Source organism: Halobellus ruber, from assembly GCF_014212355.1.
GTDB classification, from domain to species: domain Archaea; phylum Halobacteriota; class Halobacteria; order Halobacteriales; family Haloferacaceae; genus Haloquadratum; species Haloquadratum rubrum.
Genome location: NZ_JACKXD010000004.1, coordinates 223614 through 280011, shown reverse-complemented (window position 1 = coordinate 280011; position 56398 = coordinate 223614). Strand labels below are relative to the sequence as shown.

The 56398-nt window shown below is 67.6% G+C and carries 52 protein-coding genes and 2 tRNA genes (2 of these 54 only partly in view); 28 read left to right on the top strand and 26 right to left on the bottom strand.

The annotated features are described in order from the left end of the window. The 3 genes from H5V44_RS12875 to H5V44_RS12865 all read right to left on the bottom strand — a co-directional run. Positions 1-484, bottom strand: the 5' portion of a protein-coding gene (locus H5V44_RS12875) for a Tfx family DNA-binding protein (RefSeq protein WP_185193536.1). The gene continues 74 nt to the left of window position 1, outside the view; 484 of the gene's 558 nt are visible here — the first part of the coding sequence; it begins with the start codon at positions 482-484; its stop codon lies beyond the left edge, outside the window. Positions 485-559: 75 nt separating this feature from the next. Continuing rightward, positions 560-1027, bottom strand: a complete 468-nt coding sequence (locus H5V44_RS12870; protein WP_185193535.1) for a TRAM domain-containing protein — start codon at positions 1025-1027, stop codon at positions 560-562. A gap of 179 nt (positions 1028-1206) precedes the next feature. Next, a complete protein-coding gene (locus H5V44_RS12865; protein WP_394354541.1) occupies positions 1207-7137 on the bottom strand; it encodes a PKD domain-containing protein in 5931 nt (1976 codons plus the stop codon). A 223-nt stretch (positions 7138-7360) separates the two neighbouring features. On the opposite strand from H5V44_RS12865, the gene H5V44_RS12860 reads away from it, so the two are divergent. The 3 genes from H5V44_RS12860 to H5V44_RS12850 all read left to right on the top strand — a co-directional run bounded on the left by H5V44_RS12860 (position 7361) and on the right by H5V44_RS12850 (position 10101). Further along, entirely contained in the window at positions 7361-7579 is a 219-nt protein-coding gene (locus tag H5V44_RS12860; protein WP_185193533.1) for a hypothetical protein, read from the top strand. A gap of 1183 nt (positions 7580-8762) precedes the next feature. Beyond that, positions 8763-9278: a DUF3592 domain-containing protein gene (locus H5V44_RS12855; RefSeq protein ID WP_185193532.1), complete on the top strand. Its 516-nt coding sequence runs from the start codon at positions 8763-8765 to the stop codon at positions 9276-9278. Between the two features lie 127 nt (positions 9279-9405). Next, the gene (locus tag H5V44_RS12850; RefSeq protein WP_185193531.1) at positions 9406-10101 is read left to right on the top strand and encodes a hypothetical protein; all 696 of its coding nucleotides are present in this window, start codon (positions 9406-9408) and stop codon (positions 10099-10101) included. A 27-nt stretch (positions 10102-10128) separates the two neighbouring features. Here the strand turns inward: H5V44_RS12850 and H5V44_RS12845 are convergent, their stop codons facing one another. Both H5V44_RS12845 and H5V44_RS12840 read right to left on the bottom strand, forming a co-directional pair. After that, positions 10129-11124, bottom strand: a complete 996-nt coding sequence (locus tag H5V44_RS12845) for a radical SAM protein (protein ID WP_185193530.1) — start codon at positions 11122-11124, stop codon at positions 10129-10131. A gap of 216 nt (positions 11125-11340) precedes the next feature. After that, positions 11341-11649, bottom strand: coding sequence for a hypothetical protein (locus tag H5V44_RS12840; RefSeq protein ID WP_185193529.1), 309 nt, complete (start codon positions 11647-11649; stop codon positions 11341-11343). Positions 11650-12005: 356 nt separating this feature from the next. Here H5V44_RS12840 and H5V44_RS12835 point away from each other — a divergent pair, with 356 nt between their 5' ends. Further along, entirely contained in the window at positions 12006-13127 is a 1122-nt protein-coding gene (locus tag H5V44_RS12835; RefSeq protein ID WP_185193528.1) for a DUF373 family protein, read from the top strand. 59 nt (positions 13128-13186) lie between these two features. Here H5V44_RS12835 and H5V44_RS12830 read toward each other — a convergent pair whose 3' ends face one another. Both H5V44_RS12830 and H5V44_RS12825 read right to left on the bottom strand, forming a co-directional pair. Further along, positions 13187-14029 (bottom strand): polyprenyl synthetase family protein, encoded by an 843-nt coding sequence (locus tag H5V44_RS12830; RefSeq protein WP_185193527.1) that lies wholly within the window; start codon positions 14027-14029, stop codon positions 13187-13189. Positions 14030-14086: 57 nt separating this feature from the next. Next, the gene (locus H5V44_RS12825; RefSeq protein WP_185193526.1) at positions 14087-15289 is read right to left on the bottom strand and encodes a helix-turn-helix transcriptional regulator; all 1203 of its coding nucleotides are present in this window, start codon (positions 15287-15289) and stop codon (positions 14087-14089) included. Between the two features lie 112 nt (positions 15290-15401). On the opposite strand from H5V44_RS12825, the gene H5V44_RS12820 reads away from it, so the two are divergent. Together H5V44_RS12820 and H5V44_RS12815 are read left to right on the top strand one after the other, a co-directional pair. Continuing rightward, positions 15402-16766, top strand: a complete 1365-nt coding sequence (locus tag H5V44_RS12820; RefSeq protein WP_185193525.1) for a DUF7096 domain-containing protein — start codon at positions 15402-15404, stop codon at positions 16764-16766. A 42-nt stretch (positions 16767-16808) separates the two neighbouring features. Beyond that, on the top strand, positions 16809-17294 hold the full coding sequence (locus H5V44_RS12815; RefSeq protein ID WP_185193524.1) for a type IV pilin: 486 nt from the start codon (positions 16809-16811) through the stop codon (positions 17292-17294). Here the strand turns inward: H5V44_RS12815 and H5V44_RS12810 are convergent, their stop codons facing one another. After that, a complete protein-coding gene (locus tag H5V44_RS12810; RefSeq protein WP_185193523.1) occupies positions 17295-18002 on the bottom strand; it encodes a methyltransferase domain-containing protein in 708 nt (235 codons plus the stop codon). 132 nt (positions 18003-18134) lie between these two features. On the opposite strand from H5V44_RS12810, the gene ahaH reads away from it, so the two are divergent. From ahaH to H5V44_RS12735, 15 genes are all read left to right on the top strand, one after another. After that, positions 18135-18467, top strand: a complete 333-nt coding sequence (ahaH, locus tag H5V44_RS12805; RefSeq protein WP_185193522.1) for an ATP synthase archaeal subunit H — start codon at positions 18135-18137, stop codon at positions 18465-18467. Then, on the top strand, positions 18454-20712 hold the full coding sequence (locus H5V44_RS12800) for a V-type ATP synthase subunit I (RefSeq protein ID WP_185193521.1): 2259 nt from the start codon (positions 18454-18456) through the stop codon (positions 20710-20712). The genes ahaH and H5V44_RS12800 overlap by 14 nt, the downstream gene beginning before the upstream one ends. A 383-nt stretch (positions 20713-21095) precedes the next feature. After that, positions 21096-21335, top strand: a complete 240-nt coding sequence (locus H5V44_RS12795) for a hypothetical protein (RefSeq protein ID WP_185193520.1) — start codon at positions 21096-21098, stop codon at positions 21333-21335. A gap of 18 nt (positions 21336-21353) precedes the next feature. Further along, positions 21354-21935, top strand: coding sequence for a V-type ATP synthase subunit E (locus H5V44_RS12790; protein WP_185193519.1), 582 nt, complete (start codon positions 21354-21356; stop codon positions 21933-21935). Beyond that, a complete protein-coding gene (locus H5V44_RS12785; protein WP_185193518.1) occupies positions 21932-22978 on the top strand; it encodes a V-type ATP synthase subunit C in 1047 nt (348 codons plus the stop codon). The genes H5V44_RS12790 and H5V44_RS12785 overlap by 4 nt, the downstream gene beginning before the upstream one ends. After that, positions 22975-23298, top strand: coding sequence for a V-type ATP synthase subunit F (locus H5V44_RS12780; protein ID WP_185193517.1), 324 nt, complete (start codon positions 22975-22977; stop codon positions 23296-23298). Before H5V44_RS12785 ends, H5V44_RS12780 begins: the two co-directional genes overlap by 4 nt. Positions 23299-23301: 3 nt before the next feature. Further along, on the top strand, positions 23302-25071 hold the full coding sequence (locus H5V44_RS12775; RefSeq protein WP_185193516.1) for an ATP synthase subunit A: 1770 nt from the start codon (positions 23302-23304) through the stop codon (positions 25069-25071). 2 nt (positions 25072-25073) lie between these two features. Further along, complete coding sequence (locus H5V44_RS12770) at positions 25074-26504, top strand: V-type ATP synthase subunit B (RefSeq protein ID WP_185193515.1); 1431 nt, start codon at positions 25074-25076, stop codon at positions 26502-26504. Positions 26505-26614: 110 nt separating this feature from the next. Continuing rightward, positions 26615-28327, top strand: a complete 1713-nt coding sequence (locus H5V44_RS12765; protein ID WP_185193514.1) for a PAS domain-containing protein — start codon at positions 26615-26617, stop codon at positions 28325-28327. A gap of 186 nt (positions 28328-28513) precedes the next feature. Continuing rightward, the gene (locus tag H5V44_RS12760; RefSeq protein WP_185193513.1) at positions 28514-29263 is read left to right on the top strand and encodes a bacteriorhodopsin; all 750 of its coding nucleotides are present in this window, start codon (positions 28514-28516) and stop codon (positions 29261-29263) included. 186 nt (positions 29264-29449) lie between these two features. Continuing rightward, positions 29450-30271: a lycopene cyclase domain-containing protein gene (locus tag H5V44_RS12755; RefSeq protein ID WP_185193512.1), complete on the top strand. Its 822-nt coding sequence runs from the start codon at positions 29450-29452 to the stop codon at positions 30269-30271. Continuing rightward, positions 30264-31388 carry a beta-carotene 15,15'-dioxygenase, Brp/Blh family gene (locus H5V44_RS12750; protein ID WP_185193511.1) on the top strand — a complete coding sequence of 375 codons (1125 nt, stop codon included), beginning with the start codon at positions 30264-30266 and terminating at the stop codon, positions 31386-31388. Before H5V44_RS12755 ends, H5V44_RS12750 begins: the two co-directional genes overlap by 8 nt. A 34-nt stretch (positions 31389-31422) precedes the next feature. Beyond that, the gene (locus H5V44_RS12745) at positions 31423-32223 is read left to right on the top strand and encodes a V-type ATP synthase subunit D (protein WP_185193510.1); all 801 of its coding nucleotides are present in this window, start codon (positions 31423-31425) and stop codon (positions 32221-32223) included. A gap of 142 nt (positions 32224-32365) precedes the next feature. Next, a tRNA-Asp gene (locus H5V44_RS12740) sits at positions 32366-32438 on the top strand. Positions 32439-32458: 20 nt separating this feature from the next. Beyond that, positions 32459-32531, top strand: a tRNA-Asp gene (locus H5V44_RS12735). Positions 32532-32648: 117 nt separating this feature from the next. Here the strand turns inward: H5V44_RS12735 and H5V44_RS12730 are convergent. From H5V44_RS12730 to H5V44_RS12720, 3 genes are read right to left on the bottom strand one after another with little or no spacing between them, the layout of a single operon-like run. Then, positions 32649-33005 (bottom strand): CrcB family protein, encoded by a 357-nt coding sequence (locus H5V44_RS12730; RefSeq protein WP_185193509.1) that lies wholly within the window; start codon positions 33003-33005, stop codon positions 32649-32651. Then, positions 33002-33343 (bottom strand): fluoride efflux transporter FluC, encoded by a 342-nt coding sequence (locus tag H5V44_RS12725; protein ID WP_185193508.1) that lies wholly within the window; start codon positions 33341-33343, stop codon positions 33002-33004. Before H5V44_RS12725 ends, H5V44_RS12730 begins: the two co-directional genes overlap by 4 nt. Positions 33344-33371: 28 nt before the next feature. Next, the gene (locus H5V44_RS12720) at positions 33372-34517 is read right to left on the bottom strand and encodes an ATP-binding protein (protein ID WP_185193507.1); all 1146 of its coding nucleotides are present in this window, start codon (positions 34515-34517) and stop codon (positions 33372-33374) included. Positions 34518-34592: 75 nt separating this feature from the next. Here H5V44_RS12720 and H5V44_RS12715 point away from each other — a divergent pair, with 75 nt between their 5' ends. Beyond that, positions 34593-35045, top strand: a complete 453-nt coding sequence (locus H5V44_RS12715; RefSeq protein WP_185193506.1) for a DUF7382 domain-containing protein — start codon at positions 34593-34595, stop codon at positions 35043-35045. A gap of 15 nt (positions 35046-35060) precedes the next feature. Here the strand turns inward: H5V44_RS12715 and H5V44_RS12710 are convergent, their stop codons facing one another. After that, positions 35061-36338, bottom strand: coding sequence for a tRNA(Ile)(2)-agmatinylcytidine synthase (locus H5V44_RS12710; protein ID WP_185193505.1), 1278 nt, complete (start codon positions 36336-36338; stop codon positions 35061-35063). Between the two features lie 155 nt (positions 36339-36493). Here H5V44_RS12710 and H5V44_RS12705 point away from each other — a divergent pair, with 155 nt between their 5' ends. Then, a complete protein-coding gene (locus tag H5V44_RS12705) occupies positions 36494-37471 on the top strand; it encodes a transcriptional regulator (RefSeq protein WP_185193504.1) in 978 nt (325 codons plus the stop codon). Between the two features lie 75 nt (positions 37472-37546). On the opposite strand, the gene H5V44_RS12700 is transcribed toward H5V44_RS12705, so the two are convergent. The 7 genes from H5V44_RS12700 to H5V44_RS12670 all read right to left on the bottom strand — a co-directional run bounded on the left by H5V44_RS12700 (position 37547) and on the right by H5V44_RS12670 (position 44749). Further along, the gene (locus H5V44_RS12700; RefSeq protein WP_185193503.1) at positions 37547-37804 is read right to left on the bottom strand and encodes a glutaredoxin family protein; all 258 of its coding nucleotides are present in this window, start codon (positions 37802-37804) and stop codon (positions 37547-37549) included. Between the two features lie 110 nt (positions 37805-37914). Beyond that, positions 37915-39327 (bottom strand): aryl-sulfate sulfotransferase, encoded by a 1413-nt coding sequence (locus H5V44_RS12695; protein WP_185193502.1) that lies wholly within the window; start codon positions 39325-39327, stop codon positions 37915-37917. 371 nt (positions 39328-39698) lie between these two features. Beyond that, on the bottom strand, positions 39699-40754 hold the full coding sequence (locus tag H5V44_RS12690; RefSeq protein WP_185193501.1) for a sensor histidine kinase: 1056 nt from the start codon (positions 40752-40754) through the stop codon (positions 39699-39701). 428 nt (positions 40755-41182) lie between these two features. Further along, on the bottom strand, positions 41183-42571 hold the full coding sequence (locus tag H5V44_RS12685) for an NCS2 family permease (RefSeq protein ID WP_185193500.1): 1389 nt from the start codon (positions 42569-42571) through the stop codon (positions 41183-41185). Between the two features lie 69 nt (positions 42572-42640). Continuing rightward, a complete protein-coding gene (locus H5V44_RS12680; protein ID WP_185193499.1) occupies positions 42641-43360 on the bottom strand; it encodes a phosphoribosyltransferase family protein in 720 nt (239 codons plus the stop codon). A 95-nt stretch (positions 43361-43455) separates the two neighbouring features. Beyond that, positions 43456-43983: an orotate phosphoribosyltransferase gene (gene pyrE, locus H5V44_RS12675; protein WP_185193498.1), complete on the bottom strand. Its 528-nt coding sequence runs from the start codon at positions 43981-43983 to the stop codon at positions 43456-43458. A gap of 223 nt (positions 43984-44206) precedes the next feature. After that, positions 44207-44749 (bottom strand): CDP-2,3-bis-(O-geranylgeranyl)-sn-glycerol synthase, encoded by a 543-nt coding sequence (locus H5V44_RS12670; RefSeq protein ID WP_185193497.1) that lies wholly within the window; start codon positions 44747-44749, stop codon positions 44207-44209. A 113-nt stretch (positions 44750-44862) separates the two neighbouring features. Between H5V44_RS12670 and H5V44_RS12665 the strand changes: the two genes are divergently transcribed. Then, positions 44863-45450, top strand: coding sequence for a DUF502 domain-containing protein (locus H5V44_RS12665; protein ID WP_185193496.1), 588 nt, complete (start codon positions 44863-44865; stop codon positions 45448-45450). A gap of 401 nt (positions 45451-45851) precedes the next feature. Here H5V44_RS12665 and H5V44_RS12660 read toward each other — a convergent pair whose 3' ends face one another. The 3 genes from H5V44_RS12660 to H5V44_RS12650 all read right to left on the bottom strand — a co-directional run bounded on the left by H5V44_RS12660 (position 45852) and on the right by H5V44_RS12650 (position 48311). Beyond that, complete coding sequence (locus H5V44_RS12660; protein ID WP_185193495.1) at positions 45852-46781, bottom strand: branched-chain amino acid transaminase; 930 nt, start codon at positions 46779-46781, stop codon at positions 45852-45854. Positions 46782-46899: 118 nt separating this feature from the next. Next, positions 46900-47604 carry a 3,4-dihydroxy-2-butanone-4-phosphate synthase gene (gene ribB / locus H5V44_RS12655; protein ID WP_185193494.1) on the bottom strand — a complete coding sequence of 235 codons (705 nt, stop codon included), beginning with the start codon at positions 47602-47604 and terminating at the stop codon, positions 46900-46902. Next, positions 47601-48311: a DUF120 domain-containing protein gene (locus H5V44_RS12650; RefSeq protein ID WP_185193493.1), complete on the bottom strand. Its 711-nt coding sequence runs from the start codon at positions 48309-48311 to the stop codon at positions 47601-47603. Before H5V44_RS12650 ends, ribB begins: the two co-directional genes overlap by 4 nt. A 305-nt stretch (positions 48312-48616) precedes the next feature. Here H5V44_RS12650 and argS point away from each other — a divergent pair, with 305 nt between their 5' ends. Continuing rightward, entirely contained in the window at positions 48617-50371 is a 1755-nt protein-coding gene (gene argS, locus H5V44_RS12645) for an arginine--tRNA ligase (protein WP_185193492.1), read from the top strand. 43 nt (positions 50372-50414) lie between these two features. On the opposite strand, the gene H5V44_RS12640 is transcribed toward argS, so the two are convergent. Together H5V44_RS12640 and minD are read right to left on the bottom strand one after the other, a co-directional pair. After that, positions 50415-50552 (bottom strand): hypothetical protein, encoded by a 138-nt coding sequence (locus tag H5V44_RS12640; RefSeq protein WP_185193491.1) that lies wholly within the window; start codon positions 50550-50552, stop codon positions 50415-50417. Positions 50553-50602: 50 nt separating this feature from the next. Continuing rightward, positions 50603-52012, bottom strand: coding sequence for a cell division ATPase MinD (gene minD, locus H5V44_RS12635; RefSeq protein ID WP_185193490.1), 1410 nt, complete (start codon positions 52010-52012; stop codon positions 50603-50605). A gap of 320 nt (positions 52013-52332) precedes the next feature. Between minD and prf1 the strand changes: the two genes are divergently transcribed. After that, on the top strand, positions 52333-53583 hold the full coding sequence (prf1, locus tag H5V44_RS12630; RefSeq protein WP_185193489.1) for a peptide chain release factor aRF-1: 1251 nt from the start codon (positions 52333-52335) through the stop codon (positions 53581-53583). Between the two features lie 235 nt (positions 53584-53818). Beyond that, positions 53819-54904: a hypothetical protein gene (locus tag H5V44_RS12625; protein WP_185193488.1), complete on the top strand. Its 1086-nt coding sequence runs from the start codon at positions 53819-53821 to the stop codon at positions 54902-54904. Positions 54905-54936: 32 nt separating this feature from the next. On the opposite strand, the gene H5V44_RS12620 is transcribed toward H5V44_RS12625, so the two are convergent. Continuing rightward, the gene (locus tag H5V44_RS12620) at positions 54937-55356 is read right to left on the bottom strand and encodes a DUF6276 family protein (protein ID WP_185193487.1); all 420 of its coding nucleotides are present in this window, start codon (positions 55354-55356) and stop codon (positions 54937-54939) included. Positions 55357-55468: 112 nt separating this feature from the next. Here H5V44_RS12620 and H5V44_RS12615 point away from each other — a divergent pair, with 112 nt between their 5' ends. After that, the gene (locus H5V44_RS12615) at positions 55469-56215 is read left to right on the top strand and encodes a CPBP family intramembrane glutamic endopeptidase (RefSeq protein WP_185193486.1); all 747 of its coding nucleotides are present in this window, start codon (positions 55469-55471) and stop codon (positions 56213-56215) included. Between the two features lie 28 nt (positions 56216-56243). Here H5V44_RS12615 and H5V44_RS12610 read toward each other — a convergent pair whose 3' ends face one another. Further along, on the bottom strand, positions 56244-56398 hold the 3' portion of the coding sequence (locus H5V44_RS12610) for an NOB1 family endonuclease (protein WP_185193485.1). 304 nt of this gene lie beyond the right edge of the window; only the last 155 of its 459 coding nucleotides appear in the window; its start codon lies off the right edge, out of view — the gene reads right to left on this strand; its stop codon occupies positions 56244-56246.

The following is a 56398-nucleotide window of genomic DNA, read 5'->3' as shown; positions in this document are numbered from 1 at the left end:
GGCCCTGGATGGCGTCGCCAGCGGCGTCAGAGACCACTTTCATCAGCTCCGGTGCGGTGCGGTTCACCTTCACGCCCGCCTCGTCGCAGGCGTCGTACACCTGCTTCGGGACGTCGTAGAGGTCGGTCCCGCCCTGGACGGGGATCCGTACCGGCGCGGTCAGCGCCTCCGCGAACGCCACGGTTTCCCTGGCCTTCTCCACGTTCCGGCGGGCGCTGGACTCGATGCTCGACACGTTGGCGCGGGACGTCCCCAGCATCGACGCGATCCGGGACTGTCGGATCCCGCGTTCCCGCAGCACCAGCACCTCGGCCTGTCGCCGAGTCAACACGCTCTCGTCGGCGTCGAACCCGACGGCCGAGAGCGCCTCGTCGGCGTCGGCGGGATCCGCTTCCGCCTCGGCGTCGTCGACCGCCGACGGACCGCCGGGATCACCGCCCTCCGACGCCGGCGCGTCGCTTCCGTCCCGTTCGGCGTTTGTCATTGTCCGCTCGTGGGTCCGCACCGGCAAAAAAGGTGCCACAGGTCGACTGTCCGTCGTGCCCGTCCGACGGGGCGACTACCCGCCCCAGAAGTTGTCGCGGCTGCCGAGCGCGGTCGAGCGATCCCGGCCGCCGCGGCCGTCGTCACCCCGTCGGTCCCCGTCGTCGGCGTCGTCCCCGTCGGCGTCGCCCTCCGCCTCGTCGTCCTCCATCGGGAGGCGCTCGACAACCTTCTTTGCGGTCGCGTGGTTCGACTTCACCCGGTCGATCCGGACGACCGCCCGGGTCGTCGGCAGCAGGCCGTCGATGAGCACGATGAACCCGTCGTCGGTCCGGCCGACGCCCGCTCCGCTCTCGTGGATGTCGTCGACCTCGACGACCACCTCCTCGCCGGGTTTGACGGGCTGTGCCTTGAGGTCCTCGATCGGCTGATCGTAGGAGTTGCACCACTCGGCACCCCCGCGGTCGCCGTAGTACTGACACCCCATCCCGCTGATTCGCTCGGAGTACCTGGGGCAGTCGTCGGCGAGCGGACAGTCGGACATAACCGAACCTACTCCGCGGCGTGTCTAAACGCTTGTGGGTTTGCGAACGGCGGTGTCTGGGGAGCGGTAGCCGGCGACGGGTGTCGCGGATCGCCGCCCGTCGATGGTGGCTCTACCCGATCCCCGGCTTCGCTGTCCTCAGTCACGGCGGGAACCGAGCAAACGGGCGGCCCCCGTCCTCAGTCACGGCGGCCCGCCAGAAGCGCCGCCGCCAGCAGTGCGATCACCGGGACTACCAGTCCGAACCCGGAAACGGCGCCGATCGACTCCGTGCGTTCTCCTTCGGCCGCCGTCGCGGTCGTCGTCGGAGTGTCGCGTCCGGTGACGGTTTCAGTCGCGTCCGACCGTGTGACCGTCGGCTGTGGCGTGTCCGTCGGCTCCGGAGGTTGGGTCGTCGATTCCGGTGACGGGGTCGCCGTCGAGTCGGTCAGGTTGACCGTCAGCCCGCTGTCGGAGTCATCGTCTCCCCCGTCGGCGACGTCCTGTATCCCGCCGCCGGTGTCATCACCTCCGCTCCCGTCAGTTTCGGTCTGGAAATCGGAGACCAGTGACTCGCCGGTGACGATGGCGAACGTGGAGTACCCCGGGGTCGTTACCTCGAACCGGTACGTATCACTTGTCTCGCCGACCAGCGAGGTACTCAGTTCCTGCCACTCGTCCTGATAACGGTAGACGGTGACATTACCCGTGTCGTTGACTTCGGCTTTAGGTAGTTCGATCGTGATCTCGCCGGAGCCGATATCGCTGTCCGGGACGCCCTCGTGATCGACCCGGAGGTAGGCGGGTTCGGTTCCGTCGGGGACTGGTGGTGTACCGCTCGGACGGGTCGTGGTCGTGTTCACCTCGAACGTCCCGGCTGCGGTCTCGTTCGCGAACGTCACTGAGACCGACTCCACCCGCGGGCTGACCGAGTCGGGAACTGATGCGGTGACCTCCTCTCCCGATTCGGCGTTCCGGACGTTCAGTTCGACCGAGTTGCCGTCGCTTTCCACGCGTTCGCGGGACGCGGACGGTGACTCCAGCAGCAGATCGTAGCTGGCTTCCCTGCCTGATATTCGGGCCAAGCCGGTGTTGGACAGGACGAGGGTGTAGACGCCGTTCCGTGGGAGTGTGGCGGTGACCGACGGCGCGTCCTCGTCGATTTCGTCGGTCGCAACGACGCTCCCGTCCGGGCCGACGAGCGTCAGCCGGCTTCCGTCGAACGCGTCGAGTCGCTGTCCGCGACTCACGTCGTCCTGCATAACGGCGCTAATGGACTGGTCGGCCTCGCCGGTGAACGTCGCCGTCTCGTAGTAGACCGTCTCCCCGTCAATCGTGTCGACCGATGGGCCGCTCGGCCGTGTAATGAGGGCTGTAACGGTGGGATCGTCGGGCGAGGCCTCGCCGACGGGATCGGGTTGGACGTGTCCGATGTATCCGGCGCCCTCGCTGTCGTTGTGCAGTTCGTCCGCCGGAAGTGCGAAGGCCTCGCCGACTGCGTGAACTCGCGGGTTCGTCGCTTCGGGGCCACCGGCAGTAGCCACGTACACTGCGTTACCTGACACCGCAGGGGAACTCAGCGTCCGGCCGGACAGGTCGTAGCGCCACCGCTCCGCCCCGGTCGATCTGTTTCGGCCGACGACCGCTCCGGGCGTCTCGTTGATCTCGAAGAGGGCTACTTTGGTGCTGAAGACGCTGTGTTCGGTGAGCGCCGGCGATCCGACGTGCGCGCCTTTCGTCGCGCGGTCCCACTCGACCTCACCGTACTCACCGTCATCGATGTCGACCTGGGAGATACCGGTCGAGTTGTCCGGCGAGAGCGCGTTGAGTCCGTCACCATCCGCAATATAGAGCCGCCCGTTCCGGAGCGCCGGGGAGTTGAGGATGCCGGTAAAGGAGTCTCGCCTCAGCAGCCCCTCCTCGCTGACGGATTTCAACCGGTCACCGCTCCGAGGCCCCAACATCACGATCTGAGCCCCCGTTCCCGACTTCCTGGGTGCATACACCCGTCCGTCGCCGACAGTAATGCCGCTAATGGCGTTGAACTGTCCGGCGTACGTCCACTCGACCTCGCCGGTTTCGAAGTCGAGTGCGTACGTCGTGGCGAGATTCTCTATCGAGATGAACTTCGAGGCGATTCCCAGGCTGGGGTAGTCCGGCTTCGAGCCGGTGCCGGCGCCGCTGCCCTTGCCGGCCGATTGCGCCAGGGAGAGTCCGCCGGCGTTCGCGATCGCTCCGCCGTAGACGGTCCCGTTGTCGACGGCAGGGGTCGTGCGAACGTTGACGACGCCGCGGCCCTCGAACCGCTGGATCCAGGTTCGGTCGCCGGTCTCGGCGTCGTACGCGACCATCCCGCCGTCGCCGTCGCCGCGAGTGACCGGCACGATCACTGTCCCCTCCGCGACGGTAACCGACGCACGCGGCCACGTGCCGCCCAGACCGTTCGGAACGGTGGCAGTCCACCGTCGGTCGCCGTCGGCGGCAGCCAGCGCATAGAGTTCTGGACCGACGCGGAAGTATACCGTCCCGTTGGCCGCTGCGGGTCCGTTCGAGACATTGCCCCCCGTCGGGGACTCGAACGTCCACTTCTGGGTGCCCGTGTCGGCATCGAACGCGTAGAGCGTCTCCTCGACGGCGACGTAGACGGTGCCGTTCGCAACGATCGGGGCGCTGTAGGCTGGCCCGTTGATCGACTCGTTCCACAGAACGATCGGGAGCGTCCGCGGACCCTCCGCGTCGGCGTACCCGGTGTTTCGTCGGTCCGCCTGGAACTGTGGCCAGTCCGTCGCGGTCGTCGGATCCGTCGGCGGCGTCAGGACGAACCGCTGGTCGGTCAACACGTCCTCGGTCGCCGGGACGCAGCGCCCGGCGGGTCCGGCCGAACTGTCCGCTTGCGGGACGACCAGCAGACAGTACTCGCGTTCCGAGAGCCCGTTGAACCGGACGAGTCCCTCCTCGCCGACGAGCGCGTCCTGCGTCGCGCCGCCGGGGACCGACGTCTCCTTCCGGGGGTCCCAGGTCCGAACCGTCACCGGGTCGGCGGTTCCACGCTCGTAAACGTACACCTCGGCACCGTCGAGCGCAGTCCCGTCCGTTCCGAACACGCGGACGTCGAATCCGGTCTGGAAGCCGCCCGCCGGCGCTTCGAGCGGGTTCGCACACGTGACGTTGCCGACGCAGTCGGCGTCAGCCGCGCCGTCGGAACCCCAGTAGTTGCGCCTGGCGTTCCCCTCGGGCGCACCACCGGTCGCGTTCACGTCTACGCCGTTCGAGGTCAGGTTCGTCCGATGGATCCCCCAGTCGCCGGTCGTCCCGACGGCGCGAACCCCGACGGAACCGCCGCTGATGTCGGACGCGTCCGAGACCAGCCAGTCGCCCGCCGCGCCGTCAGCACGGAGGCCGACGGTAGCGGTGTCGGCAATCGAGACGTTCAGGAGCGTCCAGTTACCCCCGGTGTTCCGCGCACTCACGCCGACGTCGTTCGAGTTCAGTCGGCTGTCGGAGATGGACCAACTGGTCGCCGCACCGTCGGCGAGGACACCGGCCCCCGTACTGTTGGAGACGCGGGTTCCGGTGATGCGCCACTGTTCGGTTGTACTGTCGGCAACGATTCCGGCGTCGGTGCTGTCGGAGATCCGTGTCTCGGTGAGCCGCCACGAACCGGTCGCACCGGTAGCGTCGATACCGTGTTCGTGTCCCTCGATGGAGACGTTCGTCACCGTCCAATCGCCGTCCGCGTCGGTCGCCGAAACGGCTACGGGACCGCCGTTGCGGATCGTGGTGTTGGCGACCGACCAGTTGCCGGTGGTTCCCGCAGCCCGAACGCCTTCCGTCCTCCCGAGGGTGCTGTTCCGGATCGACCAGTCGCCGCCGCTCCGTCGGACGACGAGGCCGCCCGAGTCCGAGACCGTCGCGTCGTCGATCCGCCAGTCGCCGGAGGTGTCGGGGGCGAGCAGCGGGGTACTCGCGTCGGTTATCTCAACGGCGTCAACGCGCCACGCGCCGTCGGATCCGCCGGCGTCGATGCCGGTCGTCGCCGAGCTGACCGAGAGGTTCGAGACGCTCCAGTTTCCGGTCGTGTCGGCGGCGACGAGTCCGGCGCTCACGTTTGCGACGGCACTTTCCGTGACGGCCCAGTTTCCGTCCGAGCCGCGCGCGTTGATCGCAGTCGCGTCGTAGCGATCGTTCAGCCGGGCGTCGAGGTCGGTAATGCGCCAGTCGCCGGCTGACTCGAACGCGTTGACCGCGGTCGGCGTCTCGACGGTCGTCAGCCCGACGACCCTCCAGTCGGCGCCGGTGTTCGACGCCTCGACCGCAGTCCCGAAGTCGCGAACCGTGAAATTGCGGATCGTCGTGGTTACGTTCGGCCCGATCTCGAACGCGGCCGACAGCGAGCGCCCGCTCCGGGCGACGACCGCACCGTCGGGAGCAACGACGGTGATGTTCGTGTCGAGGGTAATTCGGCCGTCGCTGTCGTTGTAGGTACCGGAACGAACCAGCACGCGGTCGCCGTCGCTGGCGTTGGCGACTGCCGCGTCAATCCGCTGATACGGCGCCGTCTCGTTGCCGACGTCGACGACGAGCGCGTCGCTGGGCAGGATCTCGACGGTCCGGTTCGTACTGTTGACGCCGCCGTTCGCGCTCGTGACGGTCAGGTTGACCGTGTAGTTCCCCGGATCGAAGTACGTGTGGTTGATCGTTTCACCGGTTCCGGTCTCGTTGTCGCCGAACTCCCACTCGTAGGACGTGATGTTGCTGTTCGGGGCCGTCGAGGTGGAGGCGTTGAACGCGACAGGGCGCGTCGCGTTCTGTGGTTTCGGTCGGTAGTCGAACGCTGCGGTGGGCGTCGCGGGGCCGACCGGGATCACGCGCTCCGTACTGTTGGTCCTCCCCGACGCGTCGGTGACGGTGAGGTTGACCGTGTAGTTGCCCGGAGACTCGTAGGTGTGGTTGACGACGCCGCCGGACGCGGTCGTCCCGTCGCCGAGATCCCACTCGTAGGACTCGATCGTGTCGTCCCCGGAGACCGTCGCGTCGAACGTCAGTTGTTCGCTCGCGTTTGCCGGTTGTGGGGAAAGGTTGAAAACCGGGTCCGGCGTGCCGTCCTCAGCTTCCTCGGATATCGGTCCGACATCGGGTGGCGCACCGGCGGTCGGCGTCGAATTGAGCGGGGTACCACAGTTGACGTTCCCGACACACTGCGAGTCGGTGGGGCCGGATTCCTGGCCCCACCAGTTGTCGGTGGCATCGCCGGTCGTCTCAGAGTCGTTCGCGTTGATGCCGTGATCTTCGTTGGCGGTGATGATCGATCCGTTGACGCCCCACGACGTTTCGACGTTCGATGCTCGAATACCGACGCTGTTGTCCGTAATTTCGGTCGACTCGATGTTCCAGTTGCCGCTTGCGTCCTCCGCGTCGATACCGCGATCAGCGTTATTAGTGACTGATGTATCAGATACCGTCCACGAATTACCGGTCCGCGTGGCGTTGATTCCAACGCGGTTCCCTCGAATTACACTATCTTCGACGCGCCAGTCACCGTCCGCATCGAGCGCAATGATTCCGCTTTCCGCATTATTTGTAATTTTCGTATTATCAATCACCCAATCAGATGTCGTAGCCCGGACGTTGATCCCGAAGTTCGACCCTTTGACCGTGCTCGATCGGATATCGAACCTACCGGTACTTTCGGGCGCGTAGACCGCAACTGCGTCGGCACTAAGTGTGCTGTTGCGAATCGTCCACGCACCTTCGGAAAAAGAAGCATCGACTGCGCTGAACGATCCCGATGGGAGTTGTACGTCGCTATTCCGGATCGTCCAGTTTCCGGTGGAAAACGACGCCAAAATACCGTCCTCGGTATTTTTTATGCTCGTGTTCTCGACGACCCAGTCTCCCGCGGAAAAAGGCGTATTGATACCGTAGTTCCGAGCATCTGTGATCGTCGTATCGCGAACGGTCCACGCTGCCGTCGCTGCGTACGCGTCGATACCGGTCCCACTGGCGTTCCGTATGGTGGCTCCATCGACGGACCAGCGTCCTTCCGTCCCGACCGCCCCAATTGCTGTGTTTATATCTCGGAAATCACTATCACGCACGATCCAGTTGCCACTCGACTCGAAGGCGTTCACACCCGTTCCTTGGTCAACATCCCCGGTGAGATTCGTAACAGTCCAGTCGCCGCCGCTGCTAGATGCATCGATGCCGACTGGGGCACTACCCGAAACAGTCACCTGTGTGTCACGAACTGCCCACCTCCCGTTACTCCGCTTAGCGTTGATTGCAAAAACCTCGGTTACGAATGTGGTGTTCCGAACGGTCCAAGCCGATGCCGTGTCGTTCGCCCTGAAACCAATGTCTGCTTCCGTAATCCTGAACCCGTCGACAGTCGGCGCAGCATTGCTCCCGGCCGGCACCTCGATCACAGAACTGGATCCGTTTGCCGACCCCGAGAGCGTCACCGATCCCGTCGCGACGAGGGTCACGGTTTTGTTGAGCGTCACCGTTCCCTCGTACTCCCCGTCCCGCACCTCGATCCGCTGCCCGTCGGTCGCGGCGTCCACCGCGGCCTGAATCGTGTCGTACGCGTCCGGATCGTCCGGATCAACGACTATCGTATCGCTCTGTGCGTTCGCTTTCCCGGCAGTGTCGCTTCCGCTGACATCCATATCGGCCGTTCCGGTCGTGTCCGACCGGGAGCTACCGTCTCTGTCGGTCGACTCGCTGTTCCGCACCGGTTGTGGGTGCGGAGACATTGATGAGTCGTCGGGTTCAGCCGGTCCATCGTCAACGGCGGCCGACGCGACTCCCATCGGGGCCGACGTAACGACCATCGAGACTACCACCAGCGCGGTCAGGATGATCGCTCGAATCCGGCTAGCCCCCGAGGATTCACCCATCGTACCCACCGGGGTCGATCCCCCTAGTTGACGGATCTGCTGCCCGAACTGCGGATCGAAAAACTGGGCTGAGCGATACGTGCTGCGTGAGAGTACCGACGGCGACTGCGATCGTTCGTGTCAAGACGCGTGTGATTCCGAACTCTCAGGTCTTGCTGTGTGTATATTTTATTTTCGATACTTTTGCCGTTGAGAAGCTCAGAAGCGACCGGTCAGTGTGCTCCGCAACACGGACCGGAGTCGAGAGAATCTCCCGCTGTAAGTCCCCACCTCGCTGCGAGCTCCGGGTGTCAGACGCCCCGCGACGGGCTACCCCAGTAGATTCACCATCCGGACCGGGGTTCCGTGGCGACTGTTACTACTTCTGGTACATACTATCGCCGCAGGAAGCTCGGATAAAGAAAGCTATGTGGTTGTGTGTGGACGGCCACAACCGTGGCGTGACAACAAACAGCCACGTGACCAACTCGCGGCCGTGAGCGAGACCATCCAGTTCCGATCGCGACCGGAGTTGCCGTCCAATATACGGTTCCGTCGCCACCGACCGTTTGTTCCCGCAATTGACTGTTCGAACCGGTGTCGTCCATCGGGACTGCTCCGGCTCTGCTCGAACGCGCACCCACCCGCGGTGGCCGAAGGGCACTCCCGCATAATGTCCACCGGTCGACAGTCACCGTCGCCGTGAGGTATCGTGGACTGTCGTGATCAGCTGATATGTCTGTCATCGTTACTGTCGGAATCGGGTCGGCGTCGTTCCCGACGCGACTCCCAAACTACACGAGCTAGCCGCTCACGGGGCGTGACGACTCCGTGACCGGGAAAACCCATAAATTGATGAATCAGTTACAGGAAGTGAGATGGTGTCATTCGGACCAGCAATCGGATCGTTGCTCTGGACGGGCCTGGGGGCCGTCATCGCGTGGAACGGATGGCAGTCACATACGGACGAACAGGAGCGAGTCGGCGACGCGGTCGAGGTACAGGCGGAGATAACCGACCTCGGGGTCACCGAGACCCAGCAGGCGACCGATGAGAACGAAGCTGGTCCGCGGACCACGCGAACCGAGTACGCACCGCGGGTCACCTTCGAGTACGCGTTCGAGGGCGACGAGTACACTTCGGATAACGTCGAACCGCCGTCGGCGGGAGCGGATACGACGGTCCGGTACCCCGACGAGTCCGGGGCGCGCTCGCACCTCGAGGAGTACGACGAAGGACAGACCGTGACTGCGTACGTCGACCCGGACGCACCGGGAGAGGGGTTCTTGGAGCGGGAAACGAACACCGTCCGGAACCTCGCGATCGTCGGCGTCGGCGGGTTGATGATGGTCGTCGGGGTTGCTGCGCTCGCTGCTTCGGTGGTCGTTCTCTGAGTGCCTGCGAGTTCAGTTAGCGGCACGATCACACGAAATCGGTATTGACGCCCCCGTTGGGTCCGGCACGCGCCGCCGGCATCGGCGCCATCGCAACGTTTTCGTCCGTCTCGCTCCTCGGTTCGGTATGAGCCGGCGTGTCCCCGAGTTTGCCGTTCTCACCGGCGTCGTGCTCGGCGTCTCCGTGCTGGTGACCGGCGCCGTTCTCGGCTGGGGACTCTACGCCACGGCGGTCGTCGGGGCGGCCGTCTCCTACCCGTTCGTCGCCTTCGGGATTCTCCGCGACGACGACCCCGCGGCGACGCTCCCCCCGCGGTGGCTGCTCGCGGCCGGCGCGGTCGTCGCGGCCGCCGGCGGACTCGGCGTCTTTGTCGGCGATCCCACGCCGGGCGGCCTCCTGTCGGCCGCGCTCGTGGCGCTGGTGCTCGGTGCGCCCGCCGCGGCCTACGCGACGCGCTTCGACGCGGGCCTCAACCCCGTGACGCCCCGGACAACGGTCGTTGTCGGTGCCGCCGCGGGGCTCCTGCTGCTCGTCGCCGGACTCGCGATCGACCGGATCCCGGTCGGCGTCGCCGCCGGCGGGGGTACGGGGCTGGCGGCAGCACTCTACGGAGGCGAACGCGGCGTCGACGTCGATGCCCGGACAGAACGGCTCGTCGTTGCGACCGGCGGCGTCGTCGGCCTCGGGATCGTCGGTGTGGGGGTCGTTCGCGGCGGTCCGCTCGGGGAGTGGCTGCTTGCGGGGATCGCGGTTGCGGTGGTACCCAGCCTCTATGCGGCACTGACGCGGGGACGGTCCCGCCGGGTCCGCCGGTCGCAGTAGCGGCGCGATCGACTCTCGTCTGACGGATCAGGCCAGCGGCGTCCGCTCGACGACGGTCCCGTCGACGGTGGGGTACTGCTCGACGAGTTCGCCCTCGGGGACGTCGCCGTCCTCGACCATCTCCTCTAAGAGCCACCACGCGACCTCGACGTGCTCGGATTTGACCGTGTAGAACTCCTCGGGGACGCCCAGGGCGTCGAGTTCCTCGGGGGGGACCCAGGTCTTGCCGTAGACGAGCGTGCCGTCGTCGGTCACCTCGTCGAAGGGCCGGCGGACGTTGCGCGCCATCCGCTTGAGCCGGTTGCGGTGCTGGGCGGCGTCCTTGAACACGGAGGTGCAGAAGTACACCCGCTCGTGGTCGCCCATCGACGCGAGGATCTCCTCCTTCGAGCCCTCGACGGCGGACATATGGCCGTCCTGAAGTTCGTAGCCCTGCTCCTGCATCCGGCGGTAGTTGCCGTCGCTCATCTCGAACTCGTTGACGTTGCAGAACTCCGCGGCCCCCTCGTCTAAGAACTCGAGGAACTCCTCTTCGGCGCGGATGCCGGGGATCTCGAAGGCGGGCGTGAGCCCCTCCTCGCGGGCGATATACAGAATCTCCTCCCACTCGGTGCCGTGGAGGTCCCCCCACAGTTCGTACGGCGGGTGAAACCGGATCTCGTCGAGGCCGGCCTCCGAGAGCCGGCGCATGTTCTCCCGGCCGCCGGTGATCCCGGTGTAGAGGTGGGTGTGGTGCTCGGCGCCGAACTCGTCTTTCAGAAGCGAGAGGTACCGCGTCGTCTTCGCCATCGCCTCCTGGGGTTCGCCGCCGGTGATCGAGGTCCCCAACGCGTCCATCCGGTGAGCTTCTTCGATGACGTCCTCGTCGTCCGCAACTAACCGCTCGTTGGCGTAGACGTCGGTGACGTTCTTCCGGTTCTCGCCGAGCGGGCAGTAAAAGCAGTCGCGCTGGTCGCAGTACCCGTAAACGAAGAGCACCATCTTGCCGCCCTTGGCGCACTGCTCACAGCCCTTCGAGATCATTCTCTCTTTCCCCGTAACCGCCCGAGACTCAAAAGTCGTGCTACTCGCGGCGGCGGTGCCCGTGGCACAATCGATCGGGGGTACGATGGAAGACCCTCATCAAGCGGTATCGTTACACTTCCGTCTCCCTCATCCCCCCGTGGCCGCTTCCATCTCGCCGTCGCCATCACTGTACGTAACGGTCCGTGAGAACGCCCTCACCGGGGGTCGAAACCGCTATGAGCTTCTGATCGTCGTTCCGAACTCGATTTTGATTATCGCCTCACTGTCGTCGATACCGAGTTCCTCTTTCGCCTCGGCGAATCCGTCCGCTGTTAGAACACTGACCCACTGATCGTCACAGTTCGGACAGCGCTTTCTTTCGACTCCGGTGTTAGTGTAATTCGACGACGAAATGATACCCCCACTACCCTTCTCTTTTACGACGATGCCGTTATCTCCAGTTCCGAACTCCTCCACGTCGGAATCCAAATTGAACGATATCGTGGTCCCACACTCGCCACAGGCAATGTTTTCAATAGGCACAGTACAAGATATCTGAAACGGTAGATTAAGCTTTCGGCTGAGCTACATACCTGGACGGAACTGGACTGACTGCTTGTCCGGACCGATTTGTAGGATACTATCACCGCTTCGGGAGTTGGGGTCCGCTCCGGGCCCTTGGCCCCACAATTAACCGTACGAGTGAATCTATTGCGGAAATGCTACGTTCTGACTCGTTCTACCGCATTTCCATAAGCGATTACTAATCGACGGTCCACCGTGAGGTGGGACTGGAAGGGGGAAGTTTCCGGGATCGTGCCCGCTGGGTCCGCGGTGGCTGAATCCGACTGTACGCGGCTCCCGAAAACAGATATACTCCGGCGGCGTATCCTCAGGGGATGCTGCTGGTCCTCTGTGTCGACCTCGACGACGACCTCGGCCGGAAGACCGGCGCCGAAACCCCGATCGTCGGCCGGGACGCCGTCGAGGCGGCGGCCGTCGACCTCGCGACGGCCGATCCGGAGGACTCCGACGTCAACGTGCTGTTCCAGGGGATCCACGAGTACGACGCCCTCCGCGCCGATCCCGAGGTCGACGAGGAGGTGACCGTCGCGGCCGTCACCGGCACCCAGGGCGGCGACGTGCAGGCCAACCGGGCGATCGGCGACGAGATCGACCGGGTGCTGGCGGGGCTGTCGACCGGCGAGAACGTCGGCGCGATCGTGATCACCGACGGCGCACAGGACGAGTCGGTGTTACCGGTCGTCCGCTCGCGGGTGCCGATCGACAGCGTGCGCCGCGTGGTCGTCCGGCAGGCCCAGGACCTCGAATCGATCTACTACACGATGAAGCAGGTGCTTGCGGACCCCGAGACCCGCGGGACGATTTTAGTGCCGCTCGGCATCCTGCTTTTGATCTACCCGTTCGTGACAGTTGCCAGCCTGTTCGACGTTCCCGGCGCGGTGGTCCTCGGCGTACTCTCGGCGCTGCTCGGGCTCTACACCCTCTTCCGCGGGTTGGGCCTCGAGGACGCCGTCGACGGGACCGCCGAGCGCGTCCGCGACATCCTCTATGAGGGCAGAGTCACGCTCATCACCTACGTCGCCGCCGCGGCGCTGCTCGTCGTCGGCGGGTTCCGTGGCCTTGCGCTCTTAGAGACGGTGCGTGTCGACGTCGGCGGCCCGACCCCACCGGTCGTGCTGTCGGCGCTGATCCACGGTGCCGTCCAGTGGTTCGCCGCCGCGGGCGTCACCTCGAGCCTGGGGCAGGTCGCCGACGAGTACCTCGCGGACCGCTTCGAGTGGCGGTACCTCAACGCGCCCTTCTACGTCGTCGCCATCGGAGTCGTGCTCTACGTGGTCTCGGGCTTCTTCCTGCCGGGGGAGGTCGTTGGCGTCCGGTCGTTCTCGCTCACGCAGGTGGCGATCGGCCTCACCGCCGGGACGCTGCTGGGCGTGTTCAGCACGCTCACCTTCGCGATCGCCGAATCGCGGTTCCCGACGGCGCCGGAGACGACGTAGCCGGCGGCCGACGGTGGGGGCCGGCCCGGTGGCGGTGCGGACCGCAAACCGCCCGGCCCTCACCGCTCCCGGACGACGACGAACTCCGCGAGATCCCGGAGGTACTCCAGGGGCTCGCTGTCGTCGACGTTCGAGGTCGCCAGGGCCTCGAGCGCCAGTTCGGACTGGGCGTGGGCCCGCCCGTTGGCCTCCTCGACGGTGAGTTCGGTGACCTGCACCAGGGAGGGGCGATCCATCTCCGCGTCCTGGCCGGTCGGCTTCCCGAGGGCGTCGGCGTCGGCGGTGGCGTCGAGGACGTCGTCGCGGATCTGGAACGCGACGCCGACCCGCTCGGCGTAGTCGCCGAACGCCTCGATCGTGAACGGATCGGCGTCGGCCGCGACCGCGCCGAGTTCGGCGGCCGCACGGAACAACGCCCCGGTCTTCCGGCGGGCGAGCTCCATGTACTCCCGTTCGTCGGTCGGACGGGCGACCAGCTCCGTGGCCTCCCCCTCGCCGAGTTCCGCCATCGACTCCGCGACGATCTGCGTCGCGTGGTCGCTCCGCGACAGCAGCGCGAACGCCTCGCCCAGAAGGCCGTCGGAGGCGATGATCGCGGGGCCGTAGCCGTACTCGGCCCACGCGCTCGTCGTCCCGCGCCGGACCTCGGAGCGGTCGATGATGTCGTCGATCACGAGCGAGGCGTTGTGGACCAGTTCGACGGCGACCGCGAAGTCGACCGCCTCCTCGGGGTCGCCGCCGCAGGCCTCACACGCCAGGACCGTCACGGCCGGCCGGACCCGCTTGCCGCCCGCGAGCGCGACGTGCGCTACCTCCGCGGACAGCTCGGGGGGGTCGACCGCCTCGATCACGGCCTCGAGGCGGTCCTCGACCATCGATACCCGACGCTCCAGATACTCCATTACACGTCGCTGAGGATGGCGCGGCAAAAGAGGTTCCGGAAGCCGACCCCGATCGGGCTACGACTCGCCATCGTCGGCGTCGTCGGGCAGGGAGATGAGGTTCTCACGGCCGATCCGGAGCTTGTCGATCCGCCCCTCCTCTGCCATCGCCGACAGCAACTGCGAGACCTTCGCGTCCGACCACCCCATCTCGTCGACGATCGTCGCCTGCTTCATCCGGCCGTCGTTGCGTTCGAGCAGCCGCTCGATCCGTTCCTCGTCGGAGAGCAGCGAGGGATCGACGTCCGCCTCGTCGTCGCTATCGGCACCGTCACCCGTAGCCCCGGTGGCCGCGTCGGGGTCGGCACCGTTTCCGTCGGCGTCGGGCGGGCTCGGGGGTGCCGGGGCGTCCCCGGGGCTTGCCGGCCCGTTCCCCGCGGCGTCGCCCCCGGGGCGTCGGCGGAGCGTCCACACCCCGGCCGCGACGGCGACGACCGCGACGAGGCCGATCCCCGCCAGGAGTTCGATCGGGAGCCGGTCGGTCGGGCCGACGGAGGTGTAGGTGATCCGGAGCGCCGAGTCGCCCTCGAAGTCCGACGGTTCGGCCAGCACGACCGCGCTCTTACGCTGCTGGACCGGGATGGACGTGCTCGTCACGGTGTAGCCGTCCGGTGGACGGATCCGGATCGCCTGGCTCTCGTCGAATATCGACAGCCAGGTGCGCTGTCGGTCCTCCGCGGCGCTGGGGAGCCTGAACGCGTCGTCGAGCACCAGCGTCCCGTTCTCGCCCGCCCGCAGGAAATTGCTCCACCGGAAGGTGAGCGCGAGCGTGCCGCGGTCGCCGGATTCCGCGACCGAGGAGTGGTAGGTGACGTTCCCGATCGACATCTCCCGGCCGGTGGCTTCGCTCGCCCGCCGCTGGAGCGTCTCGAAGAGCACGGCGTCGGGGCCGACGTCGGCCTCGCCCGACTCGTACCGGTCGGCGACCGTCCGGAACGCCTCGGTCTCGTTTTCGCTTTCGAGGGCGTAGCGCGCCTCGATCCGCCAGAACGCGCTCCGGTCCTCGCGGAGCGAAATCTCGACGGCGGTGGTCGGTTCGCCCGTGCCGGCGTCGTCGGTCTGGAAGGAAACGACCCCGCCGTCGAGAACGGGAGCGTCGACCGCGGCCGCCGGGTCGACGCCGCCGCCCGCGTCGGCAGCGGGAGCCGCGGCGAGCGCCGAGGCTGGCGCGACGGCGGCGACCACGAGGAGGAGGGCGAGCCACGGCGCGGGCGTCCGCATTTGCTGGCAGTGCTCGTGGGACGCTCAAAACGCTTTCCATCGGCGGGATCGGCGCCCTCGCGCGGGCCGAGAATGTGGCGTTTTATTACAATCCCGGCGCTACGCTCCCGGTATGCGTGCCCTCGCTCCCACGGTCGCTCTCCTCGTGGTCCTCTCGGGGGTCGCGGTCGCGGTGCCGTCCGCCGCCGGGCCCGACGCCCGCGGCGACGCGTCGCGGGCCGACCCCGCCGCGGCCACACCGACCCCCGAACCGGCGCTACCGACGCCCGGCGGCCGGGCGCAGGTCGACTCCGAACCGCCGGCCGGGACCGCCGCCGAGCCCAACGTCCTCGCTATCCCGCCGGACGCAACGACCCGGAGCAGCGTCGAACTCGAAGCGGTCGAGCTCGGAAGCGGGCTCGCCTTCGAGTCGTCGACAACCGAGATGCGGCTGTCGACCGGGACGGTCCTCCGCCGCATCGACTCCGCGGAGTCCGACGAGCGCCGCCAGCAGCTGCTGTTACAGGAGGTCAGCGCGATCGAACAGCGGGTGATCTCCCTCCGCGCCCGCCAGCGGGGGGCGATCGAGGCGTACGCCGACGGGGAGCGCACCCCGCGGCGCCTCCTGTATGAACTCGCCGAGATCGACGCGGAGGCGCGGGAACTCGAGGACCGCCGCGAGCGGCTCGAAGCGGCAGTCGAATCGACTCCGGGCTTTGCCATCCCCGCCTCCCGGTTCGGGAACATCGAACTGGAGCTGAACACGCTCACCGGTCCCGTCCGCGGACACGCCGCGGCGGTGCTGACCGGCGAGGCCGACTCGACGCGGTTCTTCGTTCAGACCGGCCCCAACAGCGTCGTGCTCGGGATCCTCCGCGACGGCACCTACGTGCGTGAAGCGTACCGCGGGCCGCTCCGCGCGGGCGACGACGGCGAGTTCAGCCTCTCGGACGCGGTGAACGTCACCGAGCGGGCCTACCCCACGATCGCGGCCGACCGCCTCCGCGACGACACCCTGGGGAACCCCGGAAGCGAGAGCACACGGGTCACCATCGAACACCGCCGCGGCCGGCTGGTGGCGTTCGTCGACAGCGGGAGCCAGCAGGTGTTCAAGGAGTTCCAGTTCCGCCCGCTCGACCGGGTGACCCCGGGATCGTCGGCCTCGGCGACGCGTGACGGCCTGAACCTGACCGCACACCGAACGTACCCCGGCGGGCCGACCCGGATCCAGCTCAACAGCACCGAGGACGGGGAGCCGGTGGACGCCCAGATCACCGTCGGCCCGCCCGGCGGCCGGAGTTCGGTGGTCGGACGGACGGGCGCCGACGGGTCGCTGTGGACCATCGCGCCGAACGGCACCTACCAGGTGACCGCGATCGACGGGAGCTCGGTGGTCGTGCTCTCGGTCGATCCGACGCCGCCGCCGTCGGTCTACGGGCCGGCGGACGGGGAGTCCGGCAACGGGACGGAAACCGCGACGACGACCACGGTCGGGTGACCACGCCGAAGATTCATCCCCGATGGGGCGGCCAGACCCGCCGTGACGGAACGCGGAACGGCCCCAGTAGTCGGCGTCGTCGTCCTGCTCGCGGCCGGTCTCGCGCTCGGCGGCGTGGTCGCGGCCGGCGCGGAGGCGGTGGCGACGGCGACGGGCCAGGAACTCGGCGGCGGGACCGACGCCCCGGCGTCGATCGCGGTCTCGCTTGCTGTCGACGGCGACACGATCGCCGTGACCCACCAGGCGGGGCCGGCGCTCGACGTCTCGCGGGTTCGGCTCCGTATCGCGGTCGACGGGACGCCGCTCGCCCACCAGCCGCCGGTGCCGTTCTTCGCGGCCGAGGGGTTCCGAGCCGGCCCGACCGGCCCGTTCAACGTCGCGAGCGACGGGCCCTGGCGGCCGGGCGAGACCGGTGCCGTGAGGATCGCGGGGACGAACCGTCCCGAGGTCGAGCCGGGGCGGACGGTCTCTGTGACGGTCTACGTCGGCGACGAGCGGGTGGCGACGGTCCGGGGGACCGCGGGGTAGTCACGCCTCCGCGTCGACCTCGCTGTCCGGGGCATCGTCGGCGTCCCCGGCTGCCGCGTTCGCGGCGACGGCGCCGTCCGCCTCGTCGGCGGCTGGAGCCCGCGCGATGGTCGTGATCGCCCGCGGCGTGCCCGGGGCGTTCTGCTGGATGTGGTGTTCGATGTCGACGAAGCCCGCCTTCTCGAACATCCGCTGGGCCTCCGACTCGTCGTAGAACAGCATAATCGCGTCGGCGAGCCGCTGGAACAGGGGGTTGTCGGGGTAGTCCGGGCCCACGACGAGGACGCGGCCGCCGGGTTTGACCACCCGTCGGAACTCGGCGAGCGCGTCGACCGGGTTGGGCCAGTACTCGATCGACCCCGACGACCAGACCTTGTCGAAGGCGTCGTCCGCGAAGGGGAGCCGCTCGGCGTCGCCGCGGTAGAAGCGGACCCGATCGCGGGTGCCGAACTTCGCGAAGGCCTTCTCCATCTGGTGGCGGCTCTGGTCGAGCCCGTGGACGTCGTCGGTGTACTGGAGCAGCCCCTCGGTGGCAAAGCCGGTGCCGCACCCCACGTCGAGAACGCGGTCGTCGGCCTCGATCGCGAACCACTCCAGGGCGTCGTCGCGCATCGCTTCGGTCCAGATGAACTGGTTGATCCGGTCGTACACCTTCGAGAGGTACTTGTAGAACAGCCGCGCGTTGGCCTTGTCTTCGAGGACACCCATTGGCGGCGGTAACGGACGCAACGCAAATAACGGTGCGGATCCGGACGGCGAAACCGGCTGGTGAGGCGTCGTTCGCCGGGGCGTTCCGCAAACACCTTATACGCCGTTGCGTAATGCTTCAGTGATACGAATATGCCGAGACCAGAGGTTCTCGAACGGATCAAGGCGGCCGAGTCCGACGCCGACGAGATCATCGCGGAGGCCGAAGCCGACCGCGACGAACGGATCGAGGCGGCTCGACGGGAGGCCGATGAGATCCGCGAGGAGGCCGAGGCCGAGGCCGACGAGTACGAGGCCGAGCGCCTCGAGGAAGCCCGCGCGGAGATCGAGTCCGAACGCGAGCGGGTGCTCGCGGAGGGCGCCGAGGAGCGGGAGGAACTGATCGCGTCGGCCGAGGAGAACACCGACGAGGCGGTCGAGTACACCATCGAACGGTTCGAGGAGGCGGTACATGCTCAGACCTGAACGGATGAGCAAGGTCTCGGTGACGGGATCGAAAGCGGTGATGGAGGCGGTCGTCGAGACCGTCCACGACCTGAACCTGCTGCACGTCACCGAGTACGACGGCTCCTGGGAGGGCTTCGACCCCGGCGATCCGGCCGCGGGCGCCGAGGAGTCCTCCGAGCGGCTGGTGACCGTCCGTGCCCTCGAGAGCATCCTCGATCTCGACGCCGAGGACGCGGGACCGACCCGGATCGTCACCGACGAGGCGCTCGACGAGGAACTCGAGGAGATACGCACGCGGGTCAACGACCTCGACGACCGCCGACAGGAGCTGGAATCCGAGATCCGGTCGATCGAGGACGAACTCGAAGCCATCGAACCGTTCGTCGACCTCGGCATCGACCTCGACCTGCTGTCTGGGTACGACACCCTCGACGTCGCCGTCGGGACGGGCGACCGCGAGGCGGTCGAACGTGCCCTCGACGACGACGCGATCGACGCCTACGAGACGTTCGCGGGCGACGAGACGCTCGGCATCTTCGCACGGCCGGCGGCCGACGCCGGCGGCGACGTTCTCGACGACGCCCTTGTCGGCGCGGAGTTCACCGCCGCCGAGATCCCCGACGCCGAGGGGAGCCCCGACGAGTACGTCGCGGAGTTAGAACACGAGCGCGAACGCCTGGAGTCCGAACTCGAAACCGTCGACGCCGAACTCGAATCCGAGAAGAAGGAGGCCGCCGGGTTCCTGCTGGCGGCCGAGGAGAAACTCTCGATCGACGTCCAGCGGACCGAGGCGCCGCTGTCGTTTGCGACGACCGACAACGCGTTCATCGCCGAGGGGTGGATCCCCAGCGACGAGTACCTGGAGTTCGAGGCCGCGATCGCCGAGGCGGTCGGCGACCGGGTCGAGGTCGAGGAACTGGAACGCGCCCGGTTCTCGAAGGACGGCACCGACCACGTCCGCGAGGACGTGCCCGCCGACCCCGGCGGGTCCGGCGGCGAACTCGGGTCGCCGACGGCCGCCGACGGCGGGGGCGAGGAGGCCCGCGCCGACGGCGGAAGCGCGGTCGTGATGGCCGACGACGAGCCGCCCACCGTCCAGGACAACCCGGACGTGGTCAAGCCGTTCGAGGTGCTGGTCCGGGCGGTCAGCCGGCCGAGCTACCGGGAGTTCGACCCCACGATCGTGCTGTTTCTGACCTTCCCCGCGTTCTTCGGGTTCATGATCGGCGATCTGGGGTACGGGATCGTCTACTCGGCGATCGGCTACGTCATCTACAGCAACTTCGCCGACCGGCCGGCGATCCGGAGTATGGGCGGTATCACGATCGCGGCCGGGATCTTCACCGCGGTCTTCGGGATCCTCTACGGCGAACTGTTCGGCCTCCACGTGATCTCGACGTACCTCTGGGAGGGCGTCGTCGGGCTCGCTCACGCCCCGATCGAGAAGGGACTCTCGCCCGCCGGCGTCGACTGGGCGCGCGGCTGGCTGGTTGTCAGCGTTCTGGTGGGGATCTTCCATCTCAACGTGGCGTGGGTCTTCGGGTTCATCGAGGACCTGGAACTGCACGACCTCGAACACGCGATCTACGAGAACGGCTCGTGGTTGCTGATGGTGAACGGGCTGTGGGTGTGGGTCTTCAGCGACGCGCTCCGCGGCACCGTTCCCGACTTCATCTTCACCACCTTCGCCGCGGACGGGGTACTCCCGCTGGGGTTCAGTGGATTCCCCGCGATGGAGCTTTTCACCATCCCGGGGCTCGGTCCGATCACGCTCCCGCTCGTGGTCTTCCTGATCGGACTCGTCGTCCTCGCGGTCGGTGAGCCGATCGAGGCCGTCGAGTTCCTGAACGTCCTCGTGAACGTACTGTCGTACACCCGGATCGCCGCGGTACTGCTCGCGAAGGCGGGGATGGCGTTCACCGTCAACCTCCTGTTCTTCGGGGTGTACGTCACCGAAAGCGGCGCAAACGCCGAGTACCACTTCGGGCTGGGGAAGATGCCCGAGGTCGGCTCGATGTACCACGGCCACGAGGTGACCGAGATCATGTTCGGCGGGTTGGTCCACGGCTCCGCCGCAACGATCCTCGCCGGCATCGTGGTGCTCGTGTTGGGGCACCTGCTCGTGCTCGCCTTGGGCGTCACGAGCGCCGGCCTGCAGGCGGTCCGTCTCGAGTACGTCGAGTTCTTCAACAAGTTCTTCGACGGCGGCGGCCGCGAGTACGAACCGTTCGGCTACGACCGGCAGTTCACCACCGAGGACTGATACGGATTATTGTAGTCAATTGCCGGTCATCGCTGACCCCGTCTCCGGCGATGACCGGTAATTAGTTACAATAATCCGTATGAGCCGAACTGCCGGCGTCGGTCCGTCGCTGTTCTCGCCCGTTCGAGCGACGGGTACGCTCCGGTATCCTGACTACGGAAGGTCCGAACACGGCGGGTCGGGGAGCCGACCAGCGAGCGTCCTCACGGGAGTCCGATCGGGATGTGAACGGCACACGTAATTTGGCTCCCCCAAAACGGGCGAAGATCACCGAGTTCGGACCGTTTCGCCCCGTTCCGTCGAGTTAGTTTGGGAAGCTTTATGGGACGTACCGGCCCAACTACGGGTGTTCGGAGACGATCATCGAATCAGACTTTCCCACAATGCTCGAAACACTCCTACAGCAGACAGAGGCAGCCGCCCCGGCTATTGAACCATCCGCCGCCGCCGCGCTTGCGGTCGGCCTCGCGGCTTTCGGTGCGGGCTATGCGGAGCGCGGAATCGGTGCCGCAGCGATGGGCGCGATCGCCGAGGACAACGACCTCTTCGTTACCGGTCTGATCATGACCGTCCTGCCGGAGACGCTCGTCATCCTCGCGCTCGTCGTCATCTTCCTGGTCTAACGCCGACCCCTTCCATCAATGAGTTTGGACAACGTCGTCTCGGACATCCGGGACGAGGCCCACGCGCGTGCGGAGGAAATACGTAAGGAGGGCGAACGCCGCGCCGAGGAGATCATCGAGGCCGCCGAGACCGACGCCGAGGAGCTCCTCGACGCGCGGGAGGAGAAGGTCGAACGACAGATCGAACAGGAACGCGAGCAGGCGCTTTCGAGCGCCAAACTCGAAGCCAAACAGGAGCGGCTCGAAGCCCGCCGCGACGTCCTCCAGGACGTCAGAGCCCGGGTCGAGGAGGAACTCCGCACCCTCCCCGAGGGGAAGCGCGAGGAGCTGACGCGGACGCTGCTCGAGGAGGCCGCCGCGGAGTTCGACGGCGGGGAGTCGGTCGCTGTCTACGGCCGCGCCGACGACGCCGACCTGCTCGAAGACCTCGTCGCCGAGCACGACGGGGTCGAGTACGGTGGCGAGCACGACTGTCTCGGGGGCGTCGTCGTCGACAGCGACGACTCCCGTGTCCGGGTGAACAACACTTTCGACTCGGTGCTCGACGACGTCTGGGAGGACAACCTCAAGGACGTCAGCGGCATACTGTTCGACCAATGAGTACCGCCGGCGGCTCCAACCCGGAGTACGTGACGGCCCGCGTCGGGGCGCGAAAGAGCGCGCTCTACGGCGACGAGGAGTACCGCAAGCTGATCCGGATGGGTCCCTCGGAGATCGCCCGGTTCATGGAGGAGTCCGACTACGAGGACGAGGTCAACGCCCTCGGCGCGCGACACTCCGGCGTCGACCTCATCGAGTACGCCCTCAACCGGAACCTCGCAAAGCAGTTCGACGACCTCCTCCGGTGGGCGGACGGTCGGCTCTACGACCTGATCGCGCGGTACCTCCGGAAGTTCGACGCCTGGAACGTCAAAACCGTCGTCCGTGGGCTCTACTCCGGCGCCGACCGCGACGACATCGAGGACGACCTCATCCGGGCGGGGGAGTTCGACGAGGAACTCGTCGATTCGCTGCTCGACGCGCCGAGCATCGAGGAGGTCGTCGATCGCCTCTCGGGGACCATCTTCGGCCCCGACCTAGCGGCTGCGTACGACGACTACGAGTCCACCGACGTTCTGGTCCCCCTGGAGAACGCGATCGACCGGACGTACTACGATCACCTCCTCGGGGGGCTCGTCGTCGACGAGGCCACCGAACAGTACCGCGAGTTCCTGGAAGCCGAGATCGACTTCCGGAACGCCCGGAACGCGCTCCGCCTGGCACAGAGCGGCGCGGACATCGACCCCGCGGAGTACTACATCGACGGCGGGTCGCTTTTCACCGCCGCGGAGCTCGCGACGCTTGCGACGAACCGCGAGGAACTGGTGGCGGCGATCCGGGAGTCGAAGTACGGTGACGACCTCTCGGCGGCGCTGGACGAACTCGAGGACGCCGAGAGTCTCATCCGGTTCGAGCGCGCGCTCGACGCCGCCCTGCTCGAGTACACAAACACCCTGGGCCACGTGTTCCCGCTGTCGATCACCCCGGTCGCGTCGTACATCCTCGCGAAGGAGCGCGAGGTCGACAACATCCGGGCGATCGCGCGGGGTCGCGAGGCCGGGCTCTCGGAGGAACAGATCGAGGAGGAGCTGGTGATCCTATGAGCCAGGAGATCGCCGTCGTCGGGAGTCCGGAGTTCACCACGGGGTTCCGCCTCGCGGGCGTCCGGAAGTTCAAGACCGTCGCCGACGACGACAAGGACGAACAGCTAGACGAGGCCGTCGCGGGCGTGTTCGAGGACGACGACGTCGGCATCGTGGTGATGCACGACGACGACCTGGAGCATCTCTCCCGCGACGTCCGCGAGACCGCCGAGACCAGCATCGAACCCACGCTCGTCACCCTCGGCGGCGGCGCGGGCGCCGGCGGCCTCCGCGACCAGATCAAACGCGCCATCGGCATCGATCTGATGGATGAAGACTAACACATGAGCCAGACAGCACAGACCGTCCGGGAGGACGGCACAATCGCGAGCGTGAGTGGTCCCGTCGTGACCGCCCGCGATCTCGACGCCAGGATGAACGACGTCGTCTACGTGGGCGAGGAAGGCCTGATGGGCGAAGTCATCGAGATCGAAGAGGACATCACGACGCTGCAAGTGTACGAGGAGACCTCCGGGGTCAGCCCCGGCGGCCCCGTCGAGAACACCGGCGAGCCGCTGAGCGTCGACCTCGGGCCCGGCCTGCTCGACACCATCTACGACGGCGTCCAGCGCCCGCTGGACATCTTAGAGGACAAGATGGGCAGTCCGTACCTCAGCCGTGGCGTCGACGCGCCGGGGATCGAACTCGACACGGAATGGGAGTTCGACCCCGAGGTCGAGGAAGGCGACGAGGTCGGCCGCGGGGACGTGATCGGCGTCGTCGAGGAGACGGTCACCATCGACCACAAGGTGATGGTGCCGCCGGACGCCCTCGAGGAGGACGAGACCGCAGAGGTCGTCTCCATCGAGGCCGGCGAGTTCACCGTCGAGGAGACGGTGGCGGAACTCGATTCCGGCGTCGAGATCCAGATGCGCCAGGAGTGGCCGGTGCGGGAGCCCCGCCCCACGGTGGAAAAGAAGACGCCGACGACGCCGCTCGTCTCGGGCCAGCGCATCCTCGATGGGCTGTTCCCGATCGCGAAGGGCGGGACGGCGGCGATCCCCGGGCCGTTCGGCTCGGGGAAGACCGTCACGCAGCACCAGCTCGCAAAGTACGCCGACGCCGACATCATCATCTACGTCGGCTGCGGCGAGCGCGGCAACGAGATGACAGAGGTCATCGACGACTTCCCCGAACTCGAGGACCCCTCGACGGGGAACCCGCTCATGGCCCGGACGTCTTTGATCGCCAACACGTCGAACATGCCCGTGGCGGCGCGTGAATCCTGCGTCTACACCGGGATCACCATCGCGGAGTTCTACCGCGATATGGGCTACGACGTGGCCCTCATGGCCGACTCCACCTCGCGGTGGGCCGAGGCGATGCGGGAGATCTCCTCTCGACTGGAGGAGATGCCCGGCGAGGAGGGGTACCCCGCGTACCTCGCGGCCCGGCTGGCACAGTTCTACGAGCGGGCCGGCTACTTCGAGAACGTCAACGGCACCGAGGGATCGGTGTCGGCCATCGGCGCGGTGTCGCCGCCCGGCGGCGACTTCTCGGAGCCGGTGACCCAGAACACCCTGCGCATCGTGAAGACGTTCTGGGCGCTGGACGCCGACCTGGCGGAACGGCGGCACTTCCCGTCGATCAACTGGAACGAGTCGTACTCGCTGTACAAGGATCAGCTCGACCCGTGGTTCCAAGCGGAGGTCGCCGACGACTGGCCCGAGCGGCGCCAGTGGGCGGTCGACGTCCTCGACGAGGAGGCGGAACTCCAAGAGATCGTCCAGTTGGTCGGCAAGGACGCGCTGCCGGAGGACCAGCAGTTGACCCTTGAAGTCGCACGGTACCTGCGTGAGGCGTACCTCCAGCAGAACGCGTTCCACCCGGTCGACACCTACTGTCCGCCGGAGAAGACGTACCTGATGTTGACGACGATCCAGAAATTCAACGACGAGGCGTTCGACGCGCTCGACGCGGGCGTGCCGGTCGACGAGATCATCGACATCGAGGCGCTGCCCCGGATCAACCGGATCGGCGTCCAGGAGGATTACGAGGCGTACGTCGAGGAACTGAAAGCCGACATCGAAGAGCAGATCCGGAGTCTCTACTAACAATGAGCAAACAGTATCAGACCATCACGGAGATCAGCGGACCGCTGGTGTTCGCCGAGGTCGACGAGGCGATCGGCTACGACGAGATCGTCAAGATCCATACCCAGCAGGGCGAGACCCTCCGCGGCCAGGTGCTCGAATCCTCCGAAGGCGTCGTTGCGATCCAGGTCTTCGAGGGTACCTCGGGGATCGACCAGGAGGCATCGATCGAATTCGAGGGCGAGACCATGAAGATGCCGGTCACCGAGGACCTGCTCGGACGGGTGCTCGACGGCTCCGGCCGACCGATCGACGACGGCCCGGAGATCGTGCCCGAGGAACGGCAGGACATCGTCGGCGCGGCGATCAACCCCTACTCCCGGGAGTACCCCGAGGAGTTCATCGAGACTGGCGTCTCCGCCATCGACGGGATGAACACCCTGGTGCGCGGCCAGAAGCTCCCGATCTTCTCGAGTTCGGGACAGCCCCACAGCGAACTCGCGATGCAGATCGCCCGACAGGCCAGCGTGCCCGAGGAGGAAGACGCCGGCGAGGACGACGAGGGCTCGGAGTTCGCCGTCATCTTCGGCGCGATGGGAATCACCGCCGAGGAGGCAAACGAGTTCATGGAGGACTTCGAGCGGACCGGCGCCCTCGAGCGCTCGGTGGTCTTCATGAACCTCGCGGACGACCCCGCAGTCGAGCGGATGGTCACCCCGCGGATGGTGCTCACCACCGCGGAGTACCTCGCCTTCGAGAAGGGGTATCACGTCCTCGTGATCCTGACGGATATGACCAACTACTGCGAGGCGCTCCGGGAGATCGGAGCGGCCCGCGAGGAGGTCCCCGGCCGGCGTGGCTACCCCGGGTACATGTACACCGACTTAGCGCAGCTCTACGAGCGCGCGGGTCGGATCAAGGGTCGTGAGGGGTCGGTCACACAGATCCCGATCCTCACGATGCCCGGCGACGACGACACCCACCCGATCCCGGACCTGACCGGGTACATCACCGAGGGGCAGATCTACGTCGATCCCGACCTCAACAGCCAGGGGCTGGAACCGCCGGTGAACGTCCTCCCCAGCCTCTCGCGGCTGATGGACGACGGGATCGGCGAGGGGCTCACCCGCGCGGACCACGCCGACGTCTCCGACCAGATGTACGCCGCGTACGCGGAGGGTGAGGACCTCCGCGACCTCGTGAACATCGTCGGTCGGGAGGCGCTGTCGGAACGCGACAACAAGTATCTCGACTTCGCCGACCGCTTCGAGCAGGAGTTCGTCGACCAGGGCTTCGACACCGACCGCGACCTCGAGGAGACCCTCTCGATCGGGTGGGACCTCCTCTCGATGCTCCCGAAGGAGGAACTCAACCGCGTCGACGAGGAGTTCATCGAGGCGTACTACCGCGAGGACGCCGACGCGGAGACCGAGGCGGAAGCGACCGCCGACTGACGGCCGAACGCCCCCTTTTCCGCGGATCCGAACGCCGGAGCCGACGCGCCGAATCCCCCGGATCGGGACGTACCACCGCAACTTTTGGTCACCCGGGCCGACGGCCCAGTATGGCACACGGTGGAGATCCGGAACCCCGTCTCGGAGCCGGCGACGTCGAGAGCGTCGATCCGGAGGCGCGGTCCGCAAGCGCTGACGCCATCGACGAGTCGCTGAAGACCCGGACGATGGACGAGGCGCCGATCGGGATCACCGTCGCAGACGCCACAGAGCCGGAGCTGCCGCTGGTCTACGTGAACGCCGCCTTCGAGCGGATCACCGGCTACCCCCCGGAGTACGCAGTCGGGCGGAACTGCCGGTTCCTCCAGGGGGAGGCGACGCGCGAAGAGCCCGTCCAGGAGATGGCGGCGGCCATCGACGCGGGGGAGGCGACGTCGGTGGAGCTCCGGAACTACCGCCGGGACGGCGAGCTGTTCTGGAACGAGGTGACCATCGCGCCGCTGCGGGACGACACGGGTGAGATCACCCACTACGTCGGGTTCCAGCGCGACGTGACCCGCCGGAAGCAGGCCGAACGGGCAGCCACGGAGCGCGCCGCCCGGATCGAGCGCGAACGAAGCGCCCAGGAGCGGCTGCTCGAACGGTTGGACGGCGTCGTCGCCGAGGTGACGGAAGCGGTGACGCGGGCCGAATCGCGGAGCAGCCTCGAGCGTGCCGTGGTCGAGAGTATCGAAGGGACGTACACGGGCGCGTGGATCGGCACCTACGACCCCTCCGAGGAAGAGGTCATCCCACAGGAGGCCGCCGTTCCCCCCGGGTGCGACCTCGAAGGCCGGCGGTTTGCGGTCGGCCGGCCCGCGGAGGCCGAAGACGCCCACACCCGTGGGGAGGCAGTCGACCCCGACGACGCGGCCGAAGCAGCGGTCGCCGGTGCGGTACTCGACCGGTACGTCCGCATCGAACCGATCACGGCCGAGGCCGGGACCGACGTGACGGCGGTCGCGGCAGTGCCGCTGCACTACGGCAACGCCGTCTACGGGGCGATCGGGGTGTACACGCGGGCCGACGACGGGTTCGACAGCCACGAACGCGCCATCCTGACCGCGCTGGGCCGAACCGTCGCGACTGGGATCAACGCCCTCGAGAGCCAGCGGACCCTCCAGGGCGAGGGCGTCGTCGAACTCCGGTTCGAGATCGGGGATCACCCGCTGGTCGCGTTCGCCGCCGCGGCCGGGTGTCGGTTACAGTACGCCGGGGGCGTCGGCGACCGTCGCCAGCCGTCGATGCTGTTCGAGATCGCGGCGACGTCCGGCAGCCTCGACCCGGACGCGGTGAAGGCAGCCGGCGGCGACGTCGTCGAGGTCCACAGCGTGTTGGACGCCGACGGCGAGGGATCGGTGGTGGAGCTGTCGGTGGTCGACACGGCGTTTCGGTCGATCCTGACGGACCACGGCGGTGAGTTGCTGTCGCTGTCCGTCGACGAACACACGGCGACAGTGACCCTCGAAGTGGGGCAGGAGAACCTCGCGCAGTCGGTCGTCGATGCGGTGGAGTCCACGTTCGAGCACGCGGAGCTCTCCAGCTACCGGCGGGGGGAACACCGCGCCCGGACCCAACGGGGGTTCGTCGCGGACCTCAAGTCGGAACTGACCGACCGACAGTACGCCGCGTTGGTCAGGGCATACACCGCGGGGTACTTCGAGTGGCCCCACGACACGAGCGGCGAGGAGATCGCCGACTCGATGGGGATCGGCCGATCGACGTTCCACCAGCATCTCCGGGCCGCACAGCGGAAACTCGCGGGCGCGATCGTCGATTCCTGACGCCGACGGCGGGCGTTCGGCGCCGCGGCGAACGCCGCCGAAGCCCCCGAATCGCCGGACAGGACGGACCGACAGCGTCCCGATTCCGGTCCTCGCTATGCCGACAGAACCCCGGACGGCTCGGGGTGTCCAAACTAGTTGTGTATCCCTATTATTAGAATCACCTAATATACCATTAGGTGTACTATGCCGCAACCCGGAAGCGAAGGAATTTGGCTGTGGATAGGCACGCTCGGAATGTTCCTGGGGATGCTGTACTTCATCGCCAGGGGCTGGGGCGAGTCGAACAGACGGCGTCAGGAGTTCTACATCGTCACGATCTTTATTACCGCCATCGCGTTCGTCAACTATCTATCGATGGCGTTGGGATTCGGGCTCACGGAGGTCACGCTCCAAGGTGGACAGACGTTGGACATCTACTGGGCCCGGTACACTGACTGGTTCTTCACCACCCCGCTGCTTCTGATCGACCTCGCGCTGCTCGCCGGTGCGAACCGGAACGAGATCTCGGCGCTGGTCGGCCTGGACATGCTGATGATCGGCACCGGCGTCCTGGCGACGCTGACGGCCGGTCCGGGCGCGCTGTCGGACGGCGCTCGCCGGCTCATCTGGTGGGGCGTCTCGACGGGCTTCCTGCTCGTTCTGCTGTACTTCCTGTACGGCTCCCTCGACGAGAAGGCCCAACGGCTCTCGGGTGACGCCGCATCGACGTTCGGGACGCTACGGACGCTGATCGTGGTGGTGTGGCTGATCTATCCCGTCTGGTGGATTGTCGGCACCGAGGGACTCCAGCTCGTCTCGCTGTACATCGAGACTGCCGGCTTCATGGTGCTGGACCTGGTCGCGAAGGTCGGGTTCGGGATCATCCTGCTGTCGAGCCGCGAAGTGCTCGACGCCGCCGCCAAGGCCGGCGCCAGCGCGGAAGCAGCCGACTGATCGACGCCTGAACGCGCGGGGCTGTCCCCGCATTCGATTGCGACGCGTTGCGGTCTTTTTGTAGGTCACGACCGATCAGCGGCGCGTATCCCGGATCGCGACCCGCATCACGGGGTCGGAGGGAAACCGCACTCCGTAGAACAGAGTATATAACCCGTCCGTCCGTACCCCGTCGACACAGAGCAGATGAACGTCAGTTTCACCTACCTCCAGTTTCACCTCGCGTTTCTGCTACCGGCGGTGATGATGCTCCTCGTAACCGGGTTCGTGAGCCGCACCCGGATCACCGACGCCGCGGCCCAGTGGACCGACGGCTGGCGCCGCTACTGGGCGGGGGTGGTGATCATCACCGTCGTGGCGCTTCTGTACACCACGCCGTGGGACAACCTCCTCATCGCCCGGGGTGTGTGGTGGTACGGCCCGGACCGCACGCTCGCGACCATCTGGGAGGCGCCGATCGAGGAGTATCTCTTCATCGCGGTGCAGCCGTGGCTGACCGCGCTGTGGCTGTCGCACCTCGCGTTTTCGACCGACTGGCCGGCCGCGACCCGTCCCCGGGCGAGCCGGGCGGCGATGCTCGTGGTTGCGGCCGCCCTCGGGATCGCGGGATGGCGGTGGCTCGGGGCCGACGCGACGTTCTACATCGGGGCGATCTTCGCGTGGGCCGCACCCGTGTTGGCGCTCCAGTGGGCCGTCGGCGCGCCCCAGCTGTGGGCCCGCCGCCGGACCGTGGCGATCGGCACTCTCGTCCCGACGCTGTATCTGTGCGTCGCCGACCGGATCGCGATCGAGTACGGGATCTGGATCCTCTCGGAGCAGTACACCACCGGGGTTTTCGTCGCCGGACTCCCGATCGAGGAGGCGGCGTTTTTCTTCGTGACGAACCTCTTCGTGGTCCAGGGACTGGTTCTCTACCGGCTGGTGACGAGCCGGTGGGGGATCGAGGCGTTTGTGGGATGGGTGGCCGAACGACGGTCGGGTTCCGGGGTCGAACGCCCCGGTGCGTGACCGGATGGACGGGTCGATCCAGCGGGGGCAGACGGCCGCCGGCGCCGCGACCGAGTCCCGACGCCCCGACGGCGCGCCGGCGACGACGCGGTCGCTGATGCTCGCGGTCGGCGGGTGGCCCGCCTGGTCGGTCGTCGGTGGACTGACCGTACTGGCGGCCGCAACGACGGCGACGGGGCTATCCGTCCCGGTGCCGACGTGGGCGCGGTACGTCCCGCTGGCGGCGAGCCTGCTCGTCTTTGGGCTTCCTCACGGAGCCGTCGATCACCTCGCGCCCGCCCGCGCCGCCGGTGAGCGCCCCACGCTCCGGTGGCTCGGTGCCGTCGGGGCCGTCTACCTCGTTCTCGGCGGCGCCTACACCGGGTTGTGGGTGATCGCGCCCGCGGCCGCGGCCGTCTTCTTCGTCGGGCTGACGTGGTTCCACTGGGGGCAGGGCGACCTCTACGCGCTGGAGGCGTTCGGCGGGTCGCACCTCGGGGGGCGAGCCCACAGGGTTGCCACGATCCTGGTTCGGGGCGGGCTGCCGATGTTGGTTCCCCTGCTCCGCTTCCCGGAGCGGTACCGCGCGGTGGTCGACGCGTGGATCGCGCTGTTCGGCGGGGGCGCCGACGCCGCGTGGGTGACGGCGCCGGCGCCGCGGTTCACACTGGGCGTCGGCTTCGCCACCCTGACGATCGGGACGTTGCTCGCGGGGTGGCGCCGGAGCGGCGGCGGAACCGGGCGCGCGGAGTGGCGGCGCGACGCCGCCGAGACGGGGCTGCTGTGGGCGTTCTTCCTCCTGGTTCCGCCGCTTCTCGCGGTCGGGGTCTACTTCTGTGTGTGGCACTCGCTGCGTCACATCGCCAGGCTGGCCGGCGTCGATCCGGCGTCTACGGCCGCCTTCGAGAAGCGGGGGGCGCTAAGCGCGCTACTGCGGACCGGGCGGGACGCCGCCCCCCTGACTGCGGTCTCGATCGCGATGATCACCGGCGTCGCCCTGTTCGTCGGTATCGACACCGATCCGCGCACCCTGACGGCGCTGTATCTCGTGTTCATCGCGGTCCTGACGCTGCCGCACGTCGCGATCGTGACCTGGATGGACGGCGCCGAGGGGACCGGGGTGAGCGGGAAACAATAAACAGTTAACAGGGTCGGGGCGCAACCCCCCGGTAATGGCCAAGGACGTCAAACCGACCCGCAAGAACCTGATGGCGATCGAGGATCGCATCGAGCTCTCCGAGCGCGGCCACGACACGCTCGAACAGAAGCGTGACGGGCTAATTATGGAGTTTATGGACATCCTCGATCAGGCCCAGGACGTGCGGTCGGAGCTCGACGAGAACTACGAGACCGCCCAGGAGAAGCTCAATATGGCGCGGGCGATGGAGGGCGACGTCGCGGTCCGCGGTGCGGCGGCCGCGCTGAAGGAACACCCCGAGATCACGACCCAATCGAAGAACATTATGGGCGTGGTCGTCCCCCAGATCGAGTCCTCGCGGGTCAAAAAGAGCTTAGATCAGCGCGGGTACGGGCTCCTCGGCTCCTCGGCGCGGATCGACGAGGCCGCCGACGCCTACGAGGAGCTTTTGGAGACCATCATCCTCGCGGCGGAGGTCGAGACCGCGATGAAGAAGATGCTCACGGAGATCGAGACCACGAAGCGTCGGGTCAACGCCCTCGAATTCAAGCTTCTGCCGGAGCTCAAAGAGAACAAGGAGTACATCGAACAGAAGCTCGAAGAGCAGGAGCGCGAGGAGATCTTCCGGCTGAAGAAGATCAAAAACAAGAAGGAAAAGGAGGAGGCCGAAGAGGAAGCTGAGGAGAAAGCCGAAGAGGAAGCTGAGGAGAAAGCCGAAGAGGAAGCTGAGGAGAAAGCCGAAGAGGAAGCTGAGGAGAAAGCCGAAGACGAGGCGGGAGAGCAAGCGGACGAAGACGAAGAGGAGACGGCCACAACCACCTCTACCGGCGACTGAGACGGTCGGATGACGACGTCCCGCTTTTTTGTTCCATCGGATCAGCACCGGCGGTGGAGCCGTCGCCGAGTTCCGCGGCAGGACAGTCCTGAAGAGATGATAAGTCTTAATTAGACTACCGGGTAAGTGGTGAGTGAAGCAAGCCCGGGTGGTGTAGTGGCCCATCATACGACCCTGTCACGGTCGTGACGCGGGTTCAAATCCCGCCTCGGGCGCTTTGCTTCGATTGTGGCCTGCCCGGGTGGTGTAGTGGCCCATCATACGACCCTGTCACGGTCGTGACGCGGGTTCAAATCCCGCCTCGGGCGTGTTTTGCGGCGAGCAATCCGCGAGCCGCAAATACGCAACAAGGGATCTGAATCAAGGAATGGAGTGAAGTGAGCGACTGGGGTTCAAATCCCGCCTCGGGCGCCGTTCGACCCCGCTCAGAGCCCTGTGATCAATGCCGACCCGAGCGCGACCCCTGCGAGCGCGGCGACGAGCGTCCCGGCCGCGTCCGCGAGCGCGAGGTCGGCACGGCCGGCGTCGAGCGCGCGGGTGACGTTGACCGCGAACGACGAGAACGTGGTAAAGGCGCCGCAGAACCCAGCGCCAGCGAGCGCAAGCGTCGCCGCCGGGGGCGACGCCGCGACGAGCGCGCCGAGCAGGGTGCTGCCGAGGACGTTGACCGCGAACGTGCTTCCTCGTCCGCCGTCCAGCAGCCGGTCGACGGCGTACCGGGCGAGCGCGCCGGCGGCGCCGCCGACCCCGACCAGGATCGGCGTCGGAAGCGAGGTGATCACGGCGCCCGCCTCCCGAAGGCCAGCCCGAGGGCGGCGGCGGCGACCCCGAGGGCGTACGTGGCGACCACGTACGCCGTCCCCCCGGCGACTCCGAGCGACGCGGACTCGACGGCGAAGGTACTGTAGGTGGTGAACGACGAGAGCAGCCCGGTGGTGAGAAACAGCCGGAGCCGGCGCGACCGGGTCACACCGACCGTGGCCGCGAGCGCAAAGCTCCCGGACGCGTTGACGAGCAGGATCCCCTCCGGACCGGCGACGGCCGTCCCGACGAGATATCGCGAGACGGCGCCGAGGAACCCGCCGAGCGCGACGACAACCGGTGTGAGCCGATCGGCCATCGAGTAGCGATCGTCCGGGGCCGACTCGTCAGTTTCGGTCCGTCGGCGCGCTGTCGGGCGAGCGTTCGGTGCTGAGACCGTCGTGAGACGGCGTGACCGCCGACGCCCGCGGGCTGTCGCCCCCGTGTGGGGTGTCCCGCTCGCGGACCGCAACCGTACGGACCGCCTCCGCGGTGTCGTCGATCACGAGCGCCTCGCCGGGGCTCGTCGGCATCGTCTCGGCCAGGTCGCTGTCGAGGTACGCCGGGTCAGCGGCGGCGAGCGCGTCGAGGTCCGGGCCGGCGGTCAGCCGGTGGACGACCCGGAGGTCCGACTGCGACACCGCGACGTCGGGGAGCGCGTTCGGCCGCTGGGTGGCGACGAAAAGCGAGACGCCCGGGGCCCGGCCGCGCGTGAGGATCCGACGGAGCGGCGCGCTCGCGACGCCCGAGAGGAACGCGTGGGCCTCGTCGACGAACAGCCACGGGAGCCGGTCGACGCTCGGTCCCGCCCCGCTTCCGTCGGCCCGCGCACCGAAGAGCGCGGCCGCGACGCCCGCGGCGACGGCATTGGCGGGGGCGTCGTCGAGTCCGGAGCAGTCCAGCACGGTCGCTGCCCCGTCGGCGAGCGCCCGAGCGTCCAGCCCGTCGGGGTCGAACACCGACCACGACGCGGCCCGTCGGAGCCGGTTCGTCGCGGCACGAACAGTCCCCGGGTCGGCGTCCGCGTCGGCGACGACGCTCCGCATCTTCGGAAGGGTCGCGGCCGTCGACGCCGCGTGCCACACGAGCGCGCCGACCGGGTCGTCGGGGGCGGTCCCGACGAGTGCCGGCCACCGCTCCGGCGGGATCGCGTCGGCTCTGACGGTCGGGTCGGCAACGACCGTCGCAGGAACGGGGTCGCCGCCGGCGTCCTCGGCCAGCCCCGCGAAGACGCCCATCGGGTCGACAACGACCGGCGCGACCCCGCGGGTTCGGGCACCCGCCTCGGCGAGGACGCCGAGCGTGTAGGACTTGCCGTATCCACGCTTGCCGACCACCAGCCCGGCGTGTGGCCGGTCGAAGTCGACCGCGACCGGCGCGCCGCGGCTGCCGTCCCTGGCGCGGTGGTACCCCAGGTGGCCGGCGTGCGTTTCCGGGTTCCCCCCGGCGTCGCTGTCGTCGGCCGGCGGTCGGCCGAGGATCTCGGTTCGCATCGGCGGGAGTGGTCGCGCTCCGGTAAGTAAACCCACGCCCGGAGATTTATATACCGACCCGGGACCAGGGCCGGTGTGCTCGACGAACTCGAACGGTTCGCGGCGGACGATCGCGCGATCGAGGGGCTTCCGATCAGGCTGGTCATCGCCCTGGTCGTGGGGGTGGCGACGATGAGCGTGATGCTGAATATGCTCTCCGGGGCCCAGGGGCTCGTGGTCTCGGAACTCGACGTCCGTCCCTCGCCGGACGTCGTCGAGCCCGGCGAAACGGAGCTCGAACTGACGGTTGTCGACGACGACGGCGACCCCGTGGAGGGGGCGACGGTGATCGTGAAGGACGGCAGCGCCGAGATCGACGGCGTCGTAACTGCGAGGTCGAACGGGAACGGGGTCGCGACTGTCACCGTCGACGCGCGCACCCGGGCGAACCAGGAGACGGGGACGCTGGTCGTCGACCTGAAACCGCCGTCCGACGGGCGGTTCGTCGACCGGCGTGCCAACACGGAGATCCTGGTGGTGTCCGGGTGAGCGGTTCCGGGCGGTTCATCGCTCGGGGTGGACCGGGGCGTCGAACCCCCCCCGGACCAGCGGCTTGGCGATGTGGCGGCGCGCGCGCGGCGGCACCTCGTACCAGCCGGGTTCGAGGTCCCGATCGAGCGTGACCGTCGCCCGCTCGGCCGCGGCGGTGCCGCAGTCGCGACATCGGTAGCCCTGGCCGCGGCCGGCGCTCTCCATCGTGCGGCCGCAGTCCACACAGGTCGGCGTGGTTCGCTCGGTGCGCCGGAGCGACCGGACGGCGAACTTCTCCAGTTTGATCGTCCCGTCGCCCACCTCCCCGCAGACGGTGAGCTCGTCGCCCGGCCTCAGCGCCCGAACGCGGTCGCGGAACCGCTTCGTCGGCTCGAACGCCACGCAGTCGACCCGCGCGTCCGGGTCGGAGGGGGCACGGAGTTCGACGAAGACGTGGCCGCCCCGCCGGGTTTCGGGCGCGGACGTGACGGTCCCGTCGACGCGGTACCCACGCCCGTCACGCAAGGAGCCGATCGTACCCGCACGGAGGTGTGCGTCGGTCCCCTGGTTCGTCAAGAACGTCGCCGCCCGTTCGACCTCCTCCCCGCGGATCCGGTCGGCGACGGCCTCGACCGCGTCGGGGTCGTCGCCGCGGATGCCGTGGAGGATCGGCCCGGGGGCGTTCGGGACACAGACCGCCTCCCCGGCCGTCCGGTCGACCGTATCCCACACCGTCGGGTACGCCGCTTCCGCCGCCTCGAACACCGACTCCTCGTCGACCTCGCGTGGCGTCCCGCAACGGTCGAATTTCCGATAACTGATCCGCTCGTAGGTCCACGTTCCGTTTGCGGCCCACGCGCCGACCGCCGCGAGCGCGCCGATCCGGCCGCGACCCCCCGACCACCCGCGGTGGCGGTAGCCCGCCCGATCCGCGAGGTCGACTGCGGTCTCGGGGTCGAGGCGGGCGCGGACCGCCCGCCGGGAGAACGACCGGACCGCCGCCGGAACCTCGCCCGGAGCGCCGGGGGCGACGACCACGCCCGGGCTCGTTCGGGGGTCCTCCACCGCCGCCAGCGGCTCCAGTTCCGCGGCCGCAAGCGAGAGGGCCCGATCGGCGTCGGCGTCGGTGTGGAGCGCGAGCGCGGCGTTCCCACGGGTTTTGTGCTCCACCGCGGGGTTCAGCCTGACCAGCAGCTGCCGGGCCACGCTCGCGCCGTCCGCGCGGAGCGACGCCGCCAGCCGGGTCGCGAGGTAGGTCGTACACATCCCCCGCGTCCGCGAGTCGGTGTCGTCGACCCCGATGACCGTCATCCTGCGTGGATAGTCGGGCCGGCGGCTAACCCGTTTCGGGTGCCGGTGGCGGCCGCCGCCGGCGCCGTAGTCCACAGTAGGGTGGGACAAACCGGCGGACGGAGCCGGAACCGGCGGCACAACGTATATATGCGGTGCATAGGCTATATACGGGTATGTCCCGGTCCGCGCTGGTCGGAAACGTCACGGCGATGCTCGAGGACGCCGGGTTCCTCGTCAGCGACCGGTGTGCCATCCGGCCCAAGAGCTTCGACGTCGCCGCACGGCGCGGCGAGGACCTGGTGCTTCTGAAGGTGTTGGGGAACATCGACGCGTTCGACGGCACGACCGGCGAGGAGATGCGTCGCCTGGGAACGTATCTGAACGCAACACCCATCGTGGTCGGGCTCCGCACCCGCGACGAGGAGCTAAAACCCGGCGTGGTGTACTTCCGTCACGGCGTTCCAGTCCTGAACCCGGACACGGCGCTGGACCTGTTCGTCGAGGGGGTTCCGCCGCTGATCTACGCCGCTCCGGGCGGCCACTACGTCAACATCGACGGCGACCTGCTGGCGGACGAACGCGAGGAACGTGGGTGGAGCCTCGGGCAGCTCGCCTCCGAACTCGGCGTCTCCCGGCGGACGGTCTCGAAGTACGAGGACGGGATGAACGCGAGCATCGAGGTGGCGATCCAACTCGAGGAGATGTTCGATCAGCCGTTCTCCAGTCCGGTCGACGTGATGGACGGCGCCGAGGAGGTCCGCGACGCCGAGCCGACGCCGGACGACCCCGACCCCGAATCCGACGACGAACACGTCGTCACCGTCCTGACGCGGGCGGGTTTCACCGTCCACCCGACCGCCCGCGCGCCGTTCAAAGCCGTCAGCGAGGACGACGGCGGGCGCCGCGACTTCGCGCGGATGCTCACCGGCCACTCCACGTTCACCCGCAGCGCCGAGAAACGCGCCCGGATCATGTCATCGCTGGGCGAGGTGACACAGACCCGATCGGTCTACTTCACCGAGGACAACTCGAAGCGCGACTCCGTGGAGGGGACCGCCCTCGTGGGGTGCGAGGAGCTGACCGCCATCGACGACCCCGAGGAGATCCGCGACCTCATCCGGGACCGCTCGCAGGAGCCCACCGAAGCGTAGTCGGCAGGGCGCCCGCGTGGACCCGCGGCTGTGGTTCGGTAGCTCCGGGGAAACCCGCGTGTCGGACAGCGCCGATCAGTTCGCCGCGCTGCCGTACGTCTCTTCGAGGTACTCGACGATGTCGTCGCTCTCGGGCATCCCCTCGATCCCGTGGTCCTCGTCGACGAGGACCGGAACGCCCGTCTGGCCGCTGACCTCCTTCACTTCGGTGCGTTCGCTGTGCGCCGACGGGACCATAATCGAGTCGTACTCCAGGCCCAGTTCGTCCAGTTTGTTGATCACTTTCGCGCAGTACGGACAGCCTTCGAGTTCGTACAGGGTGAGAGTCGCCATCACCTGATGTAGGGGACCGAAAGCAAAGAATCACGGGGTCGAATGCGTGGCGAGCACACTGGAGGGCTGCGGTGAAGCTACGTGGGCAGCGGCTCCGTAGGGCGAGTCTACTACCGGCGCCGTCTCCGGACGCCCGAGACGAGGCGTCGACCCCCGGCGAGGAGCCGTCGCCTGTGGACGACGAGTTCGCCGCCGGCCCACGCGAGACCGATCAGGAGGGCGCCGATTGCCCACACGAGGTCCCACCCGGTCATCCACACCGGCCGGAGCCACGGCGTGACGTGCGCCCACCGGGTGGCGAACCGGTTCATCGGGCCCTCCAGGGGTGTGTCGGCGAAGGTGGCGCGGATCCGTCCCTCGAACCCGACGCTGCCGTTCCCGCCGGCGGTGAGGTTCGCGCTCCCGGTGATGGCGTACGAGCCGCTCGCGTTCAGGTCCCGGATGGTCGGCCCCGACGATTCGGGGGGCGTTCCCAGCCGCTCGGCGTCGTAGGGACCCCAGGTGGCGTAGTACTCCCAGACGACCTCCCCGGTCGGCGTGACCTCCATCACGCGGTGGTTCAGCGTGTCGGTGATCAGGGTGTTGCCGTTTTCGAGCCTGTCGGCGTCCCGCGGCCAGTTGAGCGACCCGGTGCCGACCTCCCAGGTCCGGACCCACTCGCCGTCCTCCTTTGCGTACTCGACGACGCGGTTGTTCTCGCTGTCGGCGACCAGGATGGTCGGCGTGCCGTTCTCGCTTTCCAGCCAGTCGGGGTTGTGCTGCTCCTGGAGGACGTCGTAGTCGCCGTCGCTGCCCAGGCGCTCGACGATCTCCTTCGACTCCATATCGACGAGGATGACCTGATCGAAGTTCCGCGGCGACAACAGGAGCCGGTCGTCGCCGACCGGGTCGACGTCGTTGACGTGGGTCCAGTCCTCGCTGTAGCCGCCGTCGGTGCTCGCGGGGTAGTGGTTCCTGAAGTACCACTCCCAGGTGAACTCCCCGGTGGAGCGGTTGTAGACCACGATCCGGTCGTCGCTGACACCCGCCGACTCGTTCCACTCGCGCATGTTCGCGATCGCGATCCGGTCGTCGCCGAGGTACGCCACGTCGTGGGTGTCGGTCATGTCGAACCGCTCCTGCCAGACCCGCTTCCGGGTGTCGGGGTCGAGCTCGAAGAGGACCGTGTCGCCCGCCCGCGGCGAGGAGACCAGCAGGTTCCCGTTCGGCATCTGATCGACGTCGAAGAACCACGCGCTGCCGCCGACGGTGTCGTCGTGGGTCCACTCCAGGTCGCCGCGCTCGTCGACGGAGACCAGCCGCGCGGGCTTCTTGGGGTTGGTGTTCCCCCGGAACGTGTACCCCTGCGTGCTGATCACGGTGGAGTCGTTCGCGGGGTCGGTGATCGTCCCCTGCTGGAGGTCCGTCGCCTCGGCAGGGTCGTACGTGAGCGCCGAGACGGCTGCCGGCGCGAGGAGGCCGACGACCACGAGCAGGACGACCAGGCGGACCGCGGTCGCCCGCGAGCGAGCGGGTGTTCTCACGTCTCCGAGTGAGCGGGTCGGTGTTGAATCTCTTCCGGTCCACGAAAACACCGTTCGGGTAGGGGTGAACTGAGGGCGTTACAGTGATTCGAGAAGAAAGCCCACGGCTTTAGCCGTGGGATGAATCCGACGGAACCGTTCGAAGGGGTTCGGTCCGCCCTTTTGCGGCTGAACCAACCCGCCAGGATGAAGCACCTGTCGGCCTCCACTTGTCCAACGAACCAGTAGAGATGATCCACTCTGTCGTCGATCCTTCTCAGTGCCCGATCTTCGATCAAAGGTCGGACACACTACCCGACGAGCGAGGAGAGACGAAAGCGAGTTCCAGCACCGAGAACGACGTATCGTTGAGGCGGGTGCTACGCCTGGAGTCACGCCGGACTGCCCGACTCCTCAGCACGCGGCACACGGAGCGTGACGATCGTCCCTCGGGGAGCGTTCGATGCGAACGTCAGGTTGCCCCCGCAGTTTTGCACCACCCACCGGACCGTCCACAGACCGAGACCGTCCAGGTGCATTGTTGACTGGTCCATCTGTCGCTCCCCTTCGGCGATCTCGGCCTGCTTCGGGTCGATACCTGGACCGTTGTCCGCTATCCGCACGTCGATGTACTCGCCACCGAGGCTCTCGGCGACCGTTATCTCGACCCGGGGTTCCGGGCTATCGTTGTGCTCGATTGCGTTGCGGATGACGTGCTCAACGGCGGTGGCAAATGCGTTTGTCACCTCACCGTGTGCGGACTCCGTCACCGGATCCTCAATAACTGCGTCAGGGTACCCCCCTCGGATTTCTGCCGCCGCCGCCGAGACGATTTGGATGAGGTTCTGTGAACTGTGGTCGGGTTCGCCGGCGATTTGCCGTTCGATGAGGCGGGTCTTCTCGGTCATAGCGTAGAGGCACTCGGTAGCCTCAACGGCTTTCTCCACCCTCTTCTGCTTCTGCTCGTCTTCGAGTTCGGCGGTTATTTCGTCCAGTCCGAGCACCACGTTGAGTTGGTTACGGATGTCGTGTCGGAGTGTCCGCGACAGCACGTGGAGTCGCTCGCGCCGTTGGCGCTGGACGGTTATGTCCCGAATTGCCACCAGTGCTCCGAGCAGTTCGCCGTCCCGGATGAGCGGTGCGACGCGTGCTTCGGCGGTCAACTGTCGAGGAACAGGTGCGGAAGGCGGATGCCGCATCTCCAAGTTGACCCGTTGATCCGCAGTCTCTCCGCGGGAGACGGACGTGATGGTGTGATGTAATCTATCGAACCCGTCGGCGACGAACTGTTCAAGCCAACCGATCTCGCTTCCGATCGCAGTGTCCTGAGAGACTTGTGTGAGCTCCAATAACCGCGCGTTGACAAACGCAATATTCCCGTTGGTTCTGACGGCAAACACGGGCTCTAGTAAACAGTCGGTGACGGTGTTGGTATCAAACGTATCCATACCGTTCACCTATTTGTCACCCGAAGGGAGGATCAGTCGCATTCCGTTATACCAGCGTGCAATGAAGTGACGGGTGAGCGAGATCAGTGGGATAGGACCCCCTGAGCTCGGAGACAGCGGACAAGGTGGTGGACCTCGCCGATTGGTCTTCCTTCTCTGTGCGCTTCACACCCGTGTGTATAGCTCCCGTCGGAAACCGTGTACGGTTTTTTATTCGTTTAATCACTACACAGTATCGTATAGATCTCACTGCGGTTCCGTTAATGAAATAAAAATTTCATACAAGTCGCCCTTACCGCACGGTCGGAGCCTTGCGAGCACCCAGTATGAGGACCCCGGAAGTCCACCCGACAGTGAACCCTCGGTGCGCGAGTAAATACGGTTCCGGAGTCCCGCAGCAGAACGGTCCAGCGGTCGACGTGTCGCGGTTACAACTGCCCCGTGAGCACGCCACCGGTGCGGACGACGAAGTAGACCACGAACGCGCCCGCCAGCGCCCAGTGGCCGGCGCGGACGTCACGGCCCTCGCCGGCGGCAAGCTTGACCAACGGGTAGGAGACGATGCCCGCGGCGATGCCGTACGCGATGGAGTACGTGAACGGCATCACCAGGATCGTCATCCCCGCGGGGATGGAGTGAGTGAGGTCGTTCCACTCGATGTCGATGACGTTCCGGAGCATCACGACCCCGATCACGACCAGGGCGATGTGGGAGGCGTACAGCGGGATCGCGGCCGCGAGCGGGACCAAGACGAGCGAGCCGACGAAGAGGGCAGCGACCGTGAGCGCCGTCAGCCCGGTCCGGCCGCCCTCCTCGACGCCCGAGGCGGACTCGATGTAGGTGGTGACCGTCGAGGTGCCGAGGGCGCCGCCGACGGTCGTCCCGATCGCGTCGGCCATCAGCGGCCGGTCGATGTCGGGGAACTCGCCGTTGTCGTCGAGGAAGCCGCCCGCCTGGCCGACGCCGACCAGCGTGCCGGCGGTGTCGAAGAAGTCGACGAAGAAGAACGTGAACACCACCAAGGCGAACGTGAACGCCTCGATGTCGGCGAGGCCGCCGACGAACGCGCCCGCGAGCGGCGTGATGTCGTAGGTGACCGCGGCGCTACCGGCGACGAGGCCGGCCTCCGGCGAGACCGGGCCGAACCGGGTGACGGCCCAGCCCGCTACGGTGGTCAGAACGATGCCGATGATGATCGACCCGGGGACGTCACGAGCGTAGAGCGCGAACGTGAGGAACAGCCCGATCACCGACAGGATCGCTACCGGGTCCGAGGCGACCGACCCGAGGGTGATGAGCGTCGCCGAATCGTCGACCACGATCCCCATCGCCTGCAACCCGATGATCGCCAGGAACAGCCCGATCCCGGTGCCGACCGCGAACTTCACCGGGGTGGGGAACAGCCCGATCACGTACTCGCGGGCGCCGACCGCCGTCAAGGCGATGAAGAGCACACCCTCGACGACGACCGCGGCGAGGGCGGTCTGCCAGGGGACGCCCAGGGCGCCGACGACGGTGAACGCGAAGAAGGCGTTCAGCCCGAGTCCGGGGGCCTGCGCGAACGGCCGGTTCGCGTACAGCGCCATCACGAGCGTCGCCGTCGCCGCCGCGATGATCGTGACGACCGCGAGCATCGACTGGACCTCCCCCTGTGAGACGCCCTGGGGTGTGATGGCGCCCGAGAGGATCGCGGGGTTGACGACGACGATGTACGACATCGTCAGGAACGTCGTCACCCCCGCCAGGAGTTCGGTCCGGACCGACGACCCGTGTTCTTGTACACCGAATCGGTCTGCGAGGGTTTCAGCGAGCCCCATAATGCACGTCTGGAGATATCCGACATCAGGTCGATAAACGTTTTCATACCCCCCCGGTGCGTCGGGCGGTCACTCGGGGGCGACCGTCGAGAGCGCGCCGACCGGAGCGTCGGTGCGGTCGCGGGCGCGGTCGATGCCGGCCTCGCCGACGGCGATGAGCGCGAAGACGCCCGCCACCGACGCCTCCGCCTGGCGGGCGATGTCGAGCAACAACGCCTGCGTCTCGCCCGACCGGACGAGGTCGTCGACCACGAGGACGGTGTCGCTTTCGGACAGCGCCCGCGCCGGGAGATAGTAGGTGAGTTCGATCCCCGGCGAGACGCGCTGGCGGGACTCGATGAACTCCTCGACGGCGGTCTCCTTGGACTTCTTCGCGTAGACCACGCGGGCGTCGAAGTGGCTCGCCATCGCGGCGCCGAGGGTGATGCCGTCAGTGGCGGCGGTCAGGACCACGTCCGGGCGCTCGAAGCCGAGGGTGTTGGCGGCCACCGGGGCGACCAAGTCGAGAAACGTCTGGTCGAACACCACCGCGGAGTTGTCGACGTAGCCGCCGTCGTCGAACTCGACGCGGGCCCGAAGTTCCGCAGCTAGGGCGTCGCGGCCGAGGTTCTCCACGAGGTCGCGGGCCCGGTCGGTTCCCGGGAGGACGTGACCGTTGACGTACCGGTTGAGGTCGCCGGCGGGGAGGCCGGTGAACTCCGCGAGTTCGTCGTAGGTCCGGGTCTCCTTGAGCATCCGCAGAACCGCGACCGCCTGGAGTTGGAGGGCCGCCTTCTCCGCTCTGTTCATACCACGATCTGCGACGGTTCGTCTGTATGAATACGTCGATCCGAAACCGGTCGGGGGCGCAGGCGGGGCGTCACCGGCCCGTGAAGGTCGCGTCGTTACGCCCGATCGTCGGCGAGGAGATCCTCAGCAGTCACCAGCGCGTCGAGTTCCACGCCGGCGTCGGCGAGCAGTTCCGTCGCGCCCTCGCCGCGGTCGACCACGACGAGCACCCGGTCGACCGTCGCACCGGCCTCGCGGAGCGCCTCGACGGCGTCGAGGGCGCTCCGGCCGGTCGTGGCGACGTCCTCGAGGACAACGACCGACTCGTCCGCCGGGAGCCGTCCTTCGATCCGGTTGCCGGTGCCGTACTCCTTGGCTTCCTTCCGGACGATGACGTACGGCGTGTCGGTCTCGGTGCTGGTGACCGCGACAAGCGGGACCGCCCCGAGGGCGACCCCCGCGAGCGTCTCGTTGCCGACGCGATCGGCGAACGCAGAGGCGATCAGCCGCAGACAGCCCGGGTCGGTCTCGAAGAGGTACTTGTCGACGTAGTACTCGGAGGTGCCGCCGTGGGAGAGCTCGAACTCCCCGAACTTGACCGCGTCGGCGTCCCGGAGCGCCGCGATGAGTTCGTCGTTCGTCATCGGTCGAGTAGGCACGGGCGACCGGCTTAAACCGGACGGTTCGGGGAGGGACAGGGTGCAGTTGGGGGCTGTAGCGGTAGCTGCGCGGAGCGGTCGAAGTCACCGACAGTACCGCGAGGCGAGCGAACGCGAGCCTCGTGGGGATTTTTGCTCCAGCTTTTTGTCGGGGGTTCGAGACGGCCGCGAAGCGGCCGTCGAGGACCCCCGAATAAAAAGGTGGGGGTTAATAGGGCTCGTCTTTGAGATCGAGGAGGTACGCGAGCCCGTTGGTTGCGACGTGAAGCACGGGCGTGAGCACGAGCACGACCGCCAGGACGGGGAGGGTGAACGTGTCGGTGAACCACCCGAAATCCAGGATCGCAGCGCACACTAACGCGCCGGCGACGAAGTCGAGCTGATCGACGACGGGGAACGCCGCGCCGCGTTCCCGACCCGTGCGGCGCTTCAGAAACGACGCGGAGATGTCACCCAACATCGCGCCGAACGCCAGGCCGACGGCGGCAGCCGGCGGGAACGTCGGAAGCGATACCCCCGTCGCCGCGGCGGCGGCGGGAGCGAGCAGGTTCAGGATGAGCGCGAGCGCGACGCCCGCAACGGTGCCGACCGCGGTCCCGCGCCAGGTCTTGCCGTCGCCCAGGAGCCGGCGGCCGTCGACGGTCCGCCCGCCGTCGATGGGCGCGCCGCCGCCGGCGAGGACGGCGGCGTTGTTCGGAACGTACGCCGGGAGCATCGCCCAGAACGCGGCGGCGACGAGCGCGTGGAGCATACTTTGGGCCACCGACGGCCACGACAAAGGCTCCCCGGTTCGGGTCGACCGCCCGGGCCTGTAGCGGGAGCGGTCGGGTATTTTAATCCGCGGGGACGCGTACGGCGAGCTAGATGTCCTCCTGGAGGCGCGACTTCGCGAGCGGCCTGATCGTGTTGGCCCCGATCCTGGTCATCCTGCTCGTCCTGAACTACCTGTACTCCCAGATCGTCGACCTGCCGGTCATCCGCGGGCTCCAGGAGCCGTTCGGCTTCTTCGTCGCCGTGATCGTCTTCGTGATGTTGGTGCTCTCGGTGGGGTACCTGATGCGGACGACCGTCGGGCGGCTGTTCGAGACGTACCTCGACGCCGCGATGAACCGGGTGCCGCTGATCCGGGTGCTGTACAACGCCTCGAAACTGGCCGTCGAGACGGCGGTATCGGGCACCGAGGACCTCCAGAAACCGGTGAAAGTGGAACCCTGGAACGGGATGCGGATGACCGCGTTCAAAACGGGCAAGACGACCGACGACGGCCGCGAGGTGCTGTTTATGCCGACCGCGCCGAACATCACCACCGGATTCGTGATGGAGGTCGATCCCGACGACATCGACGAGACGGACGAGAGCGTCGAGGAGGCGCTGACGCGGGTGTTGTCGGCGGGGTTCGGCGAGCAGGAGCCCAAATCGCCGATCGAGATCGACACCCGGTCCGAGGACTAACCCCCACCTTTTTATCCGGAGGTTTCCTCGCTCGCTTCGCTCGCTGCGGGAACCCTCCGAACAAAAAATCCGGATCAAAAGACTCCGACTCCGCCGCCAAAGGCGGCTCCGTCGGTGAACCGCTCATCTCGCTCGCGGATACTGGGCACAGAGGCACGGTCGATCGGCTGATTCGACGACTTGGAGGCGGGACCAACGCCCTTCGGTCAATCTGCGAGATTCGCTACCTGACAACGTCAGGATCGGATGCGATACGTGGCAGTGTCGGAGAGCAGTCGAAGCCAGCAGTAGTACCGCGAGGCTCGCGTTCGCTCGCCCCGCGGGTTTTTTGATCCAAGTTTTTCTCGGGGGTTCGAGACGGCCGCGAAGCGGCCGTCGAGGACCCCCGAATAAAAAGGTGGTTAGACGTACGTGAACCACTCCTCGTGGGCGTCGGTCCGGCGCTCGACGAGGTCGAAGAAGGCCTGCTGGAGCTCCTCCGTCACGGGGCCGCGGGAGCCGCTGCCGATGGTGACGTTGTCGACCTTCCTGATCGGCGTCACCTCCGCGGCGGTGCCGGTGAAGAACAGTTCGTCGGCGGTGTTGAGTTCGCCGCGGGAGATCGTCGCCTGGTCGTGGACGGTGTAGTCCCGTTCGCGGGCGAGTTCGATCACGGTGTTGCGAGTGATACCGTCGAGGATGCTCTGGGAGAGCCCGGGGGTGTAGATCTCGCCGTCCCGGACGAGAAAGAGGTTCTCCCCCGGCCCCTCGGCGACCTGGCCCTCCTTGTTCAGGACGATCGCCTCGGTGTAGCCGTTCCGGCGGGCCTCCTCGCCCGCCAGAAGGGAGTTGACGTACAGCCCGGTTGTTTTGGCGTTCGTGGGGATCTGACTGGAGGCGTACTTCCGCCACGAGGAGATCATCACCTCGACGCCGCGTTCCAACGCCTCCTCGCCGAGGTACGCGCCCCACGGCCACGCCGCGATCGCGGTCTTGACCGGGTTGTCCTGTGGGCTCACCCCGAGGGAGCCGTACCCGTAGAACGCAACGGGGCGGATGTAACACGATCGCAGTTCCTCGCGGCGGAGGAGCTCGAGCGTCGCCTCGGTGAGCTCCTCCCGGGAGAAGGGGATCTCCATATCGTACGGTTTCGCCGACTGGTAGAACCGATCGAGGTGTTCGTCCCACCGGAAGATCGCGGGGCCGTTCTCCGTGTCGTAACACCGGACGCCCTCGAAGATCCCGGTGCCGTAGTGGAGCGCGTGCGTGAGAACGTGAACCGTGGCGTCGTCCCAGTCGACGAAGTCGCCGTCCTGCCAGATCGTGTCGACGTCCATCTCGTCGAATCCCATATGCCGTCGTTTACCGCCCGGGATATAAAACCATACAGGAGCGTCTGGGGCGGTCTACGCGTCGGTACCGGCGGACGAAAGCGATCCGCGGCAATGGGTTCTCGACGGGACGAACGGCTCAGCCCAGCCGGTCGACGATCGCCGCGCCCTCGACGTAGACGGAGCCGTTGCGGCGGGCGTACGCCCGGGCCGCTGCCGGGGTCTTGGCCCCGCCGGAGTCGGCGTCGAGCATCTCACAGACCACGACGGCCGGGGGGAGGTCCGCCGCCGCCGCCACGGCGAGCCCGAGTTCGGTGTGGCCCCGTCGGTCGGCCAGCAGGTCCGGCGCCCCGCGGAGCACGTGGACGTGCCCCGGCGTCCGGAAGTCCGCGGCGAACTCCTCGGTCCCGTAGCCGTCCGAGCGCGCCACGGCGGTCGCGGCGTCGGCCAGTCGCCGGATGGTGAGCGCGCGGTCCTCGTCTGTGATCCCGGTGAACGTCTCGCGGTGGTTCACCGGGAGCGAAAACGACGAGCGGTCGTCGTACGTGAGGTCGTGGTCGGCTGCCGCGGGGTGGTCCAGTTCCTCTTCGAGGAACGGCAGCCCGACCGCCTCGGCGACGGCGTCGGAGACGGCGGTACAGACCAGCCCGCCGGCGTCCCGTCGGAGTTTCGCAACCGCCGCGGCGTCGACCGCGCCGGCCGGATAGACGATGTCGGTCTCACCCTCGCGGTCGGCGGCGTCGTGGATCAACACTGGATTTCCATCCCGGAACGCCGCCACCGCCCGGTCGACCGCGGTCTCGTCGGTCGCCTCCGACCGCGAGTCGGTCGTCGTCCGCGTCATTCGACCGCCTCCACGCGGACGGTGACGACCGTCCCGTCGTCGAGCCCGAGTTCCTCCCGGAGCTTGACGGGCGCGATGATCTCCAGTTGGGTTTCGTCGTGGTGGGTGCGCTCGGGGACGATGATGTGGGTCTCTTCGGCGACCGCGCCGTCGTACTCGACAGTGGCGGCGTAACACGTCGCGGGGCCGAACGTCCGCTCGTCGTCCTCCCAGCCGTCGATCGGGACGCCGGAAAGCGACGACACCGCCGAACGGGCGCGGACGCTCTCCTCGTCGAGGTCGACGTTGAGGGTGCCGGCGAACGGCTCGTAGCCGAGCCGTTCACGGAACTGTTGCATATATCCCGAAAGCGAGATGTAGTGTCTGCCCTCGCCCATCCCGCTCGTGACGGTGCCTTCCAGTTCCACGGTCGAGGGGTCGGTTCCCTCGAAGATCCGCCGGTAGTGAGCGTACTCGCGGTGGAGCGCCGCCTCGCCCGACTCCGTGAGCGAGACCCACTGGCCGTCGGCGACCACGTCTCGATCGAGGTGGCCGGCGGACTCGAGCTGCTGGAGCCGGCGGGAGGCGGTCTGGCTCGACGCCTCAAGATGGCCTGCGAGCCCGGAACAGGAGATCTTGACCGGGCCGGACCGGCCGCCCTCCAAGGCGACGAACTTCAACGCCGCCAGTTCGTCGTACCCGACGGCGGAGACTGCCGATTCTGACATTATCGGTGGTTCGTGTGGGGTCGTGTTAAGCATAACGACTCCGGGATACGTCACGGAATCGTGATAGCGGGAGCAGGACAAAAAACGGCTGTACACACGGACACAACCGCCTGAATCTAAAAGCGTTGATGGCGAACGGGTTCGCCCCCGACCGGTGGCGTGCGTCGGGAGCGCGTCCGGGTCCCCCCGAGCCGACCCGTTCGACAGGGGACGGTTCGGCCGTCGCAGGCTCCGGAGCGGCCGGGAACGGGGACCGGCGCGCGCCCGTTCGGAAGGGATTTAATCGCGGTTCGACAACGGCGGGTATGTTCAGACGGTTTCGAGAGGAGGTCGCCGCGGCGGTCGAGTCCGCCCTGACCGCGCTCGACCTCCCGGCCGACGACCTCGGGGTGGAGGAGCCGCCGGCGGAGATGGACGCAACGCTGGCGTCGAGTGTCGCGTTCCGGCTGGCCGGCGAGGTGGGCGCGCCGCCGCCGTCGGTCGCGGCAGACGTCGCCGACGCGATCGAGACGGACGGCTACGAGTACGTCGACCGCGTCGACACCCAGGGCCCGTACGTGAACTTCTACGTCTCGGACGCCTACTACGCCGACACGCTGGCGGCGGGACGCGGCGCCGACTACGGCACCCTGCCGTCGACCGGGAAGTCGGTCGTGGTCGAACACACGAGCGCGAACCCGACCGGCCCCGTCCACGTCGGCCGCGCCCGCAACCCCATCTACGGCGACGCGGTCGCGCGGGTGCTCGACTACGCCGGCCACGACGTCGAAACCCACTACTACGTCAACGACGCCGGCCGCCAGATCGCGACGTTCACGTGGGCCTACGAGACGTTCGACGAGTCCGAGTTGCCCGACCCGGAGCGCGACCGCGCGGACTACGAACTCGTGCGGTACTACCGGAAGGGCAACGCGTTTCTCGACTCCGGCGACGACGACGCCGTCGCCGGGGCCGAAGCCGAGATCGCCGAGATCATGCAAGGGCTGGAAGCCGGCGACGAGGCGGCCTTCGAGCGCGTCTCGGCGGTCGTCGATCAGGTGCTCGACGGGATGCGGACGTCGCTGGGTCGGCTCCCAGCGGAGTTCGACCGGTTCGTGAAGGAGACGGAGTTCATGCGGAACGGCGACGCCGACGACGTGGTCGAGCGGCTCCGGGACTCGGAGCAGGCCGTCTACGAGGACGACGCCTGGCAACTGGACCTCTCGGCGTTCGGGATCGACAAGAACCTCGTGTTCCTGCGGTCGGACGGCACCACCTTGTATACCACCCGCGATCTGGCCCACCACGAGTGGAAGTTCGACAACTACGACGAGGCGGTGACGGTGCTCGGGGAGGACCACAAGCTCCAAGCCGAGCAGTTGGAGGCCGCCCTCGAAGTGCTGGGCCACGACACCGACGCGCTCAGACAGACGTTCTACTCGTGGGTCAACCTCCCGGAGGGCGGGATGTCGACCCGGGAGGGCACCGGCGTCGACCTCGACGACCTGCTGGACGAGTCGGTTCAGCGCGCCCGCGAGGAGGTCGAACGCCGGCTCGACTCCCGGGGCCGCGACGACGACCTCGACGACGAGGACCTCGACCGGATCGCCCGGCAGGTCGGCATCGGCGCGGTCCGGTACGACATCGTCGCCAAACAGCCCACCAAGGGAATCACCTTCGAGTGGGATCGCGCGCTCGACTTCGAGGCGCAGTCGGCCCCGTACGTCCAGTACGTCCACGCCCGGTGCTGCGGGATCGAGGGTGAGGCCGCGGCGGCGGGGATCGAGCCCGCGACGGACGCCGCCCGGCTCGACACCGACGCCGAGCGCGACCTGATCGCGGAGATCGCCCGCTTCCCCGCGATGATCGAGGAAGCCGCCGAGGGGTTAGAGCCCCACGTCGTCGCGACGTACGTTCGGTCGTTTGCGGAGACGTTCAACACCTTCTACAGGGAGTGTTCCGTGCTCAACGCCGACGACGACGCCGTCGCCGCCGCGCGGCTCGGGCTCGTGGAGGCGTCGAGACACACCGTCGCGAACGCGCTCGACGCCCTCGGGATCGAAGCCCCCGAGTCGATGTAGGGCGTCCGGGAGGAGCCCCCCGGTCGGTGCGCCGCGCCGGCGGTCACGCGAGGATCGGGAGGGCGATACCGGCGATGAGCGAGCCCCCGACGGTGAAGATCGCCGCGGCCCCGGCGCCGAGCGCCAGCAGTAGGAACACGACGAGCCACCAGAAGGGAACGCGCGAGTTGGTCTCCGCCATACCGTCGACTCACCGGACCCGAATAAAAGAACTTCCCGTTTCGGGGCGGGTCACCCGAAAAAGCGGCTGAAAAAGCCGCCGCCGCCGTCGTTCGAGTCGGCCTCGTCGCCGTCGGAAGTCGCCTCGTGGTCGGTGTCGGCGGCCGCCGTGTCGTCGTCGCCGTCTGCGGTCGTCGGGGCACCGTCGCCGGAGCCGTCGGCACCACCTTCCGCTTCCTCGATCGGGACCTCCTCCAGCGGCGTGGTGTAAACGCCGCTCTCCTCGGCCGCACCCGAGTCGCCCGCCGTCGCGACGGCGTCGGGATCGGCAGGCTCGACCGGCGAGTCCGAGGTGTCGTCGACGGGTTCGACGGCCGGGTCCTCGGTGTCCGGATCTGCCGCCTCGGCCCCGCCGTCGGCGTCCGCTGTTGCGTCGGCCTCGCCGTCGGCGTCCGCTGCTGCGTCGGCCTCGCCGTCGGCGGCCGCCTCGGCCTCCGCGTCGGTCGGCGGCGGTTCGTCCGTTTTCACGTCGACGGCGCCCTCGTCTGCCGGTTCGTCGGTGGTGTCCGCTTCGTCCTCGTCGCCAGCGCTCGCGTCTGCCCCCTCGTCAGCCGGCCCCTCCTCGTCGCTTTGATCCGCCTCGTCGTCGATCCCGCCGGGGGCGTCGTCGGCCGTTTCGTCCGGTGCATCGGCCGTGGACGCGGCGCCGTCGGCGTCGTCCGAGGCGGCGGGGGGATCGCCGCTCGCCGGGTCGGCGTCGTCGGTCGCGGGGGCAGCGACGTGCTCGCCGGTGAGCGCCGCCGCGAGCGACGCGAACGACGCGGCCGCCGGGCTCCCGGGCGCGAAAGTGGTGAGCGGCTCGCCCGCCTCGGCGGCACGCTGGATCGGGTCGGCGTCGGGGACGGTGCCGAGAACGCCGACGTCGAGGGTCTCGACCACGGCGTCGGACTCCGCGGTCGCGGGGTCGGCCCGCAGAAGCGCGGCGCCCGCGACGGTAGCGCCGAGACGCGCCGCGACCTGCCGGGTCTTGTCGGTGTCACCGAGGGCGTCCCGGGTCGGCGTCGACACGAGGAGGACCTCGTCGACGTACGTCAGCGGGACGACGGTGTCGTTGCTCAGCCCCGCGCCCGTGTCGAGGATGACGTAATCGTGGTCGGCCGCGAGGTCGTCGAGGACGCCCTCCAGCCGTTCGGGATCCGCGCGGGAGAAGGCGTCGAGCGCCGAGGAGCCGGGGACGACCGAGAGCCCGTGTGGGCCCTCGTGGATCGCGTCTCCGAGGTCGGCCTCCCCCGCGAGCAGGTCGTGCAGCGTCACGTCGCCGACGTCGACACCGAGCGCGCCAGCGAGGTTGGCCATCCCGAGGTCGCCGTCGACGACGGCAACGCGCGAACCGGCCGCCGCCAGCGCCGCAGCCAGGTTGGCCGCGGTCGTCGTCTTGCCGACTCCCCCCTTTGCGCTGACGACTGCGTAGACCCGTCCCATTGTCTCGTTCCGGAACTCCCGCGTCGGGGATATAAATCTGTCCAGGGGGCCGAGGTCGGTCGTCGGCGTCAGTCGCTCCTCGCGCCATCGAGGCCGGACCGTTCGGCCAGCGGCACTCTTCACAGAACCGATGGCCGATCGAGAATCCGGCATCGGACTGGAGTGGAAGGGGCCGCGCTCGCGGCGAGGAGTGCAGCGGGTCGAGACCGCGGGGGGTTCCAGGAACTTACCCCCCGTCGCTCCCGATCACGCTACTCATATCGGAACGGTACGGCCGACAGTCGCAGGTTACTTACCCGCCGGAGGGCCTACATCGAACAATGAGTACCGAGGCCGAGGAAGTGAACGAGGACCGACGGAAGTACGAGTTCCGGAAGGTCATCGAGGAGCTCACGGAGTACGAAGGCTCCGGCACGCAGCTCGTCACCATCTACATCCCCCCCGACAAGCAGATCTCCGACGTCGTCGCCCACGTCACCCAGGAGCACTCCGAGGCGTCCAACATCAAATCCAAGCAGACCCGGACGAACGTCCAGGACGCGCTCACGTCGATCAAGGACCGGCTCCGGTACTACGACACCTACCCGCCGGAGAACGGAATCGTCGTCTTCTCGGGTGCGGTCGACGCCGGCGGCGGCCAGACGGAGATGGTGACGCGGACGCTCGAGAGCCCGCCGGAGCCGATCCAGTCGTTCCGCTACCACTGCGACTCGAACTTCCTGACCGAGCCGCTGGAGCACATGCTGACCGACAAGGGCCTGTTCGGCCTGATCGTCCTCGACCGCCGGGAGGCCAACGTCGGGTGGCTGAAGGGCAAACGCGTCGAGGCCGTGAAGTCGGCGTCGTCGCTGGTCCCCGGGAAGCAGCGGAAGGGCGGCCAGTCCGCCCAGCGGTTCGCCCGCCTCCGGCTGGAAGCCATCGACAACTTCTATCAGGAGGTCGCAGGGATGGCCGACGACCTGTTCGTCCCGAAGCGCCACGAGATGGACGGCATCCTCGTGGGCGGTCCCTCGCCGACGAAAGACGAGTTCCTCGACGGCGACTACCTCCACCACGAACTCCAGGACCTGGTGGCGGGGAAGTTCGACGTCTCCTACACCGACGAATCGGGGCTGAAGGACCTCGTCGACGCCGCGAGCGACGTCCTCGCCGACCAGGAGGTGATGAAGGACAAAGCCGAGATGGAGGAGTTCTTCGAGCAGCTCCACACCGGCGAGAAGGCGACCTACGGGTTCGAGCCGACCCGGAAGAACCTGATGATGGGGTCGGTCGACCGGCTGCTGCTCTCGGAGGACCTCCGCTCGGACGTGGTGATCTACGAGTGTCCCGAGGGCCACGAGGAGTACGAGGTCGTCGACAGCCGCCACGGCGACCCCGACCACGAGTGCAGCGAGTGCGGCGACGAGGCCGAGAAGGTCGGCCGCGAGGACGTGATCGAACACCTGATGGACATCGCGGGCCAGCGCGGCACCGAGACGAAGTTCATCTCCACCGACTTCGAGAAGGGCGAACAGCTTCACGACGCCTTCGGCGGGATCGCCGGGATCCTGCGGTACTCGACCGGGGTGTAGACACGCACTTTTTTGTCCTTCCGTCGATGTCGGGGCGATTACGTCGATCGGTCATCGCCGTACGCTGCGTTCGTAACACACGCCCGAAACGATCGACTCTCTCCCACGCCGAGCGAGCAGTCCCGGCGGTGCGGATGTCGCCCCGGAGCGGATGATTGTCGACGCGTGCCCCGTCCCGGTCGCGGGCGGCAGACACCGACGTGACATTGAAATAATATAGTACTCTGGCTGTGGTATGGGCGCCACGGATGGTGACGTGGAGTATGACAATCTTCTGACACACGTCTTAGTGAACGGGCTCGGGTTCGGTGCGCTGTCGACGGCCCTACCGGTGAACGTCCCGCCGCTCTACCTGTACGCCGCGACGTTCGTGGTCCTCGATTTCGGGGTCGTGAACACGTACTTCCACGTGTTCACGGGGCGCTCCCACGGATTCGTTCAGAACCCGTTTTCGCTTGCGATCCCCGCGGCCGTGCTGATCGCCGCAGCCGGGGTTCGGTATATGACAGCCACCTACCGGCAGGCGCTCGATCAGATGGATCTCCGGAGGCGGAGCGACCGTGCCGAGCACCCATCGTACGCCGGATTCGAGATTTCGCGCCGCACGAGAGCGACGTTCTACATCGTCGTTCTTGGCGGGTATTATCTGTACATCGTCGGTATCATCGGGCTTTCGTCCTACGTCGAGACGTTCGGCGTCGTCTCGACCGCCGCGTTCGCAGGGGTGATCTACCCGCTCGGGTACGTTCCGATCGCGGTCGATTTCGTGATGCAGTTCGCCTCGATCCAGTTTGTACTCCCCGTGCAATTGACGAAGATCCGACCCACCCCTGCGTTCCTCGACCCGCGCAACCTCGGCGGGTTCTACCCGATCGGGGAGCTGTTCAAACGAACGTACTACGTCTACACCGCCGGCCTGCTGTTGTATCTGGTTTACATCTACGGCCCACCCCTCACCGGGCTCGGAACGGCGGCTGTCTCCCGAGTGGGCACCGTAGAGGCCGGGTTCTTCACGGCTCTGTGGCTGCTTGGACTCGTCGCCGTGGGGAGTTCGATGTTCACGGTACACCGACTGATGGCCAGCGAAAAGGACTCTCACCTCAGTCAGCTCGAACAGCAACTCCACGACATCGTCACCAACCCCTACGACATCTCGTCCGCCAAACTCCACGACAACCCCGAAGTTGAACAGATCCAGCGCCGCATCGAGCAGGTGCGGTCGATGCGGGAGTACCCGACGACTGTGAACACATCGCTGCAGTTGCTGGTCTCGCTGCTTGCTCCCGAAGTCATCAATCTGCTGTTGAATTCCGTCTCGTAGTAGTCGGGTGCCGGGACGGTACCTGCAGTCGATCAATCGTCGAGCATCGATTCGAGTTGCCGGCGCCGACGCCCCAGGTCCACGAAGGCGTCGACCGACTCGTCGGCCGCGAGCCGATCCAGCGTCAAAAATACGTCCGCGCCCGCCCGCTCGGCGTGGTCGACGAGCGCCCCGATTGCCGGCCGGTTCAGCGCCACCGAGTCGAGATGTCCGATCGCGAGCAGCAGCGCCGCGCCGCCCTCGCCGGGTGGGATCGCCTCCGGCGGCGCCGGGCCGGAGAGCGGGCCGTCCGCGTCGGCGTCGGTCGGTCCGTCGAGCGCGACCGTCCGAAGGCAGCGCGGGCAACTCCCGACGACGGCCGCGCCGTCGGGCGTATGCTCCCTGACTGCGGCGGGGACGGCGATCCGGACCGGTTCGCGGTCGCACTCGGGGCAGCGATTGGGGTTGGTCATATCGGTCGGTACGAGGGCCCGCCTGAAAGACGCTGTCGCCGGCCGCGGTCGGCCCCCGGCCCCGACGGACCGGTACCCATTTGCGGCTCACTCCCGTAGCAACCCCAACTGAATGGCCTCCGATTCCCACTCGTCGCTCCGGGACCCGCGAACCCACGTCCGCGCGGTCGGCGGCGCGTTCGCCGTCGTCGCGCTCGTCGTCCTGCTCGCGTCAGTCGCCGTGGCGCTCGGGGCGCCGCTGCTCGACGCCGCCGGGATCGCCCGGGGAAGCGCGCTCCGGTTGGCGTTGCGGAGCACGTTCCAGTTCGTCGGCTTCGGCGTCGCCGGCGTCGGCTACCTCCTCGTGACCGACCGGGTCGACCTCGTTACGGTCCGGTGGCCGACCCGGAACGATCTGAAGTGGTTCGGGCTCGGGTTCGCCGGACTCCTCGGGCTGTACGTCGCCGCCACGGCGGTGTTCGGCGCCCTGGGCGTCAGCGGGGCCGACAGCGCGATCGTCGAGCAGGGCGCCGACCAGCCGGTCTACTTCCTCTATCTGGTGCCCGTGACGATCCTGCTGGTCGGGCCCACCGAGGAGCTGATCTTCCGGGGGATCCTCCAGGGGCTGTTCCGCGAGGCGTACGGCACCGCCGTCGCGGTCGCGGTCGCCAGCGCGGTGTTCGCCGCGGTCCACATCTCCTCGTACAGCGGCGAGGGGCTACTTGCGACCCTCGCGGTGGTGCTGTTGCTCGGCGGCGTGCTGGGTGTCGTCTACGAGAACTGTCGAAACCTCGCGGTCCCGGCGGCGATCCACGGGCTGTTCAACACCGTGCAGTTCGCCGCGGCGTACGCGACGACGACCGGGCTCGTCGGGCCCTGACCCGGAACCACCGTGGGATCAGCCCGGCTCAGGCGGGGTTCTTCCGGGCGAGTTCCATCCCGCAGACGGGACACCGGTCGCGGTGTTCGTCGAACTCGCGGCCACACCCTTGACACTGGAACGTCCACTCGCGGGTCTCGGAGATCCCCTCGCGGGCGATCACCTTCACCGCGACGTCGACGC

Excerpts from the sequence above, each read along its gene's own strand:
- H5V44_RS12870 (WP_185193535.1), bottom strand. The coding sequence starts at position 1,027 with ATGTCCGACTGTCCGCTCGCCGACGACTGCCCCAGGTACTCCGAGCGA.
- H5V44_RS12860 (WP_185193533.1), top strand. The coding sequence starts at position 7,361 with ATGTCTGCTTCCGTAATCCTGAACCCGTCGACAGTCGGCGCAGCATTG.
- H5V44_RS12855 (WP_185193532.1), top strand. The coding sequence starts at position 8,763 with ATGGTGTCATTCGGACCAGCAATCGGATCGTTGCTCTGGACGGGCCTG.
- H5V44_RS12850 (WP_185193531.1), top strand. The coding sequence starts at position 9,406 with ATGAGCCGGCGTGTCCCCGAGTTTGCCGTTCTCACCGGCGTCGTGCTC.
- H5V44_RS12845 (WP_185193530.1), bottom strand. The coding sequence starts at position 11,124 with ATGATCTCGAAGGGCTGTGAGCAGTGCGCCAAGGGCGGCAAGATGGTG.
- H5V44_RS12835 (WP_185193528.1), top strand. The coding sequence starts at position 12,006 with ATGCTGCTGGTCCTCTGTGTCGACCTCGACGACGACCTCGGCCGGAAG.
- H5V44_RS12830 (WP_185193527.1), bottom strand. The coding sequence starts at position 14,029 with ATGGAGTATCTGGAGCGTCGGGTATCGATGGTCGAGGACCGCCTCGAG.
- H5V44_RS12825 (WP_185193526.1), bottom strand. The coding sequence starts at position 15,289 with ATGCGGACGCCCGCGCCGTGGCTCGCCCTCCTCCTCGTGGTCGCCGCC.
- H5V44_RS12820 (WP_185193525.1), top strand. The coding sequence starts at position 15,402 with ATGCGTGCCCTCGCTCCCACGGTCGCTCTCCTCGTGGTCCTCTCGGGG.
- H5V44_RS12810 (WP_185193523.1), bottom strand. The coding sequence starts at position 18,002 with ATGGGTGTCCTCGAAGACAAGGCCAACGCGCGGCTGTTCTACAAGTAC.
- ahaH (WP_185193522.1), top strand. The coding sequence starts at position 18,135 with ATGCCGAGACCAGAGGTTCTCGAACGGATCAAGGCGGCCGAGTCCGAC.
- H5V44_RS12800 (WP_185193521.1), top strand. The coding sequence starts at position 18,454 with ATGCTCAGACCTGAACGGATGAGCAAGGTCTCGGTGACGGGATCGAAA.
- H5V44_RS12795 (WP_185193520.1), top strand. The coding sequence starts at position 21,096 with ATGCTCGAAACACTCCTACAGCAGACAGAGGCAGCCGCCCCGGCTATT.
- H5V44_RS12790 (WP_185193519.1), top strand. The coding sequence starts at position 21,354 with ATGAGTTTGGACAACGTCGTCTCGGACATCCGGGACGAGGCCCACGCG.
- H5V44_RS12785 (WP_185193518.1), top strand. The coding sequence starts at position 21,932 with ATGAGTACCGCCGGCGGCTCCAACCCGGAGTACGTGACGGCCCGCGTC.
- H5V44_RS12780 (WP_185193517.1), top strand. The coding sequence starts at position 22,975 with ATGAGCCAGGAGATCGCCGTCGTCGGGAGTCCGGAGTTCACCACGGGG.
- H5V44_RS12775 (WP_185193516.1), top strand. The coding sequence starts at position 23,302 with ATGAGCCAGACAGCACAGACCGTCCGGGAGGACGGCACAATCGCGAGC.
- H5V44_RS12770 (WP_185193515.1), top strand. The coding sequence starts at position 25,074 with ATGAGCAAACAGTATCAGACCATCACGGAGATCAGCGGACCGCTGGTG.
- H5V44_RS12765 (WP_185193514.1), top strand. The coding sequence starts at position 26,615 with ATGGCACACGGTGGAGATCCGGAACCCCGTCTCGGAGCCGGCGACGTC.
- H5V44_RS12760 (WP_185193513.1), top strand. The coding sequence starts at position 28,514 with ATGCCGCAACCCGGAAGCGAAGGAATTTGGCTGTGGATAGGCACGCTC.
- H5V44_RS12755 (WP_185193512.1), top strand. The coding sequence starts at position 29,450 with ATGAACGTCAGTTTCACCTACCTCCAGTTTCACCTCGCGTTTCTGCTA.
- H5V44_RS12745 (WP_185193510.1), top strand. The coding sequence starts at position 31,423 with ATGGCCAAGGACGTCAAACCGACCCGCAAGAACCTGATGGCGATCGAG.
- H5V44_RS12725 (WP_185193508.1), bottom strand. The coding sequence starts at position 33,343 with ATGGCCGATCGGCTCACACCGGTTGTCGTCGCGCTCGGCGGGTTCCTC.
- H5V44_RS12720 (WP_185193507.1), bottom strand. The coding sequence starts at position 34,517 with ATGCGAACCGAGATCCTCGGCCGACCGCCGGCCGACGACAGCGACGCC.
- H5V44_RS12710 (WP_185193505.1), bottom strand. The coding sequence starts at position 36,338 with ATGACGGTCATCGGGGTCGACGACACCGACTCGCGGACGCGGGGGATG.
- H5V44_RS12705 (WP_185193504.1), top strand. The coding sequence starts at position 36,494 with ATGTCCCGGTCCGCGCTGGTCGGAAACGTCACGGCGATGCTCGAGGAC.
- H5V44_RS12700 (WP_185193503.1), bottom strand. The coding sequence starts at position 37,804 with ATGGCGACTCTCACCCTGTACGAACTCGAAGGCTGTCCGTACTGCGCG.
- H5V44_RS12690 (WP_185193501.1), bottom strand. The coding sequence starts at position 40,754 with ATGGATACGTTTGATACCAACACCGTCACCGACTGTTTACTAGAGCCC.
- H5V44_RS12685 (WP_185193500.1), bottom strand. The coding sequence starts at position 42,571 with ATGGGGCTCGCTGAAACCCTCGCAGACCGATTCGGTGTACAAGAACAC.
- H5V44_RS12680 (WP_185193499.1), bottom strand. The coding sequence starts at position 43,360 with ATGAACAGAGCGGAGAAGGCGGCCCTCCAACTCCAGGCGGTCGCGGTT.
- pyrE (WP_185193498.1), bottom strand. The coding sequence starts at position 43,983 with ATGACGAACGACGAACTCATCGCGGCGCTCCGGGACGCCGACGCGGTC.
- H5V44_RS12670 (WP_185193497.1), bottom strand. The coding sequence starts at position 44,749 with ATGCTCCACGCGCTCGTCGCCGCCGCGTTCTGGGCGATGCTCCCGGCG.
- H5V44_RS12665 (WP_185193496.1), top strand. The coding sequence starts at position 44,863 with ATGTCCTCCTGGAGGCGCGACTTCGCGAGCGGCCTGATCGTGTTGGCC.
- H5V44_RS12660 (WP_185193495.1), bottom strand. The coding sequence starts at position 46,781 with ATGGGATTCGACGAGATGGACGTCGACACGATCTGGCAGGACGGCGAC.
- ribB (WP_185193494.1), bottom strand. The coding sequence starts at position 47,604 with ATGACGCGGACGACGACCGACTCGCGGTCGGAGGCGACCGACGAGACC.
- H5V44_RS12650 (WP_185193493.1), bottom strand. The coding sequence starts at position 48,311 with ATGTCAGAATCGGCAGTCTCCGCCGTCGGGTACGACGAACTGGCGGCG.
- argS (WP_185193492.1), top strand. The coding sequence starts at position 48,617 with ATGTTCAGACGGTTTCGAGAGGAGGTCGCCGCGGCGGTCGAGTCCGCC.
- H5V44_RS12640 (WP_185193491.1), bottom strand. The coding sequence starts at position 50,552 with ATGGCGGAGACCAACTCGCGCGTTCCCTTCTGGTGGCTCGTCGTGTTC.
- minD (WP_185193490.1), bottom strand. The coding sequence starts at position 52,012 with ATGGGACGGGTCTACGCAGTCGTCAGCGCAAAGGGGGGAGTCGGCAAG.
- prf1 (WP_185193489.1), top strand. The coding sequence starts at position 52,333 with ATGAGTACCGAGGCCGAGGAAGTGAACGAGGACCGACGGAAGTACGAG.
- H5V44_RS12625 (WP_185193488.1), top strand. The coding sequence starts at position 53,819 with ATGGGCGCCACGGATGGTGACGTGGAGTATGACAATCTTCTGACACAC.
- H5V44_RS12620 (WP_185193487.1), bottom strand. The coding sequence starts at position 55,356 with ATGACCAACCCCAATCGCTGCCCCGAGTGCGACCGCGAACCGGTCCGG.
- H5V44_RS12615 (WP_185193486.1), top strand. The coding sequence starts at position 55,469 with ATGGCCTCCGATTCCCACTCGTCGCTCCGGGACCCGCGAACCCACGTC.